This is a genomic window from Flavobacterium humi (assembly GCF_004745595.1).
GTDB lineage: Bacteria > Bacteroidota > Bacteroidia > Flavobacteriales > Flavobacteriaceae > Flavobacterium > Flavobacterium humi.
The window spans coordinates 1-57,671 of the sequence record NZ_SRLH01000008.1 but is presented as its reverse complement, the minus strand read 5'-3'; the positions used below and the strand labels follow the sequence as shown (position 1 = coordinate 57,671).

The following is a 57,671-nucleotide window of genomic DNA, read 5'->3' as shown; positions in this document are numbered from 1 at the left end:
ATGGATAATGAAAACCTGTTTTTTTACACAAATGATAATTTAACATCTATTCAAAAAAGCAATGGAGAGGTTTTGACTTTTGAATATTCGAATGTAATAAACAATTTTATGGTTTTGAATTATAATTCTTATGGTAAAAAAGTATACCGATTGATGTGTTCCGAATGGCATTCCATGCTTTACAATAATGATTTCGAGAACTCTAAAAATTTAAAAAACCAGGAAGCATCAGATGCTACGTATGAAGTTTTAAGCAATGGATACTATAAAAAGAAAACAAAAACAATGGTTTTCCCGGAGAATCAAGCTCAAAACACAACTACCACCGAATTCTTTTTTCAAGAATAAAACAGATTATTTTATTTCATAATCCAAAATAAAGTTATAAGTTTGCACCCGTAAATGAGAGGAGGTGTCTAGATTATGTTAATTATACCAATTAAAGACGGAGAAAATATCGACAGAGCGCTTAAGCGTTACAAACGTAAATTCGATAAAACTGGAGTTGTAAGACAACTAAGAAGTCGTCAAGCTTTTATTAAGCCATCTGTAACAAGAAGAGCTCAAATTCAAAAAGCGGCTTACATCCAAGGATTAAGAGATAGCTTAGAAAGTTAATATCCAATTTTCTGAAAATATAAATCGTTAGTCATAGAAGTTTTGTACTTTTATGCTAACGATTTTTTTATGCACGATAACCAGCAAAAATTCCGGGATTATTTACTGAAAGAGAAGAATTATTCATGGCATACCGCTTTGGCGTATGGAAAGGATCTGGATTTCTTCCGGCAATTCCTGGAACAAGATTTTGACGGCATTCCGCTGGAGGAAGTTTCCTATACCTTAATAAGAAGCTGGATTGTCGCTATGGTTGACGATGGGCTGAGCGCTACGTCGGTTAACCGGAAAATGTCTTCGCTCAAGGCGTTTTATAAATTCCTGCTCAAGACAAAACAGATAGAAGTCAATCCTTTGGCAAAACACAAGGCTTTGAAAGCGCCTAAAAAAATCCAGATCCCATTCTCGGAGGAGGAATTGAACAATGTCCTGCATCACATAGAATACAAAGACGGTTTTGAAGGGCTTAGGGACAAACTGATCATCGATTTGTTTTACACCACGGGGATCAGGCGCTCCGAATTGATCGGCCTTCAAATTTCAAATGTAGACCTGTCAAGTGCTGTCATCAAGGTGATTGGGAAAAGAAACAAGGAAAGGATTATCCCGCTTTTGCCGGTTATTGCCGAGCAGATTAAAACCTATCTGCTACAGAGAGAGGAGCTTGAGAAAATTACGGATGCCGGTTTTTTATTTTTAGTGTCCAACGGAAATAAACTCAGTGAAACGTTTGTGTATCGATTAATAAATGATTACTTTAGTAATGTTTCCGAAAAGGTGAAAAAGAGCCCGCATATGCTTCGGCATACCTTTGCGACACATATGCTCAATCATGGAGCCGATTTGAATTCTATCAAAGAGTTATTAGGTCATTCAAGTCTTGCGTCTACTCAGGTGTACACCCATTCAAGTTTGGCAGAACTTCAAAATGTATATCGGAACGCGCATCCGCGAAACCAGAAATAGCCCTTAATGTTTAACCATTAATATTTAAATTATGAAGGTAAATGTTCATGCAGTTAACTTTAACGTTGACAAAAAACTAACAGATTTTATTGAAGTAAGAGTTAATAAATTAGAAAAATATTTTGACAAGATCGTTTCGTCGGATGTTTTTTTGAAAGTTGAAAAAACAAGTGATAAGGAAAATAAATTTGTGGAAGCAAAATTAATTGTGCCGGGAGATGAATTTATTGTCAAAAAGCAATGCAAAACATTTGAAGAAGGAGTAGAATTGGCGTCAGAATCGCTGGAAAGATTGTTGGTGAAAAGAAAAGAAAAAATTCGGGCACATGCATAAAGATTTTTTTTATAAAAAAGTTTTGATTAATAAATAAAATACATACATTTGCAGTCCGTTAGAAATAGCGGACTTTTTTTATTGAGTCGCCGGTGTAGCTCAGCTGGCTAGAGCAGCTGATTTGTAATCAGCAGGTCGTGGGTTCGAGTCCCTCTATCGGCTCAAAATCGTAACAGATTGAAAATAAGAAAAGTACGGGGAGATACTCAAGCGGCCAACGAGGGCAGACTGTAAATCTGCTGTGAGAACTTCGCAGGTTCGAATCCTGCTCTCCCCACAAAATTTTGCCTGTAGCGGCTTTTGAAGGTTTTCTTTCGGAAAAAGTACGGAGCAAAATTTTGAGCATCGTCTGAATGGCGGTGCTGGATTAGCGATAAATTAGATGCTAATCCGAAATCCTTGCCGGTGTAGCTCAGGGGTAGAGTGCTTCCTTGGTAAGGAAGAGGTCTCGGGTTCAAATCCCGACATTGGCTCAATAAAGTATAATTTTGAACACTAATAATAATTAAGATTAAAAACTAAGTAAAATGGCAAAAGAAAATTTTAACCGTAGCAAGCCCCACTTAAACATTGGAACTATTGGGCACGTAGATCACGGAAAAACTACTTTGACTGCAGCAATCACTAAAGTATTATCTGATGCTGGTTACTGTCAAGCAAAGTCGTTTGATCAAATCGATAACGCTCCTGAAGAAAAAGAAAGAGGTATTACTATTAATACTTCACACGTAGAGTATGAAACAGCTAACCGTCACTACGCTCACGTTGACTGTCCAGGTCACGCGGATTACGTAAAGAACATGGTTACTGGTGCTGCTCAAATGGACGGTGCTATCCTTGTAGTTGCTGCTACAGATGGTCCAATGCCACAAACACGTGAGCACATCCTTTTAGGACGTCAGGTTGGTATTCCTCGTATCGTAGTATTCATGAACAAAGTGGATATGGTTGATGACGCTGAATTATTAGAGCTTGTAGAGATGGAAATCAGAGATTTATTGTCTTTCTATGAGTATGATGGAGATAATGGGCCAGTTATTCAAGGTTCTGCTTTAGGTGGATTGAATAATGATCCAAACTGGGTTCCTAAAATCATTGAATTAATGGAAGCTGTTGATGCTTGGATCGAAGAGCCAGTGCGTGACGTTGCTAAACCATTCTTGATGCCAGTTGAGGACGTATTTACAATTACAGGTCGTGGAACTGTTGCTACAGGTCGTATCGAAACTGGAGTTGCTAATACAGGTGATGCTGTTGAAATCATTGGTATGGGAGCTGAAAAATTAACTTCTACAATTACAGGAGTTGAGATGTTCCGTAAAATCCTTGATAGAGGTGAAGCTGGAGATAACGTAGGTTTATTGTTAAGAGGTATTGATAAAGCTGATATCAAAAGAGGTATGGTTATCATTAAGCCAGGATCAGTAAAACCACACGCTAAATTCAAAGCTGAGGTTTATATCTTGAAAAAAGAAGAAGGTGGTCGTCACACGCCATTCCACAACAACTACCGTCCACAGTTCTACGTACGTACAACTGACGTAACAGGAGTAATCATGTTGCCAACAGGAGTTGAAATGGTTATGCCAGGTGATAACTTAACTATCGATGTAACTTTATTGTCTCCAATCGCAATGAGCGTTGGTTTACGTTTCGCTATCCGTGAAGGTGGTAGAACTGTAGGTGCTGGACAGGTTACTGAAATCGTAGAATAAGCATATATTGAATATATAAAGCCAGTATCGTCAAATGGCGGTACTGGTTTTTAACAAACGGGCGTAGTTCAAGGGTAGAATAGCGGTCTCCAAAACCGTTGATGGGGGTTCGAATCCCTCCGCCCGTGCAAAAAACAATTATAATGAATAAAGTTACTAATTACATATCTGAAGCTTTTGAGGAGTTAAAATCAAATGTAACTTGGCCTACATGGGAGGAAGTGCAAAAACTAACGATAGTGGTTGCTATTTTCTCTGTGATATTTGCGCTTGCTACATGGGGTATTGACATGCTGTTCGCAAAAGCAATCGGAGGTTTTTTTAATTGGATAAAATCCTAATATTTTACCATGGCAGAAAGTAGTGTGAAAAAATGGTATGTTGTAAGGGCTGTTAGCGGGCAGGAAAATAAAGTTAAAGCTTATATCGAAACCGAAATCAATAGGTTAGGTATGGCTGATTATATTTCCCAGGTACTGGTTCCTACTGAAAAAGTAGTTACGGTAAGAGAAGGAAAGAAAATCAGTAAGGATAAAGTATATTTCCCTGGTTATGTTATGATTGAAGCAAACCTGACAGGAGAAATTCCTCATATTATCAAATCTATTACCGGAGTTATTGGGTTTTTAGGTGAAGTAAAAGGAGGGGATCCTGTGCCTTTGCGTATGTCTGAGGTAAACAGGATGTTAGGTAAAGTAGATGAACTTGCAGTGACTGTAGATCACGGTGCCATACCTTTTACATTGGGTGAAACGGTAAAGGTAACCGATGGTCCGTTTAATGGTTTCAACGGAACAGTTGAAAAAATAAATGAAGAAAAGCGCAAACTTGAGGTTATGGTGAAAATTTTCGGAAGAAAAACACCATTGGAATTGAGTTTCATGCAGGTTGAAAAAGTATAATTTTTTGTTACATATATAATTCGCATCAATCGCTTCCAATTGAGAGATGTGCTAAATTTTTAAAAAATGGCTAAAGAAGTTAGTAAAGTAGTTAAACTACAAGTAAAGGGAGGTGCAGCGAACCCATCGCCACCGGTTGGACCTGCTTTGGGAGCTGCTGGGGTTAACATCATGGAGTTCTGTAAGCAGTTCAATGCTAGAACACAAGATAAACCTGGCAAAGTGTTACCAGTTCAAATCACTGTGTACAAAGACAAATCATTTGATTTTGTTGTAAAAACTCCACCAGCTGCAATTCAATTATTGGATGCTGCAAAATTGAAATCAGGATCAGGAGAGCCTAATCGTAAAAAAGTAGCTAGCGTTACTTGGGATCAGATTAAAGCTATCGCTGAAGATAAAATGGCTGATTTGAATGCATTCACTATGGAAGCTGCAATGAGCATGATCGCAGGAACGGCTAGATCTATGGGTATAACTGTAACTGGAGATTCTCCTCTAAAATAAGAGATAGATATGGCAAAATTGACAAAAAAACAAAAAGAGGCTGCTTCAAAAATTGAGAAGCATAAATTATATTCTTTAAAAGATGCTTCTGCATTGATCAAAGAAATAGCTTCTGCAAAATTTGATGAGTCTGTTGACATCGCTGTTAAACTAGGAGTAGATCCAAGAAAAGCGAATCAAATGGTTAGAGGTGTGGTTGCATTACCACACGGAACAGGTAAAAACATGAGAGTATTGGCGTTAGTAACTCCAGACAAAGAAGCTGAAGCAAAAGCTGCAGGTGCTGATCATGTTGGTTTAGATGATTATTTACAAAAAATTAAAGATGGTTGGACAGATGTTGACGTTATCGTAACTATGCCGGCTGTTATGGGTAAATTAGGTCCATTAGGTCGTGTTTTAGGACCAAGAGGTTTAATGCCTAACCCTAAAACTGGTACTGTAACTATGGAAATTGGTAAAGCAGTAACAGAAATTAAAGCGGGTAAAATCGACTTTAAAGTAGATAAAACGGGTATCGTTCATGCTGGAATTGGAAAAGTATCTTTCGATGCTGCTAAAATTACCGAAAATGCTCACGAAATCATTCAAACATTAATTAAATTGAAGCCAACTGCTGCGAAAGGGACTTACATCAAGTCTATTCACTTGTCTAGTACAATGAGTCCAGCTATTGCTTTAGATCCTAAAGCCGTATAATTGGTAGTTAATAATTTTTAATATGACAAGAGAAGAAAAATCAATCGCTATTGGAGATTTAACTGCACAGTTAGCTGGTACAAATATTGTTTATGTAGCAGATATTTCTGGATTAAATGCAGAAACTACTTCAAACTTAAGAAGAGCTTGCTTTAAAGCAGGTATCAAATTGGAAGTTGTTAAAAACACTTTGCTTGCAAAAGCAATGGAAGCCTCAACTAATGACTATGGTGATTTGCCATCGACATTAAAAGGTAACACTTCTATTTTTATTGCAGATGTTGCTAACGCTCCTGCAAAAATCATCAAGGAATTCCGTAAAAAATCTGACAAACCAGTTTTAAAAGGAGCTTTCATCAACCAGGAAATCTACATTGGAGACAACTTGCTTGATTCGTTAGTGAACCTTAAATCAAGAGACGAGGTTATCGGGGAAATCATCGGATTACTTCAATCTCCTGCTAAGAGAGTACTTTCTGCATTGTTGAACAACGCAGAATCTAAAGGCGAAGCAGCAGAATAATCAAGCGCACAATAAATTATAATAAATTACAAATCATTTTAAAAGATAGAAAAAATGGCAGATTTGAAACAATTCGCAGAACAATTAGTTAACTTAACAGTTAAAGAAGTTAACGATTTAGCTACAATATTAAAAGACGAGTATGGTATCGAACCAGCTGCTGCAGCTGTAGTAGTTGCTGCTGGAGGTGGTGATGCAGGTGCTGCTGAAGAGCAAACAGAATTCACTGTAGTATTAAAAGACGCAGGAGCTTCTAAATTGGCAGTAGTTAAAGCTGTTAAAGAATTAACAGGTTTAGGTCTTAAAGAAGCAAAAGATTTAGTTGATGCTGCACCAGCTAACGTTAAAGAAGGTGTTTCTAAAGATGAGGCTGAAGGTCTTAAAAAATCTTTAGAGGAAGCAGGAGCTGTTGTTGAGCTTAAATAAGCTTACCTAGTTTTTGAAACAGGTTTAGGCCTTGAGTGTAGCGCTCAAGGGCCTAAACCATTTTTCGTATAATAAAATTATATCCAATTTTATTATCATAGTAGTTTAAAATACGAAAAAGCTTTTAATCAATACGAAGAAAAAAATCAACTAAATTTTCCTGGTTTATTTTTAAAGATGTATCGGTTATAAAAAGGAAAAGTATACATTAAACAGTGTTTTACACACAAACAATTACTTTTTTTTAATCAAAATTTTGTCCATTGATGATAACAAATCAGACTGAAAGATTGAATTTTGCCTCAACTAAAAACATACCGAATTATCCAGATTTTCTAGATGTTCAGGTAAAATCTTTTCAAGATTTCTTCCAATTAGAAACGAAATCTGACGAAAGAGGCAACGAAGGCCTTTACAATACCTTCATGGAAAACTTTCCAATCACAGATACACGAAATCAATTCGTACTGGAATTCCTTGATTACTTTGTAGATCCGCCACGTTATACGATTCAAGAATGTATTGAGAGAGGCCTTACCTATAGTGTGCCGTTAAAAGCCAGACTTAAACTATACTGTACAGACCCAGAACATGAAGATTTTGAAACCATAGTACAGGATGTTTATCTTGGGACTATTCCTTATATGACACCTAGCGGTACTTTTGTTATCAACGGTGCTGAACGTGTAGTTGTTTCACAATTGCACAGATCGCCTGGTGTTTTCTTTGGACAATCATTCCACGCAAATGGAACTAAATTATATTCTGCCCGTGTTATTCCTTTCAAAGGATCATGGATAGAATTCGCTACCGATATCAACAGCGTAATGTACGCCTATATCGATAGAAAGAAAAAATTACCTGTAACAACTCTTTTCCGTGCTATCGGTTTTGAAAGAGATAAAGATATCCTTGAGATTTTTGACCTTGCTGAAGAAATCAAAGTTTCTAAATCAGGATTGAAAAAATACGTAGGAAGAAAATTAGCTGCCCGTGTATTGAATACGTGGCATGAGGATTTCGTTGACGAGGATACTGGCGAAGTAGTGTCTATCGAGCGTAACGAAATCATTTTGGATCGTGATACGATTTTGGATAAAGACAATGTTGAAGAGATTGTAGAATCTAACGTGAAATCTATCTTGTTGCACAAGGAAGATAACAATCTGGCAGATTATTCCATCATCCACAACACATTACAGAAAGATCCGACAAACTCTGAAAAAGAAGCCGTTGAGCACATTTACCGTCAGTTGCGTAATGCAGAACCGCCTGATGAGGAAACAGCTCGTGGAATTATCGATAAATTGTTCTTCTCCGACCAACGTTATAACTTAGGTGAAGTTGGCCGTTACAGAATGAACAAAAAATTAGATTTGGATATCCCTATGGACAAGCAGGTGCTTACCAAGGAAGATATCATTACAATCGTAAAATACCTGATCGAATTGATCAACTCCAAAGCGGAAATTGATGATATCGATCACTTATCAAACCGTCGTGTCAGAACTGTTGGTGAGCAATTGTCACAACAATTCGGCGTAGGTTTGGCGCGTATGGCCAGAACCATCAGAGAAAGAATGAACGTTAGGGATAACGAGGTGTTTACGCCGATCGATTTGATCAATGCTAAAACATTATCTTCCGTGATCAACTCTTTCTTCGGAACGAACCAGTTGTCTCAGTTTATGGACCAAACGAATCCATTGGCTGAAATTACGCACAAACGTAGGTTGTCTGCCCTTGGGCCTGGTGGTCTTTCCCGTGAAAGAGCAGGATTTGAGGTGCGTGACGTCCACTATACCCACTACGGCCGTCTTTGCCCGATTGAAACTCCTGAAGGACCAAACATCGGACTTATTTCGTCACTTGGGGTATATGCCAAAGTAAATGGAATGGGCTTCATCGAAACGCCTTACCGTAAAGTAACGGAAGGTAAAGTGGACTTGGTTTCCGAGCCGGTTTACTTAAGTGCCGAAGAAGAAGAAGGAAAAATGATCGCCCAGGCGAACATTGAGATGGATGGTTCCGGAAAAATTACCGCAGATAAGGTAATTGCCCGTGAAGAAGGTGATTTCCCGGTTGTAGATCCTACAAGTGTTCATTACACAGACGTAGCGCCTAACCAGATCGCTTCCATTTCAGCTTCCCTGATTCCTTTCTTGGAGCATGATGATGCGAACCGTGCGCTGATGGGATCAAACATGATGCGTCAGGCTGTACCATTGTTACGTCCTGAAGCACCAATCGTTGGAACCGGATTAGAAAGACAAGTAGCTTCTGATTCCAGGGTATTGATCAACGCAGAAGGTAACGGAACCGTTGAATATGTTGATGCAAACATCATTACCATTAAATATGAAAGAACAGATACTGAAAGAGCGGTTAGCTTTGATGCGGATGAGAAGTCATATAACCTTATTAAATTTAGAAAAACGAACCAGAGTACTTCTATCAACTTAAAACCTATCGTAAGAAAAGGGGACAAAGTAATCAAAGGACAAGTACTTTGTGAAGGATATGCAACGCAAAACGGAGAGTTGGCTTTGGGAAGAAACCTTAAGGTGGCTTTCATGCCTTGGAAAGGGTACAACTTCGAGGATGCGATCGTAATTTCCGAAAAAGTGGTTCGTGACGATATTTTCACGTCTATCCACGTTGATGATTATTCTTTAGAGGTTAGGGATACCAAATTAGGAAACGAAGAGTTGACTAATGACATTCCTAACGTTTCAGAAGAAGCGACCAAAGACCTGGACGAGAACGGTATGATCAGGATTGGTGCCGAGGTTAAGCCTGGCGATATCCTTATCGGGAAAATCACTCCAAAAGGAGAATCTGATCCAACTCCGGAAGAAAAGCTGTTAAGAGCGATCTTCGGGGACAAAGCCGGAGATGTGAAAGACGCTTCGTTAAAAGCTTCTCCATCATTACACGGTGTTGTTTTGGATAAGAAATTATTTGCAAGAGCAGTAAAAGATAAACGTAAGCGTTCAAAAGACAAAGACGATTTGGCTGAACTTGAAATGGAATTTGAAACAAAATTTGTTGAATTAAAAGACAAATTGGTAGATAAATTATTTGCTATCGTAAACGGAAAAACATCACAAGGTGTTATGAACGATTTAGGAGAGGAAGTTTTGCCAAAAGGTAAAAAATACACTCAGAAAATGCTTCATGCCGTTGAAGATTTCGCGCACTTGACAAAAGGGCAATGGGTTGCTGACGACGAAACCAACGCAATGGTGAACGACTTGATCCATAACTACAAAATCAAGCTGAACGATCTTCAGGGTGCTTTACGAAGAGAGAAATTCACGATTACTGTTGGGGATGAATTGCCATCAGGAATCCTGAAATTGGCAAAAGTTTATATCGCTAAAAAACGTAAACTAAAAGTAGGTGATAAGATGGCGGGACGTCACGGTAACAAAGGTATCGTTGCACGTATCGTTCGTCACGAAGATATGCCGTTCTTAGAAGACGGAACACCTGTGGATATCGTATTGAATCCACTTGGGGTACCTTCCCGTATGAACATCGGTCAGATTTATGAGACTGTTCTGGGTTGGGCCGGGATGAATCTAGGTAGAAAATTCGCTACCCCGATTTTTGACGGTGCCACTTTAGACCAAATCAACGAATTGACTGACGAAGCTGGAATCCCACGTTTCGGTCATACTTATCTTTACGATGGTGGAACCGGAGAGCGTTTCCATCAGCCGGCAACCGTAGGTGTTATTTACATGCTTAAACTAGGGCACATGGTTGATGATAAGATGCACGCGCGTTCTATCGGACCATACTCGTTGATCACTCAGCAGCCATTAGGTGGTAAGGCACAATTCGGAGGTCAGCGTTTTGGAGAGATGGAGGTTTGGGCACTTGAGGCTTATGGAGCATCAAGCACACTTCGTGAAATCTTGACAGTCAAATCAGATGACGTAATTGGTAGAGCTAAAACTTACGAAGCTATCGTTAAGGGTGAAACTATGCCAGAACCAGGATTGCCGGAATCATTCAATGTATTGATGCATGAATTGAAAGGCCTTGGTCTAGACATAAGATTAGAAGAGTAATTTTCATGGGAACAACTCCTGTTGTTCCCAATTTTTAGTGTTTTTTAATATCAATAGTAGGAACTATGATGAATAGAAATAAAGAAAAAAATACCGTAAAACGATTTGATAAAATTTCAATCGGTTTGGCATCTCCGGAATCTATCTTGGCTGAGTCAAGAGGTGAGGTCCTAAAACCTGAAACTATCAATTACAGAACGCACAAGCCAGAACGTGATGGTCTTTTCTGCGAAAGGATTTTCGGTCCTGTGAAGGATTTCGAATGTGCTTGCGGGAAATACAAAAGAATCCGTTATAAAGGAATTGTTTGCGACCGTTGCGGTGTAGAAGTAACCGAGAAAAAAGTACGTCGTGACAGAGTGGGGCATATCAACCTTGTTGTGCCTATCGCTCATATCTGGTACTTCCGTTCGTTACCAAATAAAATCGGTTATATCTTAGGATTGCCGTCAAAAAAATTAGACATGATCATTTACTACGAGCGTTACGTAGTAATCCAGGCCGGTATCGCACAAAATGCCGATGGTGAATCATTGAAAAGATTAGATTTCTTAACAGAAGAAGAGTATTTGAATATTTTAGATACGCTTCCGATGGAAAACCAATATTTGGACGATAATGACCCGAACAAATTCATCGCTAAGATGGGTGCGGAATGTATCATGGATTTATTGGCCCGTGTGGATCTGGATTCGTTATCCTACGAATTGCGCCACGCTGCCAACAATGAAACGTCCAAGCAACGTAAAACCGAAGCGTTAAAACGTCTTCAGGTAGTGGAATCTTTCCGTGAGTCGAACTTAAACCGCGAGAACCGTCCGGAATGGATGATTCTTAAGGTTGTACCGGTTATCCCGCCAGAATTGCGTCCTTTGGTGCCGCTTGACGGAGGCCGTTTTGCTACTTCGGATTTGAATGATTTGTACAGAAGGGTAATCATCCGTAACAATCGTTTGAAAAGATTAATGGAGATTAAAGCTCCTGAAGTGATCTTGCGTAACGAAAAACGTATGTTGCAGGAATCTGTCGATTCATTATTTGACAATACCAGAAAAGCATCTGCTGTTAAAACAGAATCTAACAGGCCGTTAAAATCGCTTTCTGATTCCTTAAAAGGTAAACAAGGACGTTTCCGTCAGAACCTTTTGGGTAAACGTGTGGATTATTCTGCCCGTTCGGTAATTGTCGTTGGACCGGAATTGAAATTATTCGAATGCGGTATCCCTAAAGATATGGCAGCCGAATTGTACAAACCTTTCGTTATCCGTAAACTGATAGAAAGAGGTATTGTAAAAACAGTAAAATCTGCCAAGAAGATAATCGATAAAAAAGAGCCGGTAGTTTGGGATATCCTTGAAAACGTAATCAAAGGGCACCCGGTACTGCTAAACCGTGCTCCTACTTTGCACAGGCTTGGTATCCAGGCTTTCCAGCCAAAACTGATTGAAGGAAAAGCGATCCAGTTGCACCCATTGGTATGTACGGCTTTCAACGCCGATTTCGATGGTGACCAGATGGCGGTTCACTTACCATTAGGGCCGGAAGCTATTTTGGAAGCACAATTGTTAATGTTGGCTTCACACAATATCTTGAACCCTGCTAATGGTGCTCCAATCACGGTACCTTCTCAGGACATGGTTTTGGGTCTTTACTATATGACCAAAGAACGTTTGTCTACAGAAGACCATAAAATTTTAGGACAGGACCTTACATTCTATTCTGCGGAAGAAGTGAATATCGCTTTAAATGAAGGCCGATTAGAATTGAATGCCCGTGTTAAAATCAGAGCTAAGGATTTTAACGAAGAAGGTGAATTAGTATATAAAATCATTCAAACCACTGCGGGTAGAGTACTATTTAATGAAGTAGTACCTGAAGCAGCCGGTTATATCAATGAGGTATTGACCAAAAAATCTTTGCGTGATATCATTGGAAAAATCCTTGCGGTAACAGATGTTCCGACAACGGCCGGTTTCTTGGATAACATGAAAGATATGGGGTATAAATTCGCTTTCAAAGGTGGATTGTCATTCTCATTAGGGGATATCAAGATTCCGGATCAAAAACAAAGTTTGATTGCAGACGCGAGAGAGCAGGTTGAAGGAATCTCGATGAATTATAACATGGGTCTTATCACCAATAACGAGCGTTACAACCAGGTTATTGACATCTGGACTTCTGCCAATGCGCTTCTTACGGAATTAGCAATGAAAAATATTAGAGAAGACCAGCAAGGTTTCAACTCTGTATATATGATGCTTGATTCCGGGGCGAGGGGTTCCAAAGAGCAGATCCGTCAGTTAACCGGTATGCGTGGTTTGATGGCCAAGCCTAAAAAATCGACAGCTGGTGGTGGTGAAATTATCGAAAACCCGATCCTTTCCAACTTTAAGGAAGGTCTTTCGATCCTTGAATATTTCATCTCTACGCACGGAGCCCGTAAAGGTCTTGCGGATACCGCTCTTAAAACGGCGGATGCGGGTTACCTTACCAGAAGGCTTCATGACGTTTCCCAAGATGTAATCGTTAATATGGTTGATTGTGGAACACTTCGTGGTGTTGAAGTTTCAGCTTTAAAGAAAAACGAGGAAATCGTAGAAGGACTTGGCGAAAGAATCTTAGGACGTGTGGCTTTACAGGATGTTGTAAACCCATTGAATAATGAAATCCTTGTTCACGCCGGTGATCAGATTACCGAAGCTATCGTTAGAAATATCGAAGCATCTCCAATCGAAAGAGTAGAGGTTCGTTCTCCGCTTACTTGTGAGGCTGCCAAAGGTATTTGTGCTAAATGTTACGGACGTAACCTGGCAACAGGAAAAATGACCCAGAAAGGGGAGGCAGTTGGTGTTATCGCAGCGCAATCCATTGGTGAGCCGGGTACACAGCTGACACTTCGTACCTTCCACGTTGGAGGGGTTGCAGGAGGTATCTCTGAAGAGTCAAGCATTATCGCTAAATTCCCAGGACGTTTGGAAATCGAAGACCTGAAAACGGTTAAAGGTGAAGACGGAGAAGGAAATACTGTTGATATCGTAATTTCACGTTCTACGGAATTGAAATTGGTAGATGCCAAAACAGGTATATTATTAAGTACACATAACATCCCTTACGGTTCAAGCATATTCGTTGCTGACGGCCAGACTGTCGGTAAAGGAGAGGTGATCTGTAAATGGGATCCATATAACGGGGTTATTATTTCGGAATTTACCGGAAAAGTGGCTTATGAAGATTTAGAGCAAGGACAATCGTTCATGGTTGAAATCGATGAGCAGACCGGATTCCAGGAAAAAGTAATTTCTGAAGGTAGAAATAAAAAACTGATCCCTACTTTATTGATCTACGGAAAAGACGGCGAACTTATCCGTTCGTACAACTTACCGGTTGGAGCTCACTTGATGGTTGACGATGGTGAGAAAATTAAAGCAGGTAAGATTTTAGTGAAAATCCCACGTCGTTCTTCAAAAACAGGCGATATTACCGGAGGTCTTCCAAGAATTACCGAGTTGTTAGAGGCTCGTAATCCTTCAAACCCGGCTGTAGTATCTGAAATCGACGGTGTTGTTTCTTTCGGAAAAATCAAAAGAGGTAACCGTGAGATCGTGATCGAATCTAAATTCGGTGAGGTTAAGAAATATTTGGTGAAACTATCCAACCAGATCTTAGTTCAGGAGAATGACTTCGTGAGAGCGGGAGTGCCATTGTCTGACGGAGCGATTACTCCGGATGATATCTTGAGGATCCAGGGGCCAGCTGCAGTTCAGCAGTATTTGGTTAACGAGATCCAGGAGGTATACCGTTTGCAAGGGGTAAAAATCAACGACAAGCACTTTGAGGTGGTGATCCGCCAAATGATGCGTAAGGTTCAGGTTCAGGATCCGGGAGATACATTATTCCTGGAAGACCAATTGATCCATACGAAAGATTTTATCGTTGAAAATGATAAATTATACGGAATGAAAGTGGTAGAAGACGCAGGGGATTCTGAAAACCTGAAACCAGGCCAGATCATTTCTCCACGTGAACTGCGTGACGAAAACTCTTTACTGAAACGTACCGACAAGAATTTGGTGGTAGCCCGTGATGTTATTACGGCAACGGCAACTCCGGTATTGCAAGGTATTACAAGAGCTTCGTTACAAACCAAATCATTCATCTCTGCGGCATCGTTCCAGGAGACTACAAAAGTATTAAACGAGGCTGCTGTTGCAGGTAAAGTGGATTACTTGGAAGGTCTTAAGGAGAATGTAATTGTAGGTCATAGAATCCCTGCCGGTACCGGTATGAGAGAATACGACAATACGATTGTAGGTTCTAAAGAAGAGTATGATGAATTAATGATTACTAAAGAAGAGTTTAATTATTAATTGAAATAATTAATTATTCTGATTATATTTATAAATCCTAACAGTGATACTATTTGCTGTTAGGATTTTAATTTTTTAAACCACTATTTTATGAACGATAAAAATAACCCGCAAGGCCAAATCAATATTGAACTCGATGAGCAGACGGCGGAAGGAATCTATTCTAACCTGGCGATCATCAACCATTCCAATACGGAGTTTGTGCTGGATTTTGTGAGCATTATGCCCGGTGTCCCGAAAGCAAAAGTAAAGTCAAGGATTGTCCTTACGCCGCAGCATGCCAAACGATTGGTGAAGGCCATTGCCGATAATATCCACCGTTTTGAAAGTGTCAACGGAGAAATAAAAGAAACCGAACAGCCTCCGATCCCGTTGAATTTCGGGCCTACAGGACAAGCTTAATCAAGTATCCCATTTGTTGTACAGATGGGATTTTTTTTGGACTGTAGAAGACGATGTGGTACACGTGGCTGTGCAAACGCTACACAAGGCTATGCAAACGATACACATGGCTATGCAAACACTACACGAGGCTGTGCAAACGGTACACAAGGCTATGCAAACAATACACAAGGCTATGCAAACGATACACATGGCTATGCAAACACTACACGAGGCTGTGCAAACGGTACACAAGGCCATGCAAACAATACACAAGGCTATGCAAACGATACACGTGGCTGTGCAAACGATACACGTGGCTATGCAAACGCTGCAATACTAACAGGATTAACTTTTGATGATTTTGCTTAAATCGAACATTGGGGCATACATCGATACCATAATAACTCCTACAATTAGCCCGATGATGATGATGATCATGGGTTCGAGGATGACACCGATCATTTTGGTCTGATGGCTGATTTCCTCATTGTATTGCTCGGTAAGCCTGTCGAACATGGTATCGAGCTGGTTTACTTGTTCGGCGACTTCGACCATGGAAACCATTTTGTTTTCGAAAACATGGTGCTTCCTTAAGCTTTCGTGGAGCGAGAGGCCTTTGGTGATGTCGTCCTTTATTTCTTCAATAGCCATCTCAATTGGGTAGAAGCCTATCATTTTTGCGGTAAGCGATAAGGAATTGATCAGGGTTGTTTTGGAAGTGATGAGCAGCTTCATGGACTGGCAGAATCGGGAAATGTATATTTTCTGGACCAGGTTCCCAAAATAAGGGATCCTTAGGACCATCCGTGAGGTGAAAGCCCTGTACGCCGGTTTGTCCTTGAGCGCCGCATGCAGTACGAAAAGGCCCGCCAATAAGGCGAAAAGCACCCCGAATATGGCGCCCGAATGGTTGGATATCCTGATGATGACCTGGGTACTTTTGGGCAATTCGCTGCCAAATTGCCTGAAAACAGAACTAAACATGGGCACGACTTTGTTGAGCATGAAATAGAGTACTAAAACGGTGACCATCATTACGATAGCCGGGTAGGTGAGTACGGAGACGATCTGGCGCTTCATCTGGATTTTCCGGTTGAAGTATTTTTGCAATTCGCTTAAGACCTCTTCCAGTTTCCGGGTTTCCTCGCCAATCTGGACACTGTAATATTCATAGGCGGAAAACTGTTTGGTTTCCCTCATAGACTCATAAATGCTGCGACCTTCGATTACTTTATCCTTGATTTGGATAATGATCTGCTTTTCGAAATTATGGCTGGACTGCTTGCTTATTATTTCCAGGGCTTTCTTGAAATCGACACCTGACTTTAAGAGCATCCCCAGTTCCCGGTAAAATATTTCCTTCTTTTTATCGGAAAGTTTTTTGGATGAAAAAAGCGAGGGCCCGGTTGGGGTCTTGAAATCACTTTTTGGGGATGTTGCGGTTTTGTATGTGTTTAGGTCTAAGCTCATTATTGTGTTTTTGTTTGCAGCAATTCGTTGGCATATACTCTTTTGTAGAAGTTTAGGGGCATTGGGGTTTGATTGACTTCCACTTGTAATTTCAATTGCAGGAACACCTTTTTCCGGGTATTGCTTTTTAGGCTGTCGATGACCATTTGCCTTACTTGTATTTTGAAAGTATCGATGAATGTTTCCCTGTTCCTTAAGATGTATTCTTCTGTGAAATGATACTTTACCAATTCGCCGGAATAGCCGCTGAAAACAATTTCATGGTCATCGATGGCCATTTTTTCGTTATCGAAAATATCTTTATTGAGGCTGTAGGTTAAACGGTTGAGATCGTTAACGAGCTGGTTTTGGTTTTTATAATCGAGCATCCTTTCGGTAATGATGGAGAAAATAACGAACACAATGCTCATGATAATAGCGGTAACGGCCATTCCTACGATAGCTTCTATGATGGAAAATGCGGCTACGGCCTGTTTGCTATTCATTGGTTTGGATGTAAAAGGTTTTGTCGAATTGGAAAGCTGCGCTGTCTTTGTATTGGACGGAGACTTTCTTCAGGCCTTCATTTATGTTTTCTTCCTCAATAAGGAGATTGCTGTTTTGGTTTTCGGAAGCGAGCGAATCATTTCGTAACTGGGCCAGAAAGAACAACTCATTCACTTTATTTTGCGTATTGTAGAATTTAGCCGAAGTCCTGGGCGTAAAAACAGCTGCGAAAATCATCACGGCAAAATACAGGCATACGGAAATGATGCTCAGGGCTATGACCGATTCCAGGATGGAGTTGGCCCTTAGGTTATAAAACTTTCTTAAGGATGCCATATTCGGTTTTTTTAGGTTCAAATAATGGAATGGCAATGTAATAGCCAGGCCGTTTGCGGGCATTGATTTCGATATCGGCGATAGTATTGTCATAGGTGGACATGGAAGTGGTAAGGAAGAAACGATTGGTGTACACCGAACCATAGACGTTGCTCTTAAGGCCTAATCTCCCGGTACAGTAAATGTCTCCGTAAATTAGCCCGTCTTCCTCGATCTTGATGTTGTTTTTATTGATGTTTTGCATGTCATTCCCAAATAATACAACGGCTCCTGAAATTTGGCATTCTTTTTTGATAGTAATCAGGCTTTCAGTATCCTGTTCATTATAAAGGCACACTACCGAAGGATAATTGAGAGTTACTTTTTGCTCTAATTCGATGCCGGCAGTGGCAAAAACCTGGACCGTTCCTTTGAAGCCTTCTTCGAAAGTAATTTTTGGGGCGATAAGGATGACGTCCTCCAAAACCGTATTTTTTTTGACTCTGATAGAATCTTTATTGCGTAAAATGAAGTTGCCTTTAAAAATAACCTGGCTTAGGTTTGCCTTTACATTGATTTCTTTGGTAGGGTTGTGGAAAGAATTGTAAAATAAGGAATCGTTCGGTTTTTCTATGGCTGCCATTTCGGTTTTTTCGGCGTCCAGGCCTTTAAAAATTTCTTTGAAGCCGGGATTGATCTCAGGTAAGCTAAAGTCGGAAATGGCAACCTTCCCAAGGACACTAATCTGGTTGGGTTTGTTGTTGATATAGGAGGTCAGTATGCGTTCGGAGGGCAAGAAGCTGTCGCCGGTTAATTTTACGGTGCCGGAATAGGTAAGTGGTTTGGTGAAATTAGCCAGGTGGATGGCTGTGCTGCCTGAAGTATAACTTCCTACCATATGAGCGGAAGCAATAGTATCGTTACGCAAAATAGATTTGGCCAATAATAAAGTGAGCAGGCCGTATCTTTTTGTTTGGTAACTCCCCTGGATCCCTGAATTTTCATCTGCCGGGTATTCATCTGCCTGGTCCATTTTGTTTCCCAAGGCAAAGTTTACAACCGATTGATTGTGGATATACATTTCTTCCTGAAGGTTATAATGCAGGTTAAGCTGGCCGTACAAATTGGCAAAATAGAGCAACGCCCCGCAAAGTAGGGAAACAATCAGGCAGATATAAATGGCATACAGTAAACTATGTGCCTTAACCATTTATAGTATTTTGATTAGGCTGTTTTTTACCGAATATCCTGCTGAAGAAGCCTTTTTTCTGATGGTTTTCCTGAGAAGGGTATTCCGTAGCCTCTGTTTTTTTCATTTGAGACTTTCGTTCTTGCCTTTCGGTTTTTTTGCTGATGGCGGAAGCCCGTTTCTCTTCTTTTGTAATGGAATTGCGCTCTTTGTTTTCTTTTCGTTCTTTTTTGGAAACTTTTGGTTCGATAACATACAGTTCCCCTCTTTTATAAGCGGTGGTGTCTTTTGTTACGTAATCAATCCAAATGCCGTGTTTTTTGTTGTTTTTGAAATTGCCTTCTTCCGTCACCATCCCGTTTTGATCGTAATGATAAAATTTACCAGTCCTGAGCCCGGACTTCCATTTTTGAATGGTTTCAAGAGTACCATTGGCATGCCAGGTTTTCCATAAGCCGTTTTTAAGGCCATTTTTGAAAATACCTTGTTCGGCCAATTGATTGCTGTGGTACATTTTGACAAACTTATCGTTTAGCAATTCCCCGGCCTGCCCGCCTTGGGCATTATGGATCAGGCCACCCTTGAACCAATAATAGGTTTTGTCGTTTCTGGGTTTTATTTTCTTGTCCGTAGTATAGAATTCATACCTGAAATTAGTATCCGAAATACGTTTTATACTGTAAGGATCTGAAAAAGAAACCAGCAACAATGCTGTTAAGGAATATAGGATCGAAGATAAAGCTTTTGTTTTCAATAGGGTAAGTTTATTTTTAAAACGGGCGCAAGGTACTATTTTCATCATTCATATTCAAAAAAAGATTGTATTGGAAATTTGTAGGAAAAGTAGTTAAAATAGTTTTTTATTGATTTTAACACTTTTTCAAATAATTGAATGTCAAATGATTGCTTTCGATTTTTATTATTCTGTGCGTAAATTCGGAATGTCGATTGTATAGCAATTTTTTTTAGCATAGTTTTGCGAAAATTTTAACAGCTATAGTTTTGCTAAAAAATAAGTTACAGGTTCTTTTTCTGGTCAATGCAGGAGGTTTAGTTTTAGTGCTTTGCTTCTTGGTTTTTCAATATTTTTCCCACTCTGAAAAAATAGTATATGTGGATAACGCCAAGTTATTTGAGGGTTTCTACATGACTAAGGAAATGAAGAAAATAGGAGAAAAAGAATTCAACGCAAGAAAAACCATCCTGGATTCTTTGTATTCAAAATTGCAGTCAGGCAATATTGCCGATGCGGAAAGAAAATCCCTCATGCAGCATTTTATTCAGGGGAAGGAAGAACTGGAAATGTTCAATCAGAATTTCTCGGCTCAGGAATCTTCAAAAATATGGTCCAGGATCCAAGGTTACGTTGATGATTTTTCAAAAGAGAAAAACTATGATTTGATTATCGGTTCTGAAAACAAACAGGCGGTTTTATATGCCAGCGAGCGTACGGATATTACAAATGAATTGTTAGGCTATATAAATAAAAAGTATGAAGGTGCTCAATAAGGTTTATGCTTTGCTTTTTATCCTGGTTTTATTTTCTTGTAAAAAAGACGATAAAGTAACCGACGATTCTGTAATACGGGACAAATATTACAGGCTTCAAAAAATTGGATGGAAATCCAAAGTATACAATCAGCTGGTTGACCACATAAATTTTACCGCTACCGAAGTCCCAATCCAATACTATTTATTAAAAGACAAAGGGAATGAAGATTTGTTCCTGGTAGATTCTTTGTATGAGCAGAACAAAACCGAACGGATCATAGAATTTGAATTCCGTCAGGACGAAGAAAAGGATTTGCTCGACCAGAAGTTTACCGGCATGCCATATGAAGAAGGGATAAAATATATGTCCTTCGCACTGGAAAAGGATTTTTATGTCGTAACCTCAAAGAAAGACACGATATCCTGTTCCGGCGCATTATATGAAAGAAGCTATAAAATCGCACCTTACCAGAAGGTGCTTTTGATGTTTTCTGGAATTGACCCAAGTGACAAGATCCAGCTCGTCTACAAAGATTTCCTTTTCAAAAAAGGAACGATGAAATTTAAATTTAAAGATCCATATACCGAAATAGCCTTATGAGACAAATTAGAGAAAGTAAGTTTTCAAAAATCATTGCCTATTACCTAATGATAATGATGGCCTTGCAGGTGACACAGCCAATGCAGATGTATGCATTGACAGAAGGACCATCGCAGCCTGAATTTAATTCGTTTACACCTATTGGGACTTCTGATATGGTAGACTTGAGTTCGGGTGATTTCAATTATAACATTCCTATTATGGATGTAGGCGGATATCCTATCAATCTTGCGTACAATTCGGGAGTTACTATGGACCAGGAAGCTTCATGGACTGGTTTGGGGTGGAATTTGAATGTCGGCCAGATCAATCGTCAGATGAGAGGTTTGCCTGATGATTTCAATGGAGATCCTATGGTGTATGAAACCGCAATGAAAGACAATGTTACAGTTGGAGGTAGTGCGAGTTTGCATGTTGGGGTTTTTGGAGTTGCCGAAGGTGGAGAAATGCCTAAAGGGAACGTAAGTTTGGGGCTTGGTGTAAAATATAACAATTATGATGGGATTGGCGTTTCGGTTACCGGAGGTTTTACTTATGCGATGAACGACAACGTAAAGGTTGGGATGCAAATGGAATCTTCCGTTTCGGAAGGTGTATCTGCTTCGCCAACTATTTCCTACGATGCTAAATTCAAGGCCGGTACCGATAAGCAAGTAAATTTAGGAGGTGATGTCGGAGTAAGCTACAATAGCAGGAAAGGAATCGAAAATATGACTTTTTCGTCCGATTTGTCTAGAAAATTTAAAGATAAGGCAGGAAAAGATGCTGATGCCAACGGAGGGCTTTCCGGCAATATTTCTTTTGTGAACAATTCATTTACACCGACTAAAAGAAATGAGATGCGTTCTTCCAGTTTCCTTTTTAATATGAATGTTGAAGGCGCCGTATATGGTATTGATCCGGGTTCGAAATTTTCAGGATATGTCAATGTTCAGGGATTGAGTGATTCTGAAAAATATAAGGTAGAAAGAGGATATGGATATGAGAATACAAAGTATGCTTCTCATAATGATATTTTGGATTTTAACAGGGAAAAGGACCGGACAGTTAACAAAAACACGACAACTTTACCGCAAACGAACTATACTTACGATATTTATTCGATCCAAGGGCAAGGCGTTTCAGGGACATTCAGGCCATATAAGGGCCAGGTAGGCTATGTGTATGATAACACCAAAAACGACCAGAGCAATGCCGGGTCGCTTGGTATAGAATTGGGTATGGGAGCTGGCCATCACTGGGGATTCAATGCTAATTTTACAAGAACCAACAGTTCAAGTAGTGTTTGGGCCGGAAACAATAATGCATTAAACAGGTTTACACCGGTTTCTTACAACAATCCATCGTATGAGGATACTTATTTTAAGACAATAGGAGGAAACCATGTAGATACAGACTATAGTACATTTACAAATGCAGGAGGATACCAACCGGTAAAATTTGGTATTGGAGGAAGCAGTTTCGGAAGATCGGCTTCGGTAAATTACCAAAACAATTCAGGAGCGATATTGTCAAGTACGGAGAAAATATACCGGAAAAACCGTGTCAAAAGAAATCAATCAATTCAAAAACTGACACGAAAAGAAGCTGCGAAATTTGGTTTTAAAACACAGATAAGCCAGTATGCCAAAGACCATCATACAGCTGAAATAAGAGTTATAAACGAAGGTGGTGAAAGATATGTTTTCGGACGTGCCTTATATAACGTGACTAAAAAAGAAGCAACTTTTGATGTCAGCGGAAGAAACGGGAGCAATATTACCGGTATGGTCAATTACCTGGAAGGCGACAACAGTGCAAACAATAACAGGAATGGAGACAGGTATTTTAATAGAGTAACAACTCCGGCCTATGCCCATACCTATTTGCTGACGAATGTTTTGTCTTCAGATTATCAGGATATAAGCAATGACGGGCCTTCCGATGACGATTTGGGTAATTATACCAAATTCACCTACACCAATAAAAACCAGGGACTTTATAAATGGAGGATTCCATACAAAAAATATGTAGCCAATTATGATGAAGGCCTAAAGTCAGACCCGCACGACAATAAAGCGAGTTATACATATGGAGAGAAAGAACTTTCGTATATAGAAAAGATCGAGACAAAAACGCATATTGCCATTTTTACGTTATCGGCCAGAAAAGACGGTTTTGGGGTTGAAGGCGAAAATGGAGGTTTCAACAGTGCGTTGCCAATGTATAAACTTGATAAAATCTCTTTGTATTCCAAACCGGAATATTTGGCTAAAGGAGTTGATGCCAAACCTATAAAAGAAGCACATTTTATATATGATTATAGTTTGTGCAAAGGGGTTGAAAACAACTCGAAATTGACCAATATTGTGGGCAATGAAATAGAAAACCAGGGCGGTAAACTGACGTTGAAGAAAGTTTATTTTACGTACCGTGATTCCAACATGGGGAAATTTACACCTTATACTTTTGACTACCAGAACAATAACGATTATGATGCGAAAGCCTACGATGCATGGGGGAATTACAAACCAAGCAATGCCAATGGGGCTGGACTTAGCAATACAGAATATCCATATGTAAGCCAGGCAGACAGGCTTTTGGCCGATAAATATGCAACAGCCTGGCAACTGAATTCCATTAAACTGCCATCCGGTGGTGAGATCAAGCTCAAGCATGAGGCCGATGATTATGCTTATGTGCAAAACAAGGAGGCTATGCAAATGTTTAAGGTGGTAGGGATGTCGCATGATGCTCCTACTTCGATAAATGACAGCATGACCGGCGAGAACAGGTTTTACCACAATGACGGCCTTAACCAGAATTATTACATGTACCTTCAATTGGATAAGCCTGTAGCCAGCAGTGACGAATTCATAAAGAAATACATAAAAGACCTAATGTCCAAGGAGATTTACTTCAGGTTCCTGGTCAATATGTCTGATCCGAGCCCGCTACCGGGTGCCAGTACAGATCCTCAGTATGACTATGTTACCGGTTATTTAAATATAGAAAACGTGGTTCAGTTTAGCGGATCAACAAGCAGGGTAGCCATAAAAGTAAGAAGTGTCAAAAAAGGAGACGGCCTCTCTATGGATACACCTATCAACCCTGTTACGAAAGCAGGTTTGCTTTTTGGTAGAAGTTATTTAAGCAAACTGGTATTCGGATTGTCCAACAGTACCGATACGAACAATTTGAGATCGGCTGTTTTTGAAATATTGGGAGCGATCCCTTCTGCATTGCAAATATTTAAAAGCCCAAATAGCCGATTGCTTGCAAAAGGCATTGCCGATAGGTTTATACCACAGAATTCCTGGATCAGGCTAATGAGCCCTGACGGTAAGAAAATCGGAGGCGGAAGCCGTGTTAAAGAAATAAGGCTGGTGGACGAATGGGACGTAATGACAGAGAGCACCGACAATCCGTTGTATGAGCAATCGTACGGACAGGAATATTCTTATGAGACAACAGATTTGAAAACCAATGCTGCCATCTCTTCAGGAGTGGCCACTTATGAACCGTTAGGAAGTAAGGAAAACCCTTTTATAATGCCATTTTATGATAAAGAGCAGAAAAGTGGAATATTAGGGCCTAAAGATCAGAATTATGTGGAAATGCCGTTTGGGGAATCTTTCTTTCCTTCGCCAAAAGTAACGTACAGCAAAGTAACCGTTAAGAACCTGGCCAGGCAAAAAACAATAGGAGTAGATAATTATGTAGTTAAGAAACATGCTACCGGAACAGCGGTCACGGAATTTTTTACCTCAAAAGATTATCCTACGCTGGTTGATTATACTCCTTTAAGTTCAAGATTCGATAAGTCTCCACTGGGGTCTATTATTAAAATCAATGCCAAAGAACATCTGACAATGTCCCAGGGGTTTGTCATCCATACAAACGATATGGATGGTAAGATGAGGAATCAAAATGTCTATGCCGAAAACAATACATTGATTTCAGGGGCAAAATATATTTATTCGAACAATCAGAATCCTGATAACAATATAGGTCTGCTCAACAATGAGGTAACGACTATTGACAGCAAAGGGAATGTTAAGAAAAGTATCGTCGGTGTAGATTATGACGTTATTAATGATTTCAGGGAACATAGAACTAAGTCTATTACACCGGGCCTTAAATTCAATACGGCTGGATTGCCTTTGGCACTGATATATTTGATTGTGCCTACTCCGCTACCAACCTTCAACCAGGTCGAATCGAAACTGAAATGTGCAACCACCACAAAAGTGATCCATTCTTCAGGAATCTTGAGAGAAACGATTGCATATCAGGATAACGCAGAAGTTTCCACTAAAAATTTAGCGTGGGATGCCGAAACCGGCCAAGTTTTACTAACCCAGACCGTTAATGAGTACAAGGATAATTATTTTAGTTTCAATTACCCGGCGTATTGGTCTTATACCGGAATGGGACAAGCTTCAACCAATTTGGATCTGACCTGTAAAATCAATATCCTGCCTTCAACTACAAATTATGTGTTTTCAAGCGGGGAAAATGCTTCTAAGTATTTAATTCCTGGTGACGAATTATGGGTCATTCCATCAGATTATGAACGATTGAACAATAGAATCGTATCACCATACAGAGCTTGGGTAACCACCGTTGCTTCAAACGGGGCCATACAAATGATTGGTCAGGATGGGATGTTAATCGATAAATTCAAAATAAAAGACGGGACAATAAAGGTAATCCGTTCCGGCCACAGAAATATGCAATCAGCTAGTATGGCTTCTGTAACATCGATGAAGAGCCCTCTTGTGGAAGGCGATGCAACCTTAAGGACTGATTTGTTCAACTCGAATGATTGGAGCAGCTATAAAATCATCAATGCTTCGGCTGTGGAATACAATGACCTATGGCCAAGCCAGTGTGAATGCAATTTGCCTAAAATGAGATTGGACGGGGCTTTTGAATATAATGTCCCGCTAGGTGAAGATGAAGATATAGATGACAAACAGGAAAGATCATTCAATCCTTATTTGTATAATGTATTAGGCAATTGGAGACCGAAAAAATCACACGCTTACTTAACAGGAAGGCATCACGGCGATAATCCAAATCCTAGGAATGCAGGATTCTTTGAAAATTTCAGGCCTTATTATGTCTTCAATACGACCCAAAGCAAATGGATCAAGAATACGGCTTATCTAGATAAATGGACTTTTGCATCGGAAATATCCCAATACAACCCTTACGGCCAGGAAGTAGAAAACAGGGATGCATTAAACAGGTATTCTTCTGCTCATTATGGATTCAATTATAAATTTCCTTTGGCAGTAGCCTCAAATACACAGTACAAAGAATTAGCGTACGATGGTTTTGAAGATTATGCAGGGAATGTTTGTGATAAATCAGCCCATTTTAATTTTAATGGAAAAGATGGTTTGAAAGAGAATGAGGTAATTATTTCTGATAAGCAATCACACACAGGCAGATACAGTATTAGGGTGTCTCCTGGCAAGAAAGCGACCATCACGAAGAAAGTAGTGACTTGTGCACCGCAAAACGGAACTTCAAGGACAATCAAAAAAGCTATCAGAACAAAAAAATAAAGAAAGAAAATGATACCATTCATAAAAAGAATAGTTTTTACAGTTATAACTTTTTTTGCTGTTGCCGGCACTTTTGCCCAAACTGATATTTCTAAAAATTACAGTGATAAGGAAATTGGTTTCGATCTTGCCAAGCAAACCGAAAAGCTGAAAAGACGTGATGCCAAGGCCGAATATACGGGGCAGGAAATAAGCAAGATGCGTGATATGTACAGCCGTATGTATTTGGATAAAAAGGCGAATGAGGAAAATGTGCTGAAAGAGATGCAACCTGCCGCTGTACAGAAATCGGGAACGGCAAGCCGTACGACTTTAGACAATATACCGCAATCGGAAAGAGATGCATTGGTTGCTTTGTATACTGCTACTAATGGTGGCAGTTGGACAAATACCGTTCAAAATAAAGGAGTATGGCCGGTTGGGAATTCAAGTGCCCAGGTTGTAAGCTGGGATTCGGTAACCCAGACAGGTTGGTTTGGAGTGACCGTTACAGATGGCCACGTCACTTCCCTTCGTTTGCCCTATAATGCGATGAACGGACCGTTACCGGCTCAAATTAGCCAATTGACTTATTTGAATACATTGGACTTGTCCAGGAATTTCACTCTTTCCGGTTCATTGATCCAGCAGGTTTACTCTTTAACGAAACTGGAATACCTGAATTTAGCTTCTACACACTTGACCGGAACCATTTCCGGCGGAATAGGACAGTTGATAAAACTTAAGTTTTTGGACTTATCCTTAACATCGCTTTCAGGATCCTTGCCTGTTGAGATTGGGCAATTAACAAATCTGGAATATTTTTACAGCCATAACGGCCAGCTTGGCGGTGTGCTTCCAAGTCAAATTGGGCAGCTTATCCGTTTAAAAGTACTGGACCTCCATTCAAATTTATTTACAGGAAGCATCCCTACCCAAATAAGGCTTTTAGGCAATCTTAAAACCTTGAACCTTTGCGATAATTTCTTATCGGGAATATTCGCGCCACTTGGTGTCGGGCAATTGGTAAACCTGGAATACCTGAACCTCTATGACAATCAACTGACCAACTTGATCGGTTTTGGGGATATTTCGAGCTTTATTTCCCTGAAGTTTTTGTATTTGTCCCAAAATCAGATTTCAGGCCCAATCCCTATTTTTGGAACACAAATGCATTATAACCTGCTTGTTCTGGATCTTTCCCGTAATAATCTTTCAGGCTCGATCCCGACACAGGTAAGCAATTTTGCCTACCTGGAGCACCTGTCTCTTAGTTTTAACCAATTATCAGATAGCATTCCTGCACAGATTGGGAACATGACAAAACTGAAGTACATAGTTTTAGGTTATAACCAGTTAACAGGGTCAATCCCATCCACTTTTGGTAATTTGTCAAACCTGGAACAGCTGATAGTATTTAATAACAAACTGTCAGGGACTATACCGAATTTAACAGGATTGATCAAATTAAAGGAGTTCCGTATTAATGATAATTTATTCCGGTTTGTAGATTTCCACAATCAGTATACGGCTTATATGGCGAATATCCCTACGCCTTTAAATTCGTTCTACGGATTTTATTATTCGCCTCAGGGCAAGACGGATTCGGAGGTAACTATAACACAGTCTGTTGGAAGTTCCGTAACGCTTACTATGTGTACAGACAACAGGTATACTACAAACGATACTTTTCAATGGTTTAAAGGGACGTATCCTGGTGGAGTCGCGGTTAACAGCGGTTTTTCAACAGCAAACAGGCAATTGGTTTTGTCCAATTTGACTGCTGCTAATGCTGGTGATTATTATTGTTTGTCAAAACATCCGCAAATTACGAATTCATCCAATTCTAACCACAACCTGGTACTGCAAAGGGAAGCCATACATCTTAATGTTGGAATTGTTTCTACATTAACGGAATGTACCGAAGGATTTGAAGGGCAGACTTTCCCTCCGGCGGGATGGCTTGTGCGGGATAACGGAGTAGGAACGGCCAATAATTGGATCGAGACAACAACAGCTTCTCTTGTGCATTTGGGATCGAAAGCGGCCTATGTGAATAATGAAGGCATTGGTGTGGGGAATACTTCAGAAGATTGGCTTATAACACCAAGGTTTACGGTACCAACCAATGGAGAACTGCAGTTTTTTGCAAAGCAGACCCTTCTCGGAAATAGTAACACGATTTATCAGGTAAGGGTTTCAACGGATCCGTTGCAAAATAATATGCCAGGGTTCAATCCGGCTCCACTGGCATCCTGGACTGAAGTAACACTTAATTCTCCTTTTAATGTGTTTGCAGAGAAAAAAGTTGATTTAAGCAGTTATGCAGGCCAATCGGTATATGTTGCTTTTGTTAAAGTATTTACCCAGACAAGCTCCAATATTGGAGACAGGTGGATTGTTGATGATGTTAGGGTAGTGCGGGAATGTAAAGCACCTACCCACCTTGACACACCGAATATTGGATCAACAAGTGTAAATTTATCCTGGGCAGAAAATGGCACGGCGACCCAATGGGAAGTAGAAGTCGTTCCGGCGAGTGGTAATCCAACGGGAGTAGGTGTACTGACATCTTCCAACCCATATACAGTTACAAATTTATTGCCTAATACTGCGTATGTATTTTACGTAAGGGCCGTTTGTCCTTCTTGTAACCAATTGACGAGTAACTGGTCGGAATCATTCCATTTTTCGACCACTCCTACTAATGCTTGTCCAGGGCCTAACCACTTGACCACATCAGGTTATTCCGGAACTTCAATTACCTTATCATGGAATGAAATAGGAATGGCCACTTCATGGGAATTGGTTGTTGAGCCAATAACGAGCGGTTATGGCAATCCTACGCCAACAACAGGCACAGTCATTACGGTCAACCAAAATCCAACATATACTGTATCCGGACTGAATCCAAATGTGGCCTATAGATTTTATGTGAGGTCTGTTTGCGGAGCGGGCAGCAAAAGCGAGTGGGTCAGCGAAGCCTTTAATCTTAATACGGTGTCCTGTATGGCGAATAACCCCAATTCCACTTATGTTACAGGCTTGCTCATTGCTTTGGTAAATGACCTCATTACTACTGTAAACAACGGTGGGACTGTTACAAGTGCTTATAATTCTCCACAGCTACAGGCTTTGGCACCCTATATCACCGATACAAATATTGGGATCTATAATTTTTCCTATGCGCCTAACATGGAAAACGGTTTTAGTTTCTCTTTCTCCAATCATGGTGGTACTCCGGATTTTATAATGGACTCTAATGTTCTTGGAGGAGCATTGATAACTGACATGGGAATTTTTGAATATTTGCCCCAAAATAATTATGTAGCAACCGGAGTTGCTTATTCCGGTAATGCCGGTTTGGTTACTAAAATCCGTCGTGTGTGCCATATTAATTTCTGTCCTCCTATTGCTTCTTGTACGGTGATCAATCCAAACTCGATCGAAGTAAACCGCTTGATGGTAAAACTTATCCAAAAGCTGATTACGCTAAGATCCGGCGGTATGACAGATGCCGCCATGAATGGTATCACCCTTCCGGAATTGACCTATTTGGCACCTTATATTTCTGATGGCATTCCGGGGATTTATAATTTTGCGTCGACAACTATTCAGCCGGGGAATCAATTGAGTTCCATCCAATTTTCATTTTTACCGAATGAGATAACTTATGATGTATATTTTGCAGGCTGGCAGAGTGCATTCGTAACAGATACCAATTATCAATTGAACCTGACCGGTTATACCGATTCTTCAGCCTATATGCAGATCAATGATAATATTTTCAACAATACGATCGTAAAAACAATCAAGATAAAGCACGTAGAGTTTTGTCCTGATGAGATGTTCTGTAAAAAACATATTGCTATTGTTGTAGATGAATCGGCTTCAATTGATGAGAGCGAAGCCAGGAAAATCAAAAAACAGCTCAAGAATTTTGTAACGGAACAAGCCAACGCCAATTTCCTTGTAGGGTCTAATACTTACGTATCGCTTATTGGGCTTTCAGATAAAGACAATGATATCAGGACTGACAATGTTATCGGTTCAAGTAAAATTTTGCCATCAGGGCTAACGAATTATACCAATTGGATCAATAAGTACAGGCTTAGGGACAATACGACAGCAATCCCTAATCCTGGAGCCGGCCCAAATTCCGATTATTGGAACAGTGGATTATCCAAGGCGCTTGCCATCAAAGCCGATATTGTAATTCTTATCACAGACGGTTGTCAAACGGCAAATGCAGCTGCTCTAAAAACGACCATGGGTAAGTTTAAAAACAACAACAATACCCCAAATGGGCCGCAGCTTTATGTTATCGGTATTGAAAACGGTTTCTATGTTGACGAGTCGACGGTAGCCAACAAAATGAGTATTGCTACTGAAAGGGATTCGGAAAACAATCCTAACCTGAATCCAAGCCTGTCAAGAACAGAACCTGAAGCCAGGGCTGCCGGATTCCTGAAAAAATCATTGAAGTATCTGTTGAATTACCCAGGGGCTTCTTATCCGGAAGCATCAAAGTATGGTATTTTAGGTGCCGATTATTACGGGCACGAAGATTTCAGGTTTTTAGGTAATGAAAAAGATTATTTATACAACGAATTGGTCAGAACAGGATTAACCTGTGGAGACAAGATGCCTACGGAAAATTGTGACGATTGTTACGGTTACCAGCCAATTCCGGGCAAAACCTATATTTTGAGTGCTTGGGTAAAACAAGAAAGAAGAGACCAAACCCTTACCTATGAGACCTTAAATCCTCAGGGCGCTTTTATTGGTATAAAATTGGAATTCAGGCAATCCAATGCAGACGGGACACCGGATGTAACATCATCATATGCTACAGATTTGAGTAATAATATTGAATGCGCTCCAGATCCGAGCAGTGAGATTATAGAAGGATGGCAGCGTATTTTTAAGAAATTCACGATTCCTCAGGATTCCGAATTCTTCAATATAAACATTATCAATCAGGACGAAGGGATGGCCTTGTATTTTGATGACATACGCATCCATCCAATTGACGGTAGCATGAAATCTTTTGTATACGATCCTGAAACCTACAAATTGATGTCCGAATTAGACGAGAACAATTACGCCACATTCTATGAATATGACAAAGAAGGTGGTTTGATAAGGGTTAAGAAAGAAACGGCCAAAGGTGTCAAAACAATCCAGGAAACACGTTCGGGTAACGTTTTAAAAGAGTAAAATGAAATATAAAACAATATATATCCTATTGACCGTATTCTTTAGCTCGTGTTTCTGCCTGCAGGCACAGACGGTTGAAGAGGTTTTGAAAAAAGTCAATACAGAATATACCAGCAAAAAATGCTTAAGTTATACTTCGAGCTATAACTTATATAAAAAAGCAACGGATAAAAAGGCATATGAGTCTTATAAAGGTATTTTTCAAAAAAACATTTCCAACGCGGTTTACCAGAAAATCGATAAAACCGAATTCGTGTTGAAAGGAAATGTTTGCCTGAAGATAATGCATCCGGATAAGCTTATTGAAATTTCAAAAGCGGAGCCGTTTGTTTTGGGAGAGTTTTCCATTCAGCCTTTATTTGAATATTGTAAGGTTAAAGAATTCAAATCCAATGCGGGTTTTTGGACAATTGAATTGGAGCCGAAGCAATTTACAGATCTTCCGTATTCCAAGATTGTGGTTACGGTGAGTAAAAGCTTTTTTATAACCAAGCAGGTGTTTTATTTCAATTCAGGTATTGACTTTTCAAAGGACCACCGTAAAAATGATATTTCTTATCCCGTACTGGAAATCATCCATTCCAACCATAAAAGGGACAAAATAGCTGACGGCATTTTTTCGTTGGGGAAGTTTGTCTCATTTGAAAAGACCGGCATAAAACCATCATTACAATATTCTCAATACAACATCGAAGATTATCGTTAAAATTCTATAAAAACCAGGAAAAATGAATCGATTGCAAAAATATTTTTCAATTTTAGTAGTACTCATCTCTTACTTGACAAATGGGCAAACCACAGTTATTGATAAACAACATATAACAGTAACTTCTCCTATTTTAAGCGGGGCTACTCTGGTAACGAACCAAGTTGTCAGCGTACAGGATCCCTTACTTTCAAACCCAAATCCCACAACTTTTACCAGTGTTAATTCTTGTGCGAAAATTCATTTTGGTTTTGATGATTCGGTATTCGATAATATCAAATTCAGTAAAGTCTATAAAGCAAGGATTACGCTTGAAGTTTCCAGCTACGGAATCAATAATGCCCTTTTAGGCAGTGTTGAAACCATCGTGTTGGAAACAGAACACAATAATGTGAATGATGAGCTCAAGGTAAAGGATTTTGCCATCCAAAAAGTGTCTGGGGCACACAAGATCAGCGTTAAAATTAAAGATATTAAGTACCTTAATTTCAGCAATGTTGCCATAACGGTAAATACGAATGAGAATTCGGCGTATTTGAAATTGACTTTTGAAACGGACAGGTACTATAATATTGCTTCTACGAAACTTAGCCTGAAAGAAGAACTGGTTACTTATACTAACAGCTTGACACCGACAGTAACATTGTCCGGCGGTCAAACCGGTAATGCCAATGAATTGCAAATTAGCTGGCAGATTTTAAACAACGGAAAACCTCCGGTTGAATACGAATTGGAATGGACATGGATCGACAACTACAATACGACCTTAAGTACCATTTTGCCAAAAAATCAAATAGCACTAACAGAAGCTGATTTTTTAAGGAACAGTACCAGGATACAAACCAGTACCATGTCGTATAGGATTCCTTTGGTTTATAATAAAGGGTACCTTATTTACAGAGTAAGGCCGGTGGGCAGGTTCTTATCGGATGTTTCCAGGAATTATTATGGAAACTGGACCACAAGCTTTGAGGAAAATTATAAATTCGTGCAAGACTGGCCGAATGTTACCGAAATCAATATTGCCCATGAAAAAGGAGGCAAAAACTGGCAATTCCAATCTTCTTATGCTGAAGAAGGAAAGAAAAAAGACGTAATCAGTTATTTTGACGGAAGTTTACGCAACAGGCAAACCGTTACCAAAGTAAACACCAATAATCAAACCGTTGTTGGGGAAGTAATTTACGACAACCAGGGTAGGGCGGCCATTGAAGTACTGCCTACGCCTGTAGTGAGCGGTGCGCTTAAATATTTCAAGGACCTGACCTTAAACGAAAGCGACAAATTGTTTACACACAATGATTTCGATTGGGAAAAGTCAAATTCACTTACCTGTGTACCAAGCTTAATTAAAGGAATGTCCAAAAGCTCCGGTGCCAGCAAGTATTATTCGGAGTTCAATCCAAATCAAACCGGATTACAGAAATTCATCCCGGATGCCAAAAAATATCCTTTTTCCCAAATCGAATATACTCCGGACAATACTGGAAGGATACGAAAAAAAGGAAGTGTTGGGCCAGAACATCAAATCGGCAGTAGCCATGAGATGACTTATTTTTATGCAACCCCTACACAGGAGGAGTTGAACCGCTTGTTTGGGTATAGAGTTGGTAATGCTCTGCGATACAAGAAAAACATGGTTGTTGACCCGAATGGACAGGTAAGTGTGAGCTATCTGGATCCTCAGGGAAGGACAGTGGCCACCGCGCTTGCAGGCGATGCACCAAAAAATTTGATTGCTTTGGATGAAGTAGTCAACTCGCCTAGGTTAACCTTGAATATCCTGGAAAACAACAATCCCTTTCCAACGGGATCTAACGGTATTTTGAATGACGGGATTCAATTTAATTCAGTCATTACAATCCCGAGGCAGGATAACCTAAAATTGTCTTACAATGCCAGCTTGACCAATTCTTTTTACAAGGCTGTTTGTACCGATAAAAAATACCCTTTCGTTTATAATATCAACATCTCTTTAAAAGATGATTGTGGTTTCGAAAGAATAACCGGAGGTCCGTTGAACCTAAATTTAGGGGCAGAAAATTTAAATGGGACTGTTCCTTCAGGCACCGTGTCAGTAAGCCAAAACAACATATTGGCAAACTCATTGAGCATCGGAACTTATAATATTTCAAAAAAACTGATCCTGAATCAGCAAACTTTGGAGAATTATGCCAATGATTATATCCAGGCCATTTCAGTAGACGGGCCATGCAAGCCGACTTTTTCTTTTAGCAACTCTTTAAGCAGTATTGCAGATTGTAATACGACTTGTTCCCAATGCGAAAAGAATTTAGCGGCAAGTTATTTAACTGTTCCAGCTGATATTACGGCATTTAATGCTCTTTTTGTAACGCCTGAGGATGTGTTGGGCAATATTTCACTACGAGAATCTTACATTGTTAAGATGGAAGTGAATTATGTGCACCAGGCCTTGACTGCTTTGTTTCCGGGTGTGACATTCCAGATAAGCGGCTCAACCATTACCAATAATGCAACCGATCCGATAGTACAGGAGCAAATTACTTTTGCGACAGAACAATTTGCAGCTGAATTCGTTCAAGTGCTGAAAGCTTGTAGGGATTTATGCAAAAGCCCGGTTTCTATTTGCGAATCAAATTACGAATTGTTGTTATCCGATGTAAGCCCTACCGGACAATATGGTAGTATTGAAGGATTGGCTGATGAGACTACGGATGCACCTGATTCTGACGAAAGCGACGATATCCCGGTGGCTACGCCTGTAGATGGGTTCAACCCAGGTTCTTTAACCGTTTTTGATGATAAGAACGGATTGTCCTATGAAGGTACTTTGCCGCTTACCACATATGCCGCTCCAACTTCGGATGGAGGAAGTTCATCAAGTTCGACAGCAACTGTAAATTATTCTAAAGCCAGCTGGAGGAATCCGATTCCGCAATACCAGGACGAAAATGGCAATGAGGCATGGGTACCGCTAACCAAAATCGATGAAACCACATACGAACCGGCAGTCTTGCACCACTCTCAAGTGGAAGAGAGACCGGCAGGTTCCGGGCACTATTTCATAAGGCCTCAATTTTTAAAGGAATTCACGGATTTTTATGCCAACTGGGATCCTAATTGGGCCAAGTCATTGGTTATCCATCATCCGGAATACCATTATTACCAGTATTTTACCAGTTTGTGTAACTTACAGGGTAATACAATCAATACCGATACTTTTGACGGCCAGCTGCGCGATATCGAACAATACAATGACACTGCAAAAAATTTCATTGATGATATCTATACGAACATAGGTCCTGCCAATGCGACTTCAACATCAAGCCCGGCTTCGGTTGACCCTTTTTATAAAACACAATATCCTGTAGAAACTGCGGCAGAATATAAAGTAAGGCTTGCCCTGATGAAGGAAGCCTTGTTCCACAATTATGACGGAATGAAAGTGCAGGGCTACAAACTGAATTTATTGGCTACGGCCTATTATTTTGCAAAATATTCCAACGGCTTCAGCCCAGCGGCCAACATTCAGGCTTTTGCCACTACGTATGGAACTATTGGCGCCAATTCCCCTGGAGTGTATGTGGATAATTTCCTAACATTGGTTAATGCTTTAAACAACAACCAGAAGAATATGTTTTGGAAGAATTTTGTAAGCTACTACACTTCTTTCAAAGAAAAAACAAAAACTGTCTTTTCGCATATTTATGCCAAAAAATACAAAGGATACAACGATTGCATCAATAATCCGGAAAACACGGATACTTTCCAGACCATTTTCCTGAAACAAAATGATGCACTCTACAATAACTTTGCAACGCTTTACCCGCTGACACAGCCGGCAGTGGTTGCAGGAGCCTGGACTGGCGATGTGTGCAACGGAACCAGCCTGGCGTATTACAAAGAAAAAAACAAAAGATTCATTTCTGCGGATTACGGCTACAACTCAGGGCTTCCTGATGATGTTATCGCGGCAGGAGCAAATTCAGACGCGGCTTCGGGGATATTTGCAGAAACCGGTAAATGTCCATTGGTTTTTGACCTTGAAAACTTCCTGAACGGCCTGGTAGGGTTCCAGGATACGGCTTTAAATGTTCAATCCGGCAATACAAGTTATAGCAATACTCAATCGCTTTTGTCAAGTACACCGGTCAATTCGATGCAATACCTGACTACGAATCTTTACAATGCTTTAGGCGGGCCATTTACCGCCGGGAATTATTCTGGTGCCGGAACAGAACTGATATCAAGTGCTATCGTATCTTCTGCCTTAATGAATGTTACGGTAGGAACTGCATCCCAAAAAATCACATTGAAGATCATCACCCCAAGCGGTACTTTTGTACATCCTTGTAATCCAACCCTGGCGGCGCCAAACTGGAATAATTACCTGCAAGGGGCAAGTGCCTTCAAAATAACCGAATTTAAGAACCTGTATTATGTGACAGGCTCTTACAATTCGCTTAACCCTTATAAATTCAGGGTCGTTGCCAAAATAGAAAGAACAGGCAATCCGGCAGATAATTGTGTTCCAGAAGAAATTATTATTGAAGGGACTACTGTTGCCCCTATCGGAGAATGTCTGATTGATAACAATGGTTCGGTTTTAAATGGTAATAGCGAAACGCAAGCGGGAGGCGGATGTGCCAATAAGACCCGATTTGAAAACGGATTGGTCAAACTGATGAACGAATTGCGTACCAACCATGTTTTGACTTCTACAGCTCCAATTACTGTTTCTGCCAATAATTATTGTTATGATGGTACCGTAATTCCGGAAATCCTGCATGCTGATAATATCTCAACAACGGCTTCATGGTTTGTTTCCGGAAGTTCCTTGAACTTACAGGTTTCAAGCGGAAGCAGTTTTACCGTAAATTATACCCCGGGATTCAATCTGAACCTAATCAGCAAGGTAACTTCCATTCAAATAGGAAACCAGCTTGATACAGGCAACAATACGTACCCGGTTACTATTTATTACCTGAATTCGGCTAATACTTTACAATCCTTCACCGGGACTATTTCTTATCTGGATTTTGGCTGCGTATGTAAAGAACGTATGTATAAGCCAAAGCACAATGCAGAGGTAAACCTCCTGGCGCTTATCAATCATTTATGGAGCCAAAGAGAGACTATCAACGAATATGGAGGAATAGAATATTCAGAGGAAATACTAGATCCGGTTTGTCCTTCTCTCAGCACTTGTGAAGGAATCCACAATGCAAGCTTGACGAACTTTACATCAACAGCCCACGACGGATTGTATTTTTCTTTTGACAAAAAAGGGGATTGCCGCTTTAACCTGGATTTGTTCAACTATCCGGACAGGGCTTGTTTGGCAAGTGATTTCAGCCAGCAGGTTACTCATTTTACTGATTTTGAAATTACCCAAAACCTGGGTAACGGCAAGTATGCCTTTAAAATAAAAGCCCATTATAACGGCTATTATTCAGGATGTGGAATAAAAGGACAAGGAAGTCCAATGGCAAATTATCCGGCAGGAGAAAGATATTTTACAGGAACTGTCAATTGTTTGAATGTTAAGTGTGAAATCCTGGAGACCTTAAAAGAAGCTACCCGTGCAATGCTTGCCGATTTGGTGGTGCAAACTTCCGTAGCTGACGGTTTTGTCCCTGAAGGGTTTAACTTCTATGCGCAATACATACCACAAGACCCGACCATTTTGCCACAAGATTCTGTCGGGATCAAAAATTATTATGCCAACCAGACAGAAAACGGTACGCAAATAGGATTTAATTTCAAGAAAACAGCCAACTGTGACCTTTCGTTCCTAATACCAAATACGCAGATCTCACAGATTACCAGTATCAATGATGTTACGTTCAATGAGACTCTGGATGCTTTTACGGCTGAAGTTTCAACAACCAACGGAACGGTGATTGCCAGAGGTACTATGAGTTGCCTGGTGGTAAATGAGTGTTATAAAGAAGTAGAAGTTCCTTGCAAAACATGTATCCCAAAACCTATTGAAGCGGTTTCCTGTTCTGCAGCATGGAGCGAATTTGTTTCTACTTTCTACAACGGGCCTAACGGAAATATCCAGGAAATCATCATGGCCAATTTCCCGGATGATATTGCCAGTATGTCAGACTTGAAAGCCGCGGCCAAATATTTCTGCGAAGCCAATTACGCTTACCTGTATACTTATTATTTAAGATACCTGAACACTTTCGGATTAGACAATCAGGCTTCAGACGTGAACGATCCTTTGTTTATAACCTTGGCTGAATTCGGTTCCACAAAACTAAGATTCGGTTATGAAGGAACCTACGCTGCCATTACGGCTTACCAAGCGTATATTTCGGGGCAAATTGCAAACCCTCAAGGGAATACCTTGACATGGATGCAATATGTTGACCAGGTGTATGTTGTGGAAAATGACATTTGTCCTGTCGCTCCGCCAATCCCTACGATAACACAGCCTCTTATTGCTATTAACGAACCGTGTAACCAGTTTGCCAGCAATGTTTTGAATACGTATACGTCTCAAGTATTGCAATCGTTATTGGAGCAGAAAAAACAACAGTTTAAAACGGATTATATCAATGCTGCAATTGCGGCAGTGAATGAAACTTTTACCAAAGAAGGTTTCGATGGTGAATACCAATATACTTTATACTACTATGACCAGGCAGGTAATTTAATCCAGACGGTTCCTCCTAAAGGAGTGCATAGGTTAGCAACAACATCAACCACCAATAACGCGGTTGATGCGGTAAGGCAAAATGACCCGGCTGCGGATTATATAACCAATCCTACAGGTGTGGCAGTTTCGCCAAGCCATACTATGGGGACAAAATACAAATACAACTCATTAAACCAACTGGTTTGGCAATACACGCCGGATGGAGATGAAACCCGTTTTGCTTACGACGGATTGGGCAGGATCATTGCTTCCCAAAATGCGAAACAGAAAGAACTTTCTGAAAAGAATGCCCAAAACATCTTCAGTTATACCCGTTATGACGGTTTGGGGAGAATTTTTGAAGCAGGCCAGCTCGAAGGTAAAGAGGAACCGATTTCCATTAACGACTATGGAAAACTGGTGTATACCAATAGCAACCAGGAAGTCCCTGTAGATGCAAGCCCGAGCGTGCCGGTTACGCCTTTCCCTGATAATGTGGCTACTGATTTCGTTGAAGTAACCAAGACAAAATACGATGAACCATTCAATGGTTCTGACCAATGGTTCTCTGATTACAATGAAGGCAACAGTTTCAAAAGAGTTACCGGTATCTTGTCTTTCGATCAATTGAATCCTTCCATAGCAGAAACCGATTACAACAATGCCATCTATTATGATTATGACGTTCATGGCAATGTAAAAGAGTTGGTTATGGATATTAATGATCCGGTCCTGAAGAGTAAAAACCATAATATAAAGAAAGTTGTTTATGATTATGATCTGATAAGCGGTAATGTAAATACGGTTACTTACCAACCTAATGATTCGGACGAACAATTTATCCATAAATACAAGTATGACGCAGATAACAGGATTGTCGACGTCCTGACAAGTAGGGATAATGTGATTTGGGAAAAAGAGGCCAAATACGATTATTATGCTCATGGGCCTTTGGCGCAAACCCTTATCGGTGACAAAAAAGTACAAGGGTTAGATTATATCTACGCATTGCAAGGATGGCTTAAAGCAGTCAATTCTGAAAAAATAGGATATCTTAATGATGCCGGCGGCAATGGTGTTGCCACAAATTCGAGCTCAAATTATGTAGCACAGGATGCTTTCGGTTTTGCCTTGAATTATTATCAGAAAGATTATAAATCGATAGGATCAACTGCTTCTCCAATTGATAATAAGGTGTTTAGTTATACAATTGATCAAGGGATGTCGAATTCCTATGACTTGTATAATGGAAATATAAAGGAAATGGCAACGGCACTTCTTGACCAGGGCCAGAACTTCCTGCCTTCGCAATTTAACTACTATCGTTACGATCAGTTGAACAGGATATCTTCAATGGGAAGTAAGGCTATCTTTAACGATTTTGATAAGGCTTACATTCAATCTGTGCCTTCAATTGAAAGTTCCTATGCATACGATATGAATGGTAACCTGCAAAAGCTACAGCGTTCAGCCTTTAAGGATAACACTTACAGTACAACCTTTGCGATGGATGCGTTCTCCTATAATTATCCGGATAACAATAACAACAGGTTAGATCATATTAATGACGATGTGCAAGATGGTGAGTTTGACGGGGATATAGACAATCAGAAAGACGGAAATTATAAGTACGATATGATTGGCCAGTTAATTCGTGACGAGCAGGAAGGCCTGGATATCGACTGGAGAGTTGATGGAAAAGTGAGCGAGGTTCGAAAAGATAACGGGCAAATAATTACTTTTAAATACGACGGATTAGGAAACAGGATCGAAAAAATCGTATCTGAAGGTAAAGGAAAAAGAAAGATAACATATTACCTGCGTGATGCCCAGGGGAATGTCCTGTCGGTTTACGATTACGATGAGCAAGATGGCAAATTGTATTTGACTGAAAATTCTATTTACGGCAGCACCAGATTGGGTATCGAGTCAGTTGGAGCGGCATTGCCAAACAATGGTGTTATTGAAGGACCATTGATGAAAATGGAAGCAAGCGCACAAAAATCAGCACCGGTTAATGTAGTAAACAATGTAACTACGACAATACCTGTTTTAGGAGGCTTGCGTTTTGACAACGATTCGGATAGTGTAAATTGGGATAGTTATTCGAACCTGAATTTCTTTAGCAATTTGGGAGCGATGACTGAAGAGGTTGTCATTAACAGTAACCTGCAATTTGATAAAAATAATTTTGCCGATGGCCAGAAAAGGGATTTTGTAATCATTCAAAATGACAATCAACCTACGGAAAGGCAATATTATAACAGTAACGTACAGATCAAGATTATTAAAGAAAACGGGAACTACAAACCACAGGTGGTCGTAGAGACTTACCACAGGAATTACTGGAGGGTAAAAAGATTCCGTAAATGGAGATTCAGATGGGTATGGCGTTTCGGCAGCCACATAAAAAGGACTGTGTACACCCTAAAAACGGGTATTCCGGAAAATGAATGGAACATGAACCTGAGATTAAGTTACGACAGTAACACTAAAGTGTACTATCCGGAACTTATGCTTAACGGAAATCTTTATGAAAATAAAGACTTTGACACCACAAGTAACGCACAAGGGTATAATTCAGATACGTATGCCAATTACCCGGCTCCGGTTTATGCCAACAATAAAATGGGGGATTACTCCAAAGATTATGGAAGAAACGATGAATCTAATATAGTATACAACGGAACTTCTGTATTGGCGAATGTTTGTGATTTCAGTTATTCGATAGACAAACATCTAAAAGATGAGGAAGACCCTAAACGAGAGCATATTTTCTTATTTGACGGGCAAACCTTAACTGATGGTAAAAAAGTACAAGGGTACAGTGCCACTTATCCGATGGTCATGAACATTCCGGTAGGGGCTAACAATACTCCTGGATTGCCTAACAACCATATATTTGACAATGACGCTTCCCATTATTGCGGTTCGGGCGTATTGGATTCAGATGGTGACAATATCAATGACTATACGACTACTGGAGCGAAACTGGACAATTGTCCTTATACTTATAACCCACTTCAGGAGGATCAGGATAATGATGGAGTAGGAGATGCTTGCGACAATTGTAAATCAACAGCAAACGCACTTCAGGAAGACCAGGACAATGATGGAGTAGGTGATGTTTGTGATAATTGTGCAACAACATTCAATCCGGAACAAGCGGATTCGGATGGTGACGGTTATGGTGATGTGTGCGACAACTGTGCCGCAGAAGCAAATCCTGATCAGGCAGATACCAACAATAACGGTATTGGAGATATATGTGAAGGCGACGACCAGGGAATGGGATCTTCTTTGTCTATCTTCTCTAAAAAAGCGTATTACAGATACGTCGGAGATAAACGATACGAGTTGTCCAACCATTTAGGAAATGTCCTTTCAGTTATTACCGACAGACCTTTATTTGGCAAGCAGATTACTGCTTCAACATTCTCTGTTTTACCGGACGTAATCAGCTACAACGATTACTATCCTTTTGGAATGCTAGTGCCAAACAGGCATGGGTCAGGTACAGCCTACCGTTACGGGTTTAATGGTAAGGAAAAAGATGACGAGATTAAAGGTGGTGGAAACAGTCTGGATTTTGAGAACAGAATGCACGATCCGAGAGTGGGAAGGTTCCTTTCTTTAGATCCAAGGATAAAGCAATTCCCTCAGATGTCACCTTATGCTTTCGCCTCAAACAATCCGATTTATTACGAAGACCTTGATGGAGAAGGGCCAATACCATTCAGATTCAAAGACAAACTCAAGAAAGACTCTTGGTATGTTACAGGTTTCCTTGCTGGTTTGGGTGATGGAATCATCGAAACTTTAGACATGGCGGCAGGAGCTGTTCAGTCAAGCGCTGCCTGGACACCTTGGAATCCATATGCATGGACTGATAGCGCCAAAAAAGTCAGGGCCGATCATATCGAAATGGGCCAAATGGTTGTCAAACTATTTAGCAGCAGTGACTTAAGAGACAAGATGTATGCCAGTATCAAGAAAGAAATCGGGGTTTGGTTCGATCAGAGTACGTTCCAAGGAACTCCAGCAGAAGCCGGATATCAGCACGGAAAAATATTATTCGATGTTTTATCAATGTTTATCGGAGTCGGGGAAGTCAAGGCATTTGTCAAAACCGGGGAATTTTCAGCAGATGCACTAAAACTTCTTCGGAGATCAAGAAAGGCCATAGTAAAAATGCTCAAGCCTTGCGGTTGTTTTACTGCCGGAACACTGGTTTATACGGAAAAAGGGTATAAGAATATCGAAGACATAAAAGTCGGCGACAAAGTTTGGGCCTATGACGATGCGACAGGGAATTTGGCCTTAAAAGAAGTAATCGATACTTTTACGAGAGAATTCAAACAAGTTTATAGGATTTATTTCGGAGATGAGATTTTAGAGGCTACACACGAACATCCTTTCTTCATTGGAGGGAAATGGCTTAAAGTCGACGAACTTAAGGTAGGTGATTTGCTTACATTGTATGACGGCACTACCAAAGCTATTTCAAAAATAGAATTAGTTGAGGGCAACACTAAAGTATATAACTTTACGGTTGACCAATACCATACCTATTATGTTTCGAAACAAAATGTGTTGGTGCATAATGGCAAGCCTTGTGACTTTGGCTTTATGTGGCAAAAATCTAAAACGGTATTAACAGATGTTTTGACTAAAAGTATCCATGGAGATATATTCCATAAAGGCAAAAAGTTAACCGAAATTGGTTTTGAAGTTTCAGATGAAGGAGAAATATTTTATAAAATAGTAGGGAAAAAAGTCTCTAAAGAACAAGAGAAAATAGTTCAAAAGGCTTTTGAAGATCGGCTAAAAGACCCAAGTTTTAAAAGCGAACTTAAAGAAAAAGCTCAGGACATGTTGGATAGTGGGGCTTTTAAAGGAAAAGACAGAGAGAAAAAATTGCAAAAAATAGTAGATAAACTATAAACCGCGGACAGCTCTAATGGTTCTATTTAAATATCATAAATAATAATTTACTTATTTTAGTAAGTATTCAGAAAAACCAAAATGCAATGACTTTTTCAGATTTTATATTTAATGGCAAGTTAGGTGACCTGAGCGTTGGGGGTACCACTTATGGAAAAACCAACCTGGATTTAGTTCAGGAAGAAGATGGGGATATACCGGGCTTATATGAAGTTCTTAATGAAGAGCAATATTTCCAGGTGTCCACTATTAAGAATACGATAGTCGGAATCACATTTGATTTTGAATACGATACCGAAAAAAGCTATCCTATTCATTACCAAGAGAATAATTACCGTATTGGATTCAATACGGCATATGCAGATTTTGTTGCTTTTTTAGAAACTTCTCACATAGACTTCAAAAGCACTACCGAAGAAGGCAATCATACTATATTTATAAGCGAGAGCAAACTTAATTTATTGTTCTACAACAATTTATACAAAGCTTCTGTGTTTGATTTGGATCTTTACAATACATTAACAAAAAACAAATGATGAAAAAGTTTTTAGTCCTATTATTTTTCCTGCCTATAGTTGTTTACTCCCAAAAACGGGATAAATATGATCAATTGCTTACAAAAATGCAAATCAAACAGCAATCGGAAATGATGGTAAACAGCATGATCGATGCGTATGCCAAACAAAAACCAAACATCCCTGCGGCGGTTTGGCAGGACATCAAAAAACTGCATTTTAACGATGTGTACCTGAAGGAAGTCAAAAAAGTCTTTCAGGAAAATTATACGGAGGCAGAAGTCAAGGACCTGATGGCTACAGTAGATAAATATGGCATTAACGCCTACAAGCCAAAGCCCGCCATCACCGAAAAATTATATGAAGTAGGCAAAAATTTCGGCAAGTCCGTAGGCATTCAAATTCAAAACCGGCTGAAAAAACTGGGGTATTAAGAATCCAAGCCTAAAATAACGGCCAACAATCAAAATCCTAACCCTAAAAAGTTAGGATTTTTTTATAGGACTGTTTTGCATAGCCTCGTGTACCGTTTGCATAGCCTTGTGTAGTGTTTGCACAGCCTCATGTAACGTTTGCATAGCCTTGTGTATCGTTTGCACAGCCTCATGTAACGTTTGCACAGCCTTGTGTACCGTTTGCATAGCCTCATGTAACGTTTGCACAGCCTCGTGTACCGTTTGCACAGCCTTGTGTAGTGTTTGCACAACGCCTTGCAGTAACGAAAAAAGCAACCCAATGAGTTGCTTTTTTTTATATAAAACGGTACGGTATTACCGTGCCAAATGCACTATCCTCTTCTCTTTGTTAAAATACACTTCCACCGAATCGTTGTATACCTTCCGGATAAACATACCGTCAACCTGATCGTTTTTCCTTAGCTTGTAGAGCCTGTTTTCTATTTTGACCAAAATAAGTTCTTCTTTCCGCTCTCTTGATTTGATATAGCCGTAATAATGAATCTCAGGCCATGCCACCACTTCCTTCGGTTTTATGATTTTAGGTTGTGAAGGTGTTATTTTCCGGGGAACCGATGGTTTAAAATCAATAGGTTTTTCAACCGGAGCGGTACTTTTGTTCAGAAACGGGTCCCTGCCGATGGCCTCCAGGGCAAATGTATCCTTTTCGATTTTGCTGAAATTGACATTCGCCTGGTCCTGGATCCCTTTCAAAGTCATCTCATCCGAAAAGAAATATTGGCTGGCCGCCCTATAAGCCACGGTACCCCACAGTCCTAAAACCACCAGTATCAAAGCAATATTGATTTTCTTTTTTGACATATTGCAATCCTCTTAACCGACAACAAACTTACGTATCACACTTGGCACGCTGGTATTTCCGGCCTTATCTTTTGCTACAACCCTCCAATAATAAGTCCCGGCGCTAAAGGACTGCGAATAGGTAGTCTGAGGAGCATCTGCTGACAGAAAAGGCGCAGTAGCAAAATTGTCATTGGAAAACTGGACCATATACGTAACGGGAGACATAACAGATCCTGAATCCGCCGGGTTTGTCCACGTAAAAGTGATAGTAGTGTTAGGCGCCAACACCGGAGTCAGGCTGTCAGGAGGTGTTGAACCCTGTGCGAATCCCGGTTGGTTCGGAACTGTCCTGTCCAGGGAAAATTTCCTGTGACTATATTGCAGTGTTTCAGTATCGTTGTTGGCGTTTTTGGCCTTAACCCTCCATTCGTAAACGCCATCTGCCAATCCGGGATTGTTCATCGTTACCGATGTCCCTGTGATAGTCGGGTTTTGAAATGCCTGCTGCCCGTTGGCTACGTTCACCACCTCAATACTATAGCTGGTAGCATTGGTCAGGGTTAGCCAATTTAAGGTAACATTGGTAAAATTGATAAAAATATCATCATCAGGGCTTGACAAAACCACCTGCTGGTTGGTCAGGTCATCCGAAACAAACATCGTAAAGGACGATTGTACGGAATACGCAGATTGGTAGGCAAAATTTTCGCCTCTCACCCGCCATTGGTACACACCTTCCGACAATGGGTAAGTAAGGCTCGTTTTGTTTTCCACCAACGAATCCAGGACGACAGTTTGGTTTGCGGCAAAAACCTGCACACGGTACTTATCGGCTCCTTTAAGGCTGCCCCATTGGAATTTGGCCACATTGCTCTCTATTTCTTCTCCATTAAGGGGAGCAATGGTCTGAACCGTATCATTGCTGATATCGTCTTCCAGGATATCGTCACAGGAAAAAGAAACCATTGCAAGGGCAACCAGTAGTATTTTATTTATTGTTTTCATAGTTTTGAAATATCATTTTTAAGTGTAAGACTTCGTCGTTATTATTTTTTTTTGTGGTATAAAAATCCATACTGACCATTCTTGAGAGATTAAAGTTTTTCTCAAAATCATACCCTAGCTGCAACAGCTGGTTAGCACCTCCGGTCACATCGAGTTGGTTGGTGGCTATCGTATAATTTTCGTCTGAAAAAACATGGATCGGCTGCAAATCATGAATCGATACATTTGGTTTTTGGGAAGCAAAACTTACCAGGCCCTGCTGCACCATTTCTTTCGATGTGCCTTCCTTTCCGATAATCTTATCCAAATAGGCCACATCTTCCATCAAACCATTGGCATTGCTGGCTTTTTTATTAAGGTCGTCCACTTTGGCAGTAAGCGTCCTGTGTTCCCCTATCACTTCCAATAATGTTTTGAAAGATCTTTTGTATGCCGTAATCGAAAGCATGACAAAAATCACCGCAAGAGCCATGCACTTTTTCTTATAGGAATATTGCTCAAACATTTTTTAATGTAATTTTTATCTCAAATTGAGACTTGTTCTTCTTGTCCTTTTTCAGGCTTATGATCTCGAAATGCCCAATCCATTGCATCTTTTTCAACCCTTCCATCCAGTCATTGAAAGAAGATTCATTAAAAGTTTCCCCTTTTACAATTATGGTTTTAGACTCGAAGAGCATTTTTTTATTGGCCTTTATTTCTTTGTTCGAAGGAATGATATTTACTTCATTCAGCGACAAATCGGAAGGAATCCCTTTCATGAGCTCGTATCCGTAATAGGAAAGGAATTTAGACGATAAGAACCCCGATTCTTTTAATATGCTGAGTTTGTTTTCCTTTTGCTGTTCAAGATCCAGGATTTTCTGATACGATTGGTTTGAGTATACATTCTGCAGGTTCAGTTCTGCATTTTTTGAACCGTAATACTGTATCAGCAGGTAGCTGGTCAGTAATGATACCAGGAAACCCACAAGCATGGCCGCCCCAAAAAAGTTAAACGCTTTTTTGTATACGATTTCTTCCACGTTTAAGGATTCGTTTTTAGTCTTGGATACCTCCGATGGCTTTAGGAAAAAATGGATCAGGGCACCGTACAACGGCAGGGTCTTATTTGAAATCGAGTCTTTCCCGATCGTATAATCCTCTTTTTTGACAGGTTCCGGCAATTTCGAGAACCCTACCAGTTTTTCCTCTTCAAAATCCAGCACCAAATCACCGGAATGCAAGGTTTTCTTTTGGATAGCATGCTGCAATAACGCCGAGAGGAAAGAGCCGACATAAATATCTATAATATGGAAATGGCTCTTTTGAAGCCCTGTAATGGTTTCTTCAACCGCATTCCTTCTGCAAAAACTGATGAAATTACTATTCCCGCTTTTGAAGCTGGTGTAATAAATAGCCGCATAGTCAATGTTTTTCTGCCAATTTACATCCGATTCATTGTCAAAATCAATCTTCTTATGCAGGACACCTTTTCCGTTTGCAACCAAAATAACAGGCAGTTTGGCATCCGTTTTCTGTACCATGTCTTCCAATGTCTGGAAAGTCCTTTGGGAAACAATGTCAATCTTGCTCCCTTTTTTCCGGATGGTAAGCACATGGTAGCTTTCGCCGTTATCATTCTTAACGACGCCAACAACATGCAAATTGTTAATCTTGATTATTTTAGATAAAAACGCTATCATTAATAGACCACTGTTGGTTTAATGAAAATATGTAATTTGGAATTGTTTTTCCCTTTTTTCCTGCTGCTGAAAAACCACTTGATTACCGGAATCCTGGAAAGCAAAGGCGTTCCGGAACCCGAATCTTCTTTTCTTAACTCATCCAATCCGCCCAGTAAGATCATTTCATTGTTTTTGACCCTTACCAGCGATTCGAATTTTTGGGTTGCTTTCCCCGGAGGCGCATTTTCACCGGCTCTTCCCAGGAACGAACTTTTCTCGACGGCAATGGTCAGGGTCACGTTTTCGTCCGTGGACACGAATGGTTTGATGCTGACACTCAGGTTGGCATCGGTAGATTTCCAGGTGCCGGACTGAAAGACATCGCTCCCAATACCACCATTGTTGATCAATCTATTGTTCTGTTCAAAATAATAACTGGTTTCCCCAATGGCCAATTTAGCCTCATGCCCGCTGATGGTAGCTATTTTTGGGGTGGATTCTACTTTTACGATCGAATTGTTTTCCAGCAATTTCAAATTCATATAAAACGATTCTGTCACTTTTCCGAGCTTGAAAATCCCGAAACCGTTAAAGGCACTGATTAAGCTGTTTACTGACGAAGCGTTTAAAGTAACATCTCCCGTAGGGAACAAGGAACCTCCCGTTGTTTGTTTGTTTATTTTGTCCAGGCCTGCTTTGATACCCGTTTGAACATCGTGGCCTTTATTATACTGGACAATAATCACTTCAATCTGGACCATAGGCACCACTTTATCAATTTGCTTGATATACACCTTAAGCTCTTCCAGTGTGTTCTTGGCACCGGACACGATCAATCCGTTGAGTTCCAGGAACTCCTTGATTTCCAGTTTTTCCGTAAAGATTTTAGGCAAGGAAGCCAGGACCGCTTCAATGGAACGGTTTTCGAGCTGGATCATCTCGGTAGCCCTTAAACTTTCGGTAGCTTGTTCCCCAATAAGGTACAGGTGGTCTTGTTTGCGGTAAGTATATTTTTTTCCTTTGAAAACATTATCGAGCAGCTCATCAAACGTAATGTTTTCAGCAGAAAGCGTGGTCTTCTCGTTTTCCGGCTTGTTGTACATGAAATAGTTAATGTGCAGTTTTTCAGCCGCTTCGGTTAACAATTCCGAGGCATCGGCCACATTGGCTTTTACCGATAAAAATCCGGCTTTGTTCAAATCTACCTCATAATATCCCGGAGCGCCCTGGCTTGCTTTGGGCTGTCTGGCTTTTGGGGAACCGCTTCCCAAAGAAGAAGCCGTAAGATTGTTGGGGTCTTTGTTTTTTTCGATAAAATAAAAGCCGTTTTCGTCTTTGGTTGCAATCAAATCGTTTGATTTTGACATCATTTCAATTACCTGGTCAAACGGGCGGTTCAGGATATAGGAAGAAACTTTAAGCCCTTTTATATCCGGTGCCAAAACTAAATTTTTCCCCGATTTGTCTATAATGGCCTTCACTACAGACGGTATGGAATCATTTTCCAGTTTTACCGACAGGAAATCGTTTTGCGGGTTGTACTCGACATCGATTACTTTAGGCAATTTCTTTTCGACAACGATCACTTGTTTGCGTTTTTTGAACGAAATGATGTTATTCATAAACTCCACTTCCAAATCATATTTCTGGACCAAATGGATAAAAACATCCTTCACGGTAACGTCGAAAAAATTATTGACCACAACTTGTGTCAAATCAGTATCCACATCAATATTTAATTGGTGTTCTTCTGCGATTGAAGAAATAAAATCATGCAAAGTCAATCCTGAAACATCAATTTTCAGCACTTCGTTAATTCCTTTTTTCTGCTTCGCCAACTCATCGAATTTCCTTCCCAACTCATTGATATCCTGCTGGGCAAAAGCAAGGTTGGTGAGTAAGAAACCAATAATTGCGTAGGTTATTTTTGTAAACATTATATATTTATGCGTTAATTAAAATAGAATATATTTCCTCTAATGAAGTTTCTCCTTCGGCCAAAATATCGAAAGCTTTATCAGACAATGATTTGTAATTTTCGTCGTTTTCAAACAGCTGGCCAACGGTATTGTTTTTGATCGCTTCCGTGATGGGATTCGTTAAGGTCAGCACTTCATAAATGGCCCTTCTCCCTTTATATCCGGTATGGAAACAGGTATTGCAGCCAACCGGTTTATTATATGTAGTGATCTCGTACGGAAATTGGAAATTCATTGGAAAATCCTCCTTATGAGCTACTGTTTCTTTTTTGCAATGATCGCAAAGCTTTCTCACCAAGCGTTGTGCCACGGAAAGGTTCAGCGTTTCTGCAATCAGGTAGGACGGCACGCCCATGTCGATTAGCCTTGAGATTGTCCCGATGGCGGAATTGGTATGTATCGTAGACAAAACCAAATGCCCTGTGAGTGAAGCCCTGATAGCCATTAAGGCCGTTTCGGAATCACGGATTTCCCCCAGCATGATCACATCGGGATCCTGGCGCAAAAACGACTTCAATGCGGAGGCGAACGTCAGCCCGATATCTTCCTTAAGCTGCACCTGGTTGATGCCTTTCAGTGTATATTCGATAGGGTCTTCAACAGTGACGATATTCCTCCTGGAATCGTTTAGCAATCGTAAAGTGGCATACAGCGTAGTGGTTTTACCGGAACCCGTAGGGCCGCTGATTAAAATTATCCCGTTGGGTTTCTTTACTGCCTCCAGGTAATGCTGTATTTCCTCTTCCTGGAAACCGAGTGTATTGAGGTCAATATTGGAGGCATCCTGCCCCAGTAAACGCATGACGATTTTTTCTCCAAACAATGTGGGAAGGATGGACACCCTGATATCAAAAGATTCGTTGGTGATACGGCCATCCTGCGGCAATCTTTTTTCGGTAATATTCAGTTTGGATTTTATCTTGATCTTGTTGACCAGCTCGAGATAGTTGTCTTTTTCAATCTTATAGCGTTCCATCAGCTGGCCGTCAATCCTAAAGCGGATCCTGGCAGATTCTTCGTATACTTCAAAATGGATATCACTGCTTTTTAACGATTTGGCTTCGGTTAAGAGCGTTGACAGGAAATCCCCTTTTTCGACATTCAGGGATTTATTGGAAGCAGCATGCCTTTCTTTCCTGTAATAAATAGAAAGTGCTTTTTCAATTTCTGAAGAATCAAGCGTCTCAAAAGCGATATTTTTACCTAAAAAAAGCTCCAGTTCATCTTTAATATCCTGCTGGTTTTGGCTTTCATCCACATACAATTCAAGGAAATCACCCTGTACGGTTTTCGGTAAGATCCTGTAGTGGTTTGCCAAATCATTGGAAATGCTATGCAGGTTTTCAGGAAGGATTGTGATGTGCTGCATGATTACAAAAGCGTGATTTTTTGAAAATGGAATACCGTATCTTTTACAATGGTTGCCAATAAAAGCAAAGCCGAAAATCCTGCCAACGGTACTGTTTCATGCTTCATGAATTTCCGCAGCCCAATTTGCATCGCAATAGCGAAAACCATTGATAAAATAAAGAACAAGACATATTTTTGAAGCAGGAACAAAGGCGTAATAGCGATGTAGAAGAGTAAATCCCCCAATCCGAAATAATGCTGGAACGGGTTAAGGAACTGCTTGTTTTTTAGGCTCATATACAAAGTCAATACGCTTAAGGTTATGGCAAAAAAAAGAATATTGCAGCCCATTATTGTAAAGACCGAATTGATTTTCTGGCTGATTAGGTACCAGGAAAAAGAGAAAATGGCAATAGGCAGCAAAACATGGATGCGCCTGTATTTCCAGTCCTGGAAAAATACAACCGACAAACAGCAAAACAGCAAACCCAAAATCAGTAAATCCAACTTATTCTTTTGTTACTTCCGTTAGCATTTTCTTACTGTCTATTTCCCAGGTATTGAAACTTCCGTCACCGTCAAGATCAGAAACAGCTGTAGCTTTGGCAGCAAAAGATTCGCTCGAAGCTTCTGTGATTTCGATTTTATATACGGCCTGGCCTCCTTCATCGACCGTCGCTTCCTGCTCAAACCCTAATTCTTCCAAGCTGTTGGAATATTTGGAATGCCTGTAGAAATAACTTTTCTCCAAACCATAGACCTGATTGAGCATTGCCTGGGCTTCAATAGCCTTAGCCTGGCTTATCACCGAAGTCTGGTTGGGCAGCACCATCAGAAGCAAAATACCGATAATACATAAAACGATCAATATCTCGGTCAGGGAATAGGCCTTTACCGACGCTTTTTTAATATTCTGTAACTGCTTAACTATAAGGTTTTTCATCCCAAAAAAATTTGTGTGCAAAGAACCATTTTTTTTTGATATAGTACAACTATTTTGGACAAAAAATTACAAGGCCGCTCTCCTTTATATACAGTAGGAAAAAACACATGTTTTTAATTCTTACTCTATTTTTTTTAGTATTTTTAGCACTGAAAAACGTTCTTTTTACATCGGTTTTAGCCATCAAAAAATGCCGGAAAATTACTTAATTCGACATTTTTATCTTTTTAAAATACCTTTCCAAGAGTAGTTAAATAAGCACATTGACATAAATTTGTTACTATCCTTTTGGAATGCTAGTGCCAAACAGGCATGGGTCAGGCACAGCCTACCGTTACGGCTTCCAGAGACAGGAGAAGGACGATGAGTTGAAGGGCGAAGGAAATTCGTTGAATTATACATTTAGGATGCATGACCCGAGGGTGGGAAGGTTTTTTGCGGTGGATCCGTTGGCACCTAAATACCCTCATAATAGCCCTTATGCTTTTAGTGAGAATAGGGTAATTGATATGGTTGAATTAGAAGGATTGGAAGCAGCGAGTACTGAAGATAAAAACAAAGCTGTTAAATTAGTTGATGACTTTTTAAAAAATAAAGATGTTGGCGATTCAGATTACTTCAAAAACATTTCCAAGGAGGACTTTGCAAATTCGCTTTATGAGTTGATAAATAATCCCGATAAAAACCTGCAATGTGATAGTACTTGTGGTATTTCAGCAATCACCGGCCAGCCGGCGTTTGATTATTATCCGCAAAAAATCACAAAAACGATGATTGAATTATATTCAAATGGATCGGCAACACTTGGGGATATTGAATTAAGTTCAGATGGAATTGAAGACATTAAACCAATGAAAGTTGATGGTAAAATGCAAAGCCCGGTTGACGTGATTTTAGCTTCTTCTATGAGAAACAGCATGAACTACTGGTCATCTTATCATCCAAACACTGATACAGGAGCAGCTGGGTTTACATGGCCTTGGCAAATAAACGCAATTGCAAAATCAATGGGCTTTAAGGATGTAAATGGAGGTTTAGGAACTATATTTGACATAAAAAAAGCAAATGAATATGCTGACAAACATGGGTTGGTTATCATTTTGTACGATACACAAATGGTCAAAGGAAAATTTATGAGCCAATATTGGCATTATATGCAATATAGAGGAGATTTCAAAAAGGAAAGTGATGGTTCCTATAGTATGACGGTATGGGATTATGGAGGGGAAAGCACTAAAAAAATAAAAACAGGTACTGGAATAATGGGGGTTTGGTATATATATTATAATAAATAAAATACTATGTTTAAAAAATTGTTTTTACTAGCATTCTATTTCATTCTGTATTTCTGTATTTTTTTTAGTTTTAATCTAAAAGGTACTATCTGGAAAAGTATTTTTGTCTTATTAGGCATTTCTTTATTTTCAATTCTTTTTAAGAAAAAAAATGTAGTTAGTATAGTTATATTGTTTATTTCGCTTTTTATAAGTTGCACAAATATAGTTGGCAATTTTGTAATAGATAGCATATTTAAACCCACTATACCTGCCTTAAATTGTGATGGAGCATTGCCTATGAATGGAAATTGGTTAAGAGGCTGCCTTTTTGGGATATTGATTTCTATTATATGTATGAGATTGTATGTAGTAAAAGTAAATTTTGATAATTCAAATTTTGAAAGAATACTTGCTTCAATTCTAATCCTATTATTACTAATCTCATTAATGTATCCAAATAGCTTTCACGAATTATACTTTTATATAATTCAAAAGAGTAGGCCAATTGTTATTTTCCCTGAAGGATGTTGATAAAAGTTTCGCTTCGTAATATTTCTACTGTCCAAACAAAGCACAGGATCGTTATCGTACTAATTTCTTTGTTTTAATCTTTAGATATAATTGAATATGAAAAAACCCTAACTTAAAAAGTTAGGGTTTTTGATTTTAATAATTTTCCAGCTTACTATGGACTTTGCTGATTTCCTTATCCATATACCCCTGGGCATAATGCACATACCGGTTAAAAGAACTGCTGCCGTGGCTGTGCCCGCTGATTTTCCGCACCAAATGTTCGGGCATCCCTAAAATAAGCATGGTCGTTATGGCTGTACGGCGCATCATGTGCGAACTCATTTTGTCACAAAAACGATTTTGGGCGGTATCGGTCTTTTTTACCAATTTGCTGGTTTTGCCCTGCTTTTCCCGGGACACTTCCACAGCAGAAGTAAAACCGGCTTTTTCGCCTACTTTTTTAAGTGTTTTATTGAAATTAAACAGGCTTATCTTTCCAAAAACCGGAACCCTGTCATTTTTAGATTTGTATTTCTGATAGACCTCGATCGCATAAAGCGGTAATTTTATGTAGCTGAAAGTCTTGGTCTTCAACGATTTTAGTTTCAGGTACCATTCACCATCCTGCTGTTCGAAATTTTTATTGGTCAGTAGGAAAACATCCGAATAACGAAGTCCGGTGGTGCATCCGAAAACGAAAATATCTTTGACACGAAGCTCGCTTTTCAGTAATTGGGCTTCAAATTCCTGGTCGTGTATCAGGAATTTCAATTGTTCGGGAGAAAGGACAAAAATGTCGATCTCTTCCTTTCGGACATAAAACAACCGTTGGAAATCGCCGGTAAAAAAATCCTTATCGTTCTTTAAGTAATTGAAAAACACCCGGATCACCTTGATGTTAGCACCAACATAATTATCGTGGCAGCCTTTTTTGTATAAATATTCGGTGAATTTCTGGTAGAATTTTTTCCAATAGCTTTTTTCCGATTGCAGTTCCCGTTTGCTTAATTTATTCGCCTCGCAGATGCGCAGCTCGAAATTGGTATCGCTCGAAAACTGTATCAAATTTTGCAATACGTATTTGTAGTTGTCTATGGAACCGGCTTTGATTCGTTCTCCGTTTTTCTTCAGTCTTTTCCCGGTTTCGGTTTCTTTGATGAATTGTTTGAACAAGGGAATTACATCATTGGTCTTTTTCATGAAATGAATTTGAGCGTCAAAAGTACAATTTTATATGAGATTTGTTCCAGGCCATGCACAGCCCTGTTGAAATTGCTATTCAAAAGAATAACCATTATTATTTTCTTGTGGCAAAAAATCTCGCCTTTAAAATTTTGCCACAGGTTTTGTGGCAAAAAAAATGTTTTATAAAAAATTGCCACAACTTTTGTGGCAAAAAAATATTTTTTAAAAAATTATCACAGGTTAATGGTAATATTACATTAAAAAAAATCCTAACTTGATGGTTAGGATTTTTTGTTTGCTGGTTGCAATGCGCACGAATTGCAATTTTAGCTGAACTGATGAAATAAATCGGTGCTATGGGCGCAATATTAGTCCCTCTTTACAAAATTGGTTTCTTTAGGCAAATCTTGATTAAATATCAATTCTCCATCTTCCAATTTCACAAAATTAGTACAACTATTGCAAACTGGCTCATTTAGGTAACCATAATCTATCCATGAACTGAACATTATTTCAATCTCATCTCCTTTTTTTATTGACTTCCATGTTCCAATGTTTCTTTTGACAGTATGATTTTTCCCCTCATAATAATGCAAATACGTATTGTCTTTTTTTAATTCCACAAAATGCAAAACATTGTTTTCATAATTATTGAAATATTTTCCAAGCAAATTTTCATTTTTATTGGTATTACAGTTAAATATGAAAACAGGCATTATTAATAGCATTATAAGTCTTATTTTTTTCATAAAATTATTTTTTAGGTTCAACAACTTTAAAGAGAGATTGGAGTTTTACATCAACTTCCATTTCAAAAGTAAATTGTTGTTGAATGGTTGATAATGGCTTCTCGTAATTCTTTTCTTCACTTCTTGGGTAATTATCTCCAATATGGAGTAATAACGAACTCCTGCTGGTTGGATTGCTTATAGTAACATTTACCTTATTAGGTTTATCTGAAGCCGTTATTAGAACATTAGCTCCACCAACAAAAAATTGAGGCAAGTTTGAATCAATATGTTTTTCAGCAGATTCTAAAAATCCGGCATGATCAGGGCTAAACTCTAAGCCATACCTCATTCCTTCTGATTTAAATTGTGAATAACTCATTTCTCCTGCCTTTTCTAAAAACTTGGTCGCAACTTCTTTCGCAACTCTACCCTCTAAAAAAGTATTGGCAAATGCGTTATCATTCTTACCTAGATTAAAAACCCTAGTATCTTTTCCTGTTCCAGTTGCAAATTCATACAGTAAAATGGCAACAGAATTATTAGGATTGGTTTTGAATTGTTGCTGTTTTATTTTTTCAGTTGCTTTGTCAACATCAGGATAGATTTTTTTAGCAAATTCTACTATGCTTTTAGTAGCTAAAGCATCTACAACTTCCGAAGTCTTTCTTACAGCAGCATCTTTTTTCTTTTCAACATATTCTGATGATTTGCTTTTTATGGCTTCAACTGCTTTTTTAATTTTATCAAGATAAGTTCCTAATTCAAGCCCTTCTAGCTCAACACCCCATATAGGTGAGTTTTCACAAAAGGCATATGGACTATTCCAGGCAAATGATTTTTCTAGAGGATCTCTGGCAAAAAACCTTCCCACCCTCGGGTCGTGCATCCTAAATGTATAATTCAACGAGTTTCCTTCGCCCTTCAGCTCATCATCTTTTTCCTGCCCTTGGAAGCCGTAACGATAGGTATTACTTGACCCATGCCTGTTTGGCACTAGCATTCCAAAAGGATAGTAACAAATTTATGTCAATGTGCTTATTTAACTACTCTTGGAAAGGTATTTTAAAAAGATAAAAATGTCGAATTAAGTAATTTTCCGGCATTTTTTGATGGCTAAAACCGATGTAAAAAGAACGTTTT

General features: G+C 39.6%; 40 protein-coding genes and 4 tRNA genes (1 of these 44 running past the window's edge). 28 read left to right on the top strand and 16 right to left on the bottom strand.

Annotated features, from left to right (window positions below):
* The 19 genes from E4635_RS13840 to E4635_RS13750 all read left to right on the top strand — a co-directional run.
* Window positions 1-348, top strand: partial view of a hypothetical protein gene (locus tag E4635_RS13840; protein ID WP_135527297.1) — the 3' end only. The gene continues 567 nt to the left of window position 1, outside the view; the window shows 348 of its 915 coding nt (coding positions 568-915); the start codon falls outside the window, past its left edge; it ends in the stop codon at window positions 346-348.
* A 75-nt stretch (window positions 349-423) separates the two neighbouring features.
* A complete protein-coding gene (gene rpsU, locus E4635_RS13835) occupies window positions 424-618 on the top strand; it encodes a 30S ribosomal protein S21 (RefSeq protein ID WP_135527296.1) in 195 nt (64 codons plus the stop codon).
* A gap of 69 nt (window positions 619-687) precedes the next feature.
* Entirely contained in the window at window positions 688-1,584 is an 897-nt protein-coding gene (locus E4635_RS13830; protein WP_135527295.1) for a tyrosine-type recombinase/integrase, read from the top strand.
* A 31-nt stretch (window positions 1,585-1,615) separates the two neighbouring features.
* A complete protein-coding gene (gene hpf, locus E4635_RS13825; protein WP_135527294.1) occupies window positions 1,616-1,918 on the top strand; it encodes a ribosome hibernation-promoting factor, HPF/YfiA family in 303 nt (100 codons plus the stop codon).
* 88 nt (window positions 1,919-2,006) lie between these two features.
* Window positions 2,007-2,080, top strand: a tRNA-Thr gene (locus E4635_RS13820).
* A gap of 34 nt (window positions 2,081-2,114) precedes the next feature.
* Window positions 2,115-2,195, top strand: a tRNA-Tyr gene (locus E4635_RS13815).
* Window positions 2,196-2,319: 124 nt separating this feature from the next.
* Window positions 2,320-2,391, top strand: a tRNA-Thr gene (locus tag E4635_RS13810).
* A gap of 54 nt (window positions 2,392-2,445) precedes the next feature.
* Entirely contained in the window at window positions 2,446-3,633 is a 1,188-nt protein-coding gene (tuf, locus tag E4635_RS13805) for an elongation factor Tu (RefSeq protein WP_135527293.1), read from the top strand.
* 57 nt (window positions 3,634-3,690) lie between these two features.
* A tRNA-Trp gene (locus E4635_RS13800) sits at window positions 3,691-3,761 on the top strand.
* Between the two features lie 15 nt (window positions 3,762-3,776).
* On the top strand, window positions 3,777-3,974 hold the full coding sequence (secE, locus tag E4635_RS13795; protein ID WP_135527292.1) for a preprotein translocase subunit SecE: 198 nt from the start codon (window positions 3,777-3,779) through the stop codon (window positions 3,972-3,974).
* Between the two features lie 9 nt (window positions 3,975-3,983).
* A complete protein-coding gene (nusG, locus tag E4635_RS13790; protein ID WP_135527291.1) occupies window positions 3,984-4,535 on the top strand; it encodes a transcription termination/antitermination protein NusG in 552 nt (183 codons plus the stop codon).
* Between the two features lie 66 nt (window positions 4,536-4,601).
* Window positions 4,602-5,042 (top strand): 50S ribosomal protein L11, encoded by a 441-nt coding sequence (gene rplK / locus E4635_RS13785; RefSeq protein ID WP_135527290.1) that lies wholly within the window; start codon window positions 4,602-4,604, stop codon window positions 5,040-5,042.
* 9 nt (window positions 5,043-5,051) lie between these two features.
* A complete protein-coding gene (gene rplA / locus E4635_RS13780; protein ID WP_135527289.1) occupies window positions 5,052-5,741 on the top strand; it encodes a 50S ribosomal protein L1 in 690 nt (229 codons plus the stop codon).
* A 22-nt stretch (window positions 5,742-5,763) separates the two neighbouring features.
* Complete coding sequence (gene rplJ, locus E4635_RS13775) at window positions 5,764-6,264, top strand: 50S ribosomal protein L10 (protein ID WP_135527288.1); 501 nt, start codon at window positions 5,764-5,766, stop codon at window positions 6,262-6,264.
* A gap of 54 nt (window positions 6,265-6,318) precedes the next feature.
* On the top strand, window positions 6,319-6,690 hold the full coding sequence (gene rplL, locus E4635_RS13770; RefSeq protein WP_135527287.1) for a 50S ribosomal protein L7/L12: 372 nt from the start codon (window positions 6,319-6,321) through the stop codon (window positions 6,688-6,690).
* A gap of 266 nt (window positions 6,691-6,956) precedes the next feature.
* Window positions 6,957-10,769 carry a DNA-directed RNA polymerase subunit beta gene (gene rpoB / locus E4635_RS13765; RefSeq protein WP_135527286.1) on the top strand — a complete coding sequence of 1,271 codons (3,813 nt, stop codon included), beginning with the start codon at window positions 6,957-6,959 and terminating at the stop codon, window positions 10,767-10,769.
* A 65-nt stretch (window positions 10,770-10,834) separates the two neighbouring features.
* Complete coding sequence (gene rpoC, locus E4635_RS13760; RefSeq protein WP_135527285.1) at window positions 10,835-15,136, top strand: DNA-directed RNA polymerase subunit beta'; 4,302 nt, start codon at window positions 10,835-10,837, stop codon at window positions 15,134-15,136.
* Between the two features lie 90 nt (window positions 15,137-15,226).
* Entirely contained in the window at window positions 15,227-15,538 is a 312-nt protein-coding gene (locus E4635_RS13755) for a DUF3467 domain-containing protein (RefSeq protein WP_135527284.1), read from the top strand.
* Window positions 15,539-15,574: 36 nt separating this feature from the next.
* Complete coding sequence (locus tag E4635_RS13750; protein WP_169630277.1) at window positions 15,575-15,889, top strand: hypothetical protein; 315 nt, start codon at window positions 15,575-15,577, stop codon at window positions 15,887-15,889.
* Here the strand turns inward: E4635_RS13750 and E4635_RS13745 are convergent.
* The 5 genes from E4635_RS13745 to E4635_RS13725 are packed head-to-tail and all read right to left on the bottom strand — an operon-like array spanning window position 15,866 to window position 19,734.
* On the bottom strand, window positions 15,866-16,990 hold the full coding sequence (locus E4635_RS13745; protein ID WP_135527282.1) for a type II secretion system F family protein: 1,125 nt from the start codon (window positions 16,988-16,990) through the stop codon (window positions 15,866-15,868). The two genes, E4635_RS13750 and E4635_RS13745, sit on opposite strands and share 24 nt — an antisense overlap.
* Window positions 16,990-17,475, bottom strand: a complete 486-nt coding sequence (locus tag E4635_RS13740) for a PulJ/GspJ family protein (RefSeq protein ID WP_135527281.1) — start codon at window positions 17,473-17,475, stop codon at window positions 16,990-16,992. Before E4635_RS13740 ends, E4635_RS13745 begins: the two co-directional genes overlap by 1 nt.
* A complete protein-coding gene (locus tag E4635_RS13735; RefSeq protein WP_135527280.1) occupies window positions 17,468-17,812 on the bottom strand; it encodes a hypothetical protein in 345 nt (114 codons plus the stop codon). The genes E4635_RS13740 and E4635_RS13735 overlap by 8 nt, the downstream gene beginning before the upstream one ends.
* On the bottom strand, window positions 17,787-19,001 hold the full coding sequence (locus tag E4635_RS13730; protein WP_135527279.1) for a hypothetical protein: 1,215 nt from the start codon (window positions 18,999-19,001) through the stop codon (window positions 17,787-17,789). Before E4635_RS13730 ends, E4635_RS13735 begins: the two co-directional genes overlap by 26 nt.
* Entirely contained in the window at window positions 18,994-19,734 is a 741-nt protein-coding gene (locus tag E4635_RS13725; protein ID WP_135527278.1) for a toxin-antitoxin system YwqK family antitoxin, read from the bottom strand. Before E4635_RS13725 ends, E4635_RS13730 begins: the two co-directional genes overlap by 8 nt.
* Window positions 19,735-20,039: 305 nt before the next feature.
* Here E4635_RS13725 and E4635_RS13720 point away from each other — a divergent pair, with 305 nt between their 5' ends.
* From E4635_RS13720 to E4635_RS13685, 8 genes are all read left to right on the top strand, one after another.
* Complete coding sequence (locus E4635_RS13720) at window positions 20,040-20,489, top strand: OmpH family outer membrane protein (protein WP_317133531.1); 450 nt, start codon at window positions 20,040-20,042, stop codon at window positions 20,487-20,489.
* A complete protein-coding gene (locus E4635_RS13715; protein ID WP_135527276.1) occupies window positions 20,473-21,072 on the top strand; it encodes a hypothetical protein in 600 nt (199 codons plus the stop codon). Before E4635_RS13720 ends, E4635_RS13715 begins: the two co-directional genes overlap by 17 nt.
* Window positions 21,069-26,627 carry a hypothetical protein gene (locus E4635_RS13710; protein ID WP_135527275.1) on the top strand — a complete coding sequence of 1,853 codons (5,559 nt, stop codon included), beginning with the start codon at window positions 21,069-21,071 and terminating at the stop codon, window positions 26,625-26,627. The genes E4635_RS13715 and E4635_RS13710 overlap by 4 nt, the downstream gene beginning before the upstream one ends.
* A 9-nt stretch (window positions 26,628-26,636) precedes the next feature.
* The gene (locus E4635_RS13705; RefSeq protein ID WP_135527274.1) at window positions 26,637-31,826 is read left to right on the top strand and encodes a choice-of-anchor J domain-containing protein; all 5,190 of its coding nucleotides are present in this window, start codon (window positions 26,637-26,639) and stop codon (window positions 31,824-31,826) included.
* 1 nt (window position 31,827) lies between these two features.
* The gene (locus E4635_RS13700) at window positions 31,828-32,532 is read left to right on the top strand and encodes a LolA family protein (RefSeq protein WP_135527273.1); all 705 of its coding nucleotides are present in this window, start codon (window positions 31,828-31,830) and stop codon (window positions 32,530-32,532) included.
* A gap of 22 nt (window positions 32,533-32,554) precedes the next feature.
* On the top strand, window positions 32,555-44,107 hold the full coding sequence (locus E4635_RS13695; RefSeq protein WP_135527272.1) for a polymorphic toxin-type HINT domain-containing protein: 11,553 nt from the start codon (window positions 32,555-32,557) through the stop codon (window positions 44,105-44,107).
* Window positions 44,108-44,193: 86 nt separating this feature from the next.
* Window positions 44,194-44,643: a hypothetical protein gene (locus tag E4635_RS13690; protein WP_135527271.1), complete on the top strand. Its 450-nt coding sequence runs from the start codon at window positions 44,194-44,196 to the stop codon at window positions 44,641-44,643.
* Between the two features lie 86 nt (window positions 44,644-44,729).
* A complete protein-coding gene (locus E4635_RS13685; RefSeq protein WP_135527270.1) occupies window positions 44,730-45,056 on the top strand; it encodes a DUF2059 domain-containing protein in 327 nt (108 codons plus the stop codon).
* Window positions 45,057-45,392: 336 nt separating this feature from the next.
* Here the strand turns inward: E4635_RS13685 and E4635_RS13680 are convergent, their stop codons facing one another.
* From E4635_RS13680 to E4635_RS13645, 8 genes are read right to left on the bottom strand one after another with little or no spacing between them, the layout of a single operon-like run.
* Window positions 45,393-45,899 (bottom strand): hypothetical protein, encoded by a 507-nt coding sequence (locus tag E4635_RS13680; RefSeq protein ID WP_135527269.1) that lies wholly within the window; start codon window positions 45,897-45,899, stop codon window positions 45,393-45,395.
* A 12-nt stretch (window positions 45,900-45,911) separates the two neighbouring features.
* On the bottom strand, window positions 45,912-46,886 hold the full coding sequence (locus E4635_RS13675; RefSeq protein WP_135527268.1) for a hypothetical protein: 975 nt from the start codon (window positions 46,884-46,886) through the stop codon (window positions 45,912-45,914).
* A complete protein-coding gene (locus E4635_RS13670; RefSeq protein ID WP_135527267.1) occupies window positions 46,870-47,391 on the bottom strand; it encodes a hypothetical protein in 522 nt (173 codons plus the stop codon). Before E4635_RS13670 ends, E4635_RS13675 begins: the two co-directional genes overlap by 17 nt.
* Window positions 47,384-48,571, bottom strand: coding sequence for a hypothetical protein (locus tag E4635_RS13665; RefSeq protein ID WP_135527266.1), 1,188 nt, complete (start codon window positions 48,569-48,571; stop codon window positions 47,384-47,386). The genes E4635_RS13670 and E4635_RS13665 overlap by 8 nt, the downstream gene beginning before the upstream one ends.
* Window positions 48,571-50,490 carry a type II secretion system protein GspD gene (locus tag E4635_RS13660; protein WP_135527265.1) on the bottom strand — a complete coding sequence of 640 codons (1,920 nt, stop codon included), beginning with the start codon at window positions 50,488-50,490 and terminating at the stop codon, window positions 48,571-48,573. Before E4635_RS13660 ends, E4635_RS13665 begins: the two co-directional genes overlap by 1 nt.
* Before the next feature lie 7 nt (window positions 50,491-50,497).
* Window positions 50,498-51,901 (bottom strand): GspE/PulE family protein, encoded by a 1,404-nt coding sequence (locus tag E4635_RS13655; protein WP_135527264.1) that lies wholly within the window; start codon window positions 51,899-51,901, stop codon window positions 50,498-50,500.
* Between the two features lie 2 nt (window positions 51,902-51,903).
* A complete protein-coding gene (locus E4635_RS13650) occupies window positions 51,904-52,389 on the bottom strand; it encodes a prepilin peptidase (protein WP_135527263.1) in 486 nt (161 codons plus the stop codon).
* Between the two features lies 1 nt (window position 52,390).
* A complete protein-coding gene (locus tag E4635_RS13645) occupies window positions 52,391-52,825 on the bottom strand; it encodes a type IV pilin protein (RefSeq protein ID WP_169630275.1) in 435 nt (144 codons plus the stop codon).
* A gap of 272 nt (window positions 52,826-53,097) precedes the next feature.
* Here E4635_RS13645 and E4635_RS13640 point away from each other — a divergent pair, with 272 nt between their 5' ends.
* Window positions 53,098-54,120, top strand: coding sequence for an RHS repeat domain-containing protein (locus E4635_RS13640; RefSeq protein ID WP_262710649.1), 1,023 nt, complete (start codon window positions 53,098-53,100; stop codon window positions 54,118-54,120).
* 648 nt (window positions 54,121-54,768) lie between these two features.
* Here E4635_RS13640 and E4635_RS13635 read toward each other — a convergent pair.
* From E4635_RS13635 to E4635_RS13625, 3 genes are all read right to left on the bottom strand, one after another.
* Window positions 54,769-55,815 carry a tyrosine-type recombinase/integrase gene (locus tag E4635_RS13635; protein WP_135527261.1) on the bottom strand — a complete coding sequence of 349 codons (1,047 nt, stop codon included), beginning with the start codon at window positions 55,813-55,815 and terminating at the stop codon, window positions 54,769-54,771.
* 353 nt (window positions 55,816-56,168) lie between these two features.
* Window positions 56,169-56,549, bottom strand: a complete 381-nt coding sequence (locus E4635_RS13630) for a hypothetical protein (protein WP_135527260.1) — start codon at window positions 56,547-56,549, stop codon at window positions 56,169-56,171.
* A 4-nt stretch (window positions 56,550-56,553) separates the two neighbouring features.
* Window positions 56,554-57,552: an RHS repeat domain-containing protein gene (locus E4635_RS13625; RefSeq protein WP_135527259.1), complete on the bottom strand. Its 999-nt coding sequence runs from the start codon at window positions 57,550-57,552 to the stop codon at window positions 56,554-56,556.
* Window positions 57,553-57,671: the final 119 nt, after the last annotated feature.

Coding starts and splice junctions, on each gene's coding strand:
- rpsU (WP_135527296.1), top strand. CDS start 424: ATGTTAATTATACCAATTAAAGACGGAGAAAATATCGACAGAGCGCTT.
- E4635_RS13830 (WP_135527295.1), top strand. CDS start 688: ATGCACGATAACCAGCAAAAATTCCGGGATTATTTACTGAAAGAGAAG.
- hpf (WP_135527294.1), top strand. CDS start 1,616: ATGAAGGTAAATGTTCATGCAGTTAACTTTAACGTTGACAAAAAACTA.
- tuf (WP_135527293.1), top strand. CDS start 2,446: ATGGCAAAAGAAAATTTTAACCGTAGCAAGCCCCACTTAAACATTGGA.
- secE (WP_135527292.1), top strand. CDS start 3,777: ATGAATAAAGTTACTAATTACATATCTGAAGCTTTTGAGGAGTTAAAA.
- nusG (WP_135527291.1), top strand. CDS start 3,984: ATGGCAGAAAGTAGTGTGAAAAAATGGTATGTTGTAAGGGCTGTTAGC.
- rplK (WP_135527290.1), top strand. CDS start 4,602: ATGGCTAAAGAAGTTAGTAAAGTAGTTAAACTACAAGTAAAGGGAGGT.
- rplA (WP_135527289.1), top strand. CDS start 5,052: ATGGCAAAATTGACAAAAAAACAAAAAGAGGCTGCTTCAAAAATTGAG.
- rplJ (WP_135527288.1), top strand. CDS start 5,764: ATGACAAGAGAAGAAAAATCAATCGCTATTGGAGATTTAACTGCACAG.
- rplL (WP_135527287.1), top strand. CDS start 6,319: ATGGCAGATTTGAAACAATTCGCAGAACAATTAGTTAACTTAACAGTT.
- rpoB (WP_135527286.1), top strand. CDS start 6,957: ATGATAACAAATCAGACTGAAAGATTGAATTTTGCCTCAACTAAAAAC.
- rpoC (WP_135527285.1), top strand. CDS start 10,835: ATGATGAATAGAAATAAAGAAAAAAATACCGTAAAACGATTTGATAAA.
- E4635_RS13755 (WP_135527284.1), top strand. CDS start 15,227: ATGAACGATAAAAATAACCCGCAAGGCCAAATCAATATTGAACTCGAT.
- E4635_RS13745 (WP_135527282.1), bottom strand. CDS start 16,990: ATGAGCTTAGACCTAAACACATACAAAACCGCAACATCCCCAAAAAGT.
- E4635_RS13740 (WP_135527281.1), bottom strand. CDS start 17,475: ATGAATAGCAAACAGGCCGTAGCCGCATTTTCCATCATAGAAGCTATC.
- E4635_RS13735 (WP_135527280.1), bottom strand. CDS start 17,812: ATGGCATCCTTAAGAAAGTTTTATAACCTAAGGGCCAACTCCATCCTG.
- E4635_RS13730 (WP_135527279.1), bottom strand. CDS start 19,001: ATGGTTAAGGCACATAGTTTACTGTATGCCATTTATATCTGCCTGATT.
- E4635_RS13715 (WP_135527276.1), top strand. CDS start 20,473: ATGAAGGTGCTCAATAAGGTTTATGCTTTGCTTTTTATCCTGGTTTTA.
- E4635_RS13710 (WP_135527275.1), top strand. CDS start 21,069: ATGAGACAAATTAGAGAAAGTAAGTTTTCAAAAATCATTGCCTATTAC.
- E4635_RS13705 (WP_135527274.1), top strand. CDS start 26,637: ATGATACCATTCATAAAAAGAATAGTTTTTACAGTTATAACTTTTTTT.
- E4635_RS13700 (WP_135527273.1), top strand. CDS start 31,828: ATGAAATATAAAACAATATATATCCTATTGACCGTATTCTTTAGCTCG.
- E4635_RS13695 (WP_135527272.1), top strand. CDS start 32,555: ATGAATCGATTGCAAAAATATTTTTCAATTTTAGTAGTACTCATCTCT.
- E4635_RS13690 (WP_135527271.1), top strand. CDS start 44,194: ATGACTTTTTCAGATTTTATATTTAATGGCAAGTTAGGTGACCTGAGC.
- E4635_RS13685 (WP_135527270.1), top strand. CDS start 44,730: ATGCAAATCAAACAGCAATCGGAAATGATGGTAAACAGCATGATCGAT.
- E4635_RS13680 (WP_135527269.1), bottom strand. CDS start 45,899: ATGTCAAAAAAGAAAATCAATATTGCTTTGATACTGGTGGTTTTAGGA.
- E4635_RS13675 (WP_135527268.1), bottom strand. CDS start 46,886: ATGAAAACAATAAATAAAATACTACTGGTTGCCCTTGCAATGGTTTCT.
- E4635_RS13670 (WP_135527267.1), bottom strand. CDS start 47,391: ATGTTTGAGCAATATTCCTATAAGAAAAAGTGCATGGCTCTTGCGGTG.
- E4635_RS13665 (WP_135527266.1), bottom strand. CDS start 48,571: ATGATAGCGTTTTTATCTAAAATAATCAAGATTAACAATTTGCATGTT.
- E4635_RS13660 (WP_135527265.1), bottom strand. CDS start 50,490: ATGTTTACAAAAATAACCTACGCAATTATTGGTTTCTTACTCACCAAC.
- E4635_RS13655 (WP_135527264.1), bottom strand. CDS start 51,901: ATGCAGCACATCACAATCCTTCCTGAAAACCTGCATAGCATTTCCAAT.
- E4635_RS13645 (WP_169630275.1), bottom strand. CDS start 52,825: ATGAAAAACCTTATAGTTAAGCAGTTACAGAATATTAAAAAAGCGTCG.
- E4635_RS13635 (WP_135527261.1), bottom strand. CDS start 55,815: ATGAAAAAGACCAATGATGTAATTCCCTTGTTCAAACAATTCATCAAA.
- E4635_RS13630 (WP_135527260.1), bottom strand. CDS start 56,549: ATGAAAAAAATAAGACTTATAATGCTATTAATAATGCCTGTTTTCATA.